The 56856-nt window shown below is 60.5% G+C and carries 52 protein-coding genes, 1 tRNA gene and 1 pseudogene (1 of these 54 only partly in view); 26 read left to right on the top strand and 28 right to left on the bottom strand.

Features of this window, described 5'->3' with window-relative positions; all coding sequences use genetic code 11:
• The 3 genes from AWT75_RS05590 to gpmI form a co-directional block, all read right to left on the bottom strand.
• Positions 1-1116 carry the 5' portion of a S41 family peptidase gene (locus AWT75_RS05590; protein ID WP_045845525.1) on the bottom strand. 297 nt of this gene lie to the left of the window's left edge, so the window shows 1116 of its 1413 coding nt (coding positions 1-1116); it begins with the start codon at positions 1114-1116; its stop codon lies beyond the left edge, outside the window.
• A gap of 45 nt (positions 1117-1161) precedes the next feature.
• The gene (locus tag AWT75_RS05585; protein ID WP_062788063.1) at positions 1162-2490 is read right to left on the bottom strand and encodes a murein hydrolase activator EnvC family protein; all 1329 of its coding nucleotides are present in this window, start codon (positions 2488-2490) and stop codon (positions 1162-1164) included.
• 101 nt (positions 2491-2591) lie between these two features.
• Positions 2592-4112 carry a 2,3-bisphosphoglycerate-independent phosphoglycerate mutase gene (gene gpmI / locus AWT75_RS05580; RefSeq protein ID WP_062788155.1) on the bottom strand — a complete coding sequence of 507 codons (1521 nt, stop codon included), beginning with the start codon at positions 4110-4112 and terminating at the stop codon, positions 2592-2594.
• 113 nt (positions 4113-4225) lie between these two features.
• On the opposite strand from gpmI, the gene AWT75_RS05575 reads away from it, so the two are divergent.
• The gene (locus AWT75_RS05575; RefSeq protein ID WP_045845528.1) at positions 4226-4522 is read left to right on the top strand and encodes an ArsR/SmtB family transcription factor; all 297 of its coding nucleotides are present in this window, start codon (positions 4226-4228) and stop codon (positions 4520-4522) included.
• 36 nt (positions 4523-4558) lie between these two features.
• Here the strand turns inward: AWT75_RS05575 and AWT75_RS05570 are convergent, their stop codons facing one another.
• Positions 4559-5014 (bottom strand): DUF4442 domain-containing protein, encoded by a 456-nt coding sequence (locus tag AWT75_RS05570; protein WP_062788061.1) that lies wholly within the window; start codon positions 5012-5014, stop codon positions 4559-4561.
• A 72-nt stretch (positions 5015-5086) separates the two neighbouring features.
• Complete coding sequence (xseA, locus tag AWT75_RS05565; RefSeq protein ID WP_062788059.1) at positions 5087-6442, bottom strand: exodeoxyribonuclease VII large subunit; 1356 nt, start codon at positions 6440-6442, stop codon at positions 5087-5089.
• 381 nt (positions 6443-6823) lie between these two features.
• Here xseA and AWT75_RS05560 point away from each other — a divergent pair, with 381 nt between their 5' ends.
• The 7 genes from AWT75_RS05560 to trhA all read left to right on the top strand — a co-directional run bounded on the left by AWT75_RS05560 (position 6824) and on the right by trhA (position 11403).
• The gene (locus tag AWT75_RS05560) at positions 6824-7447 is read left to right on the top strand and encodes a MotA/TolQ/ExbB proton channel family protein (RefSeq protein ID WP_045845531.1); all 624 of its coding nucleotides are present in this window, start codon (positions 6824-6826) and stop codon (positions 7445-7447) included.
• Positions 7444-7863 carry an ExbD/TolR family protein gene (locus tag AWT75_RS05555; RefSeq protein ID WP_045845532.1) on the top strand — a complete coding sequence of 140 codons (420 nt, stop codon included), beginning with the start codon at positions 7444-7446 and terminating at the stop codon, positions 7861-7863. The genes AWT75_RS05560 and AWT75_RS05555 overlap by 4 nt, the downstream gene beginning before the upstream one ends.
• Positions 7860-8891 (top strand): tetraacyldisaccharide 4'-kinase, encoded by a 1032-nt coding sequence (lpxK, locus tag AWT75_RS05550; RefSeq protein ID WP_062788057.1) that lies wholly within the window; start codon positions 7860-7862, stop codon positions 8889-8891. The genes AWT75_RS05555 and lpxK overlap by 4 nt, the downstream gene beginning before the upstream one ends.
• Positions 8881-9063: a Trm112 family protein gene (locus AWT75_RS05545; RefSeq protein WP_045845534.1), complete on the top strand. Its 183-nt coding sequence runs from the start codon at positions 8881-8883 to the stop codon at positions 9061-9063. The genes lpxK and AWT75_RS05545 overlap by 11 nt, the downstream gene beginning before the upstream one ends.
• Positions 9060-9821 (top strand): 3-deoxy-manno-octulosonate cytidylyltransferase, encoded by a 762-nt coding sequence (gene kdsB / locus AWT75_RS05540; protein ID WP_062788053.1) that lies wholly within the window; start codon positions 9060-9062, stop codon positions 9819-9821. Before AWT75_RS05545 ends, kdsB begins: the two co-directional genes overlap by 4 nt.
• A gap of 79 nt (positions 9822-9900) precedes the next feature.
• Positions 9901-10557, top strand: a complete 657-nt coding sequence (gene adk, locus AWT75_RS05535) for an adenylate kinase (RefSeq protein WP_062788051.1) — start codon at positions 9901-9903, stop codon at positions 10555-10557.
• Positions 10558-10785: 228 nt separating this feature from the next.
• Positions 10786-11403 carry a PAQR family membrane homeostasis protein TrhA gene (gene trhA, locus AWT75_RS05530; protein ID WP_045845537.1) on the top strand — a complete coding sequence of 206 codons (618 nt, stop codon included), beginning with the start codon at positions 10786-10788 and terminating at the stop codon, positions 11401-11403.
• A 66-nt stretch (positions 11404-11469) separates the two neighbouring features.
• Here trhA and AWT75_RS05525 read toward each other — a convergent pair whose 3' ends face one another.
• From AWT75_RS05525 to AWT75_RS05455, 15 genes and pseudogenes are all read right to left on the bottom strand, one after another.
• Positions 11470-13053, bottom strand: a complete 1584-nt coding sequence (locus tag AWT75_RS05525; RefSeq protein ID WP_062788047.1) for a DUF3369 domain-containing protein — start codon at positions 13051-13053, stop codon at positions 11470-11472.
• Positions 13050-14597: a sensor histidine kinase gene (locus AWT75_RS05520; RefSeq protein ID WP_045845539.1), complete on the bottom strand. Its 1548-nt coding sequence runs from the start codon at positions 14595-14597 to the stop codon at positions 13050-13052. The genes AWT75_RS05525 and AWT75_RS05520 overlap by 4 nt, the downstream gene beginning before the upstream one ends.
• A 225-nt stretch (positions 14598-14822) precedes the next feature.
• Positions 14823-15728, bottom strand: coding sequence for a DMT family transporter (locus tag AWT75_RS05515; protein ID WP_062788045.1), 906 nt, complete (start codon positions 15726-15728; stop codon positions 14823-14825).
• 170 nt (positions 15729-15898) lie between these two features.
• A complete protein-coding gene (locus AWT75_RS05510) occupies positions 15899-17359 on the bottom strand; it encodes a bifunctional ADP-dependent NAD(P)H-hydrate dehydratase/NAD(P)H-hydrate epimerase (protein ID WP_062788043.1) in 1461 nt (486 codons plus the stop codon).
• A 2-nt stretch (positions 17360-17361) separates the two neighbouring features.
• A complete protein-coding gene (locus AWT75_RS05505; RefSeq protein WP_045845542.1) occupies positions 17362-17982 on the bottom strand; it encodes a flavin prenyltransferase UbiX in 621 nt (206 codons plus the stop codon).
• Positions 17983-18047: 65 nt separating this feature from the next.
• On the bottom strand, positions 18048-18890 hold the full coding sequence (rapZ, locus tag AWT75_RS05500) for an RNase adapter RapZ (protein ID WP_045845543.1): 843 nt from the start codon (positions 18888-18890) through the stop codon (positions 18048-18050).
• Positions 18871-19827 (bottom strand): HPr(Ser) kinase/phosphatase, encoded by a 957-nt coding sequence (hprK, locus tag AWT75_RS05495; protein ID WP_045845544.1) that lies wholly within the window; start codon positions 19825-19827, stop codon positions 18871-18873. Before hprK ends, rapZ begins: the two co-directional genes overlap by 20 nt.
• Positions 19820-20284 carry a PTS IIA-like nitrogen regulatory protein PtsN gene (ptsN, locus tag AWT75_RS05490; RefSeq protein ID WP_045845545.1) on the bottom strand — a complete coding sequence of 155 codons (465 nt, stop codon included), beginning with the start codon at positions 20282-20284 and terminating at the stop codon, positions 19820-19822. The genes hprK and ptsN overlap by 8 nt, the downstream gene beginning before the upstream one ends.
• 121 nt (positions 20285-20405) lie before the next feature.
• Positions 20406-20731 (bottom strand): annotated as a pseudogene (hpf, locus tag AWT75_RS05485) (ribosome hibernation-promoting factor, HPF/YfiA family).
• Between the two features lie 71 nt (positions 20732-20802).
• Positions 20803-22227, bottom strand: coding sequence for an RNA polymerase factor sigma-54 (locus AWT75_RS05480; RefSeq protein ID WP_045845547.1), 1425 nt, complete (start codon positions 22225-22227; stop codon positions 20803-20805).
• Between the two features lie 3 nt (positions 22228-22230).
• Entirely contained in the window at positions 22231-22962 is a 732-nt protein-coding gene (gene lptB / locus AWT75_RS05475; protein WP_045845548.1) for an LPS export ABC transporter ATP-binding protein, read from the bottom strand.
• Positions 22959-23510 carry a lipopolysaccharide transport periplasmic protein LptA gene (lptA, locus tag AWT75_RS05470; protein ID WP_045845549.1) on the bottom strand — a complete coding sequence of 184 codons (552 nt, stop codon included), beginning with the start codon at positions 23508-23510 and terminating at the stop codon, positions 22959-22961. Before lptA ends, lptB begins: the two co-directional genes overlap by 4 nt.
• A complete protein-coding gene (gene lptC / locus AWT75_RS05465) occupies positions 23500-24060 on the bottom strand; it encodes an LPS export ABC transporter periplasmic protein LptC (RefSeq protein WP_045845550.1) in 561 nt (186 codons plus the stop codon). Before lptC ends, lptA begins: the two co-directional genes overlap by 11 nt.
• On the bottom strand, positions 24057-24581 hold the full coding sequence (locus AWT75_RS05460; RefSeq protein WP_045845551.1) for a KdsC family phosphatase: 525 nt from the start codon (positions 24579-24581) through the stop codon (positions 24057-24059). Before AWT75_RS05460 ends, lptC begins: the two co-directional genes overlap by 4 nt.
• Before the next feature lie 18 nt (positions 24582-24599).
• Positions 24600-25580 carry a KpsF/GutQ family sugar-phosphate isomerase gene (locus AWT75_RS05455; protein ID WP_062788041.1) on the bottom strand — a complete coding sequence of 327 codons (981 nt, stop codon included), beginning with the start codon at positions 25578-25580 and terminating at the stop codon, positions 24600-24602.
• A 218-nt stretch (positions 25581-25798) separates the two neighbouring features.
• On the opposite strand from AWT75_RS05455, the gene AWT75_RS05450 reads away from it, so the two are divergent.
• Positions 25799-27766, top strand: coding sequence for a monovalent cation:proton antiporter family protein (locus tag AWT75_RS05450; protein WP_062788153.1), 1968 nt, complete (start codon positions 25799-25801; stop codon positions 27764-27766).
• Between the two features lie 82 nt (positions 27767-27848).
• Here the strand turns inward: AWT75_RS05450 and AWT75_RS05445 are convergent, their stop codons facing one another.
• The 3 genes from AWT75_RS05445 to aguA form a co-directional block, all read right to left on the bottom strand.
• On the bottom strand, positions 27849-29999 hold the full coding sequence (locus AWT75_RS05445) for an AsmA family protein (RefSeq protein ID WP_062788036.1): 2151 nt from the start codon (positions 29997-29999) through the stop codon (positions 27849-27851).
• A 312-nt stretch (positions 30000-30311) separates the two neighbouring features.
• A complete protein-coding gene (locus AWT75_RS05440; protein WP_062788034.1) occupies positions 30312-31979 on the bottom strand; it encodes a SulP family inorganic anion transporter in 1668 nt (555 codons plus the stop codon).
• 292 nt (positions 31980-32271) lie between these two features.
• Entirely contained in the window at positions 32272-33378 is a 1107-nt protein-coding gene (gene aguA, locus AWT75_RS05435) for an agmatine deiminase (protein WP_062788151.1), read from the bottom strand.
• A gap of 196 nt (positions 33379-33574) precedes the next feature.
• Between aguA and AWT75_RS05430 the strand changes: the two genes are divergently transcribed.
• The 6 genes from AWT75_RS05430 to AWT75_RS05405 all read left to right on the top strand — a co-directional run bounded on the left by AWT75_RS05430 (position 33575) and on the right by AWT75_RS05405 (position 41879).
• On the top strand, positions 33575-34489 hold the full coding sequence (locus tag AWT75_RS05430; RefSeq protein ID WP_062788149.1) for a LysR family transcriptional regulator: 915 nt from the start codon (positions 33575-33577) through the stop codon (positions 34487-34489).
• Between the two features lie 184 nt (positions 34490-34673).
• Complete coding sequence (locus tag AWT75_RS05425) at positions 34674-36380, top strand: amidase (RefSeq protein WP_062788031.1); 1707 nt, start codon at positions 34674-34676, stop codon at positions 36378-36380.
• A 198-nt stretch (positions 36381-36578) separates the two neighbouring features.
• On the top strand, positions 36579-37400 hold the full coding sequence (locus AWT75_RS05420) for a helix-turn-helix transcriptional regulator (RefSeq protein WP_062788029.1): 822 nt from the start codon (positions 36579-36581) through the stop codon (positions 37398-37400).
• A 126-nt stretch (positions 37401-37526) separates the two neighbouring features.
• A complete protein-coding gene (locus AWT75_RS05415; RefSeq protein WP_062788147.1) occupies positions 37527-39146 on the top strand; it encodes an amidohydrolase in 1620 nt (539 codons plus the stop codon).
• 76 nt (positions 39147-39222) lie between these two features.
• On the top strand, positions 39223-40317 hold the full coding sequence (locus AWT75_RS05410) for an extracellular solute-binding protein (protein WP_062788027.1): 1095 nt from the start codon (positions 39223-39225) through the stop codon (positions 40315-40317).
• Between the two features lie 32 nt (positions 40318-40349).
• A complete protein-coding gene (locus tag AWT75_RS05405; RefSeq protein ID WP_082695972.1) occupies positions 40350-41879 on the top strand; it encodes a DUF3138 family protein in 1530 nt (509 codons plus the stop codon).
• Positions 41880-41923: 44 nt separating this feature from the next.
• On the opposite strand, the gene AWT75_RS05400 is transcribed toward AWT75_RS05405, so the two are convergent.
• Positions 41924-42403: a DUF3237 domain-containing protein gene (locus tag AWT75_RS05400; RefSeq protein ID WP_082695971.1), complete on the bottom strand. Its 480-nt coding sequence runs from the start codon at positions 42401-42403 to the stop codon at positions 41924-41926.
• Between the two features lie 103 nt (positions 42404-42506).
• Entirely contained in the window at positions 42507-43727 is a 1221-nt protein-coding gene (locus tag AWT75_RS05395; RefSeq protein WP_062788021.1) for an MFS transporter, read from the bottom strand.
• Positions 43728-43896: 169 nt separating this feature from the next.
• Between AWT75_RS05395 and AWT75_RS05390 the strand changes: the two genes are divergently transcribed.
• On the top strand, positions 43897-44820 hold the full coding sequence (locus AWT75_RS05390) for a LysR family transcriptional regulator (RefSeq protein ID WP_197077116.1): 924 nt from the start codon (positions 43897-43899) through the stop codon (positions 44818-44820).
• Between the two features lie 29 nt (positions 44821-44849).
• Here the strand turns inward: AWT75_RS05390 and AWT75_RS05385 are convergent, their stop codons facing one another.
• A complete protein-coding gene (locus tag AWT75_RS05385; RefSeq protein ID WP_204376886.1) occupies positions 44850-46451 on the bottom strand; it encodes an NAD(P)-binding protein in 1602 nt (533 codons plus the stop codon).
• A 127-nt stretch (positions 46452-46578) separates the two neighbouring features.
• Entirely contained in the window at positions 46579-48090 is a 1512-nt protein-coding gene (locus AWT75_RS05380; protein ID WP_062788019.1) for a polyamine aminopropyltransferase, read from the bottom strand.
• Positions 48091-48155: 65 nt separating this feature from the next.
• Here AWT75_RS05380 and AWT75_RS05375 point away from each other — a divergent pair, with 65 nt between their 5' ends.
• From AWT75_RS05375 to speD, 4 genes are read left to right on the top strand one after another with little or no spacing between them, the layout of a single operon-like run.
• Positions 48156-48557: a DUF350 domain-containing protein gene (locus AWT75_RS05375; protein ID WP_062788017.1), complete on the top strand. Its 402-nt coding sequence runs from the start codon at positions 48156-48158 to the stop codon at positions 48555-48557.
• Between the two features lie 58 nt (positions 48558-48615).
• Entirely contained in the window at positions 48616-49623 is a 1008-nt protein-coding gene (locus AWT75_RS05370; protein ID WP_204376888.1) for an SPFH domain-containing protein, read from the top strand.
• Complete coding sequence (locus AWT75_RS05365; protein WP_062788013.1) at positions 49623-51233, top strand: DUF4178 domain-containing protein; 1611 nt, start codon at positions 49623-49625, stop codon at positions 51231-51233. Before AWT75_RS05370 ends, AWT75_RS05365 begins: the two co-directional genes overlap by 1 nt.
• Positions 51230-51607, top strand: a complete 378-nt coding sequence (speD, locus tag AWT75_RS05360) for an adenosylmethionine decarboxylase (protein ID WP_062788010.1) — start codon at positions 51230-51232, stop codon at positions 51605-51607. The genes AWT75_RS05365 and speD overlap by 4 nt, the downstream gene beginning before the upstream one ends.
• Before the next feature lie 170 nt (positions 51608-51777).
• On the opposite strand, the gene AWT75_RS05355 is transcribed toward speD, so the two are convergent.
• A tRNA-Gly gene (locus AWT75_RS05355) sits at positions 51778-51851 on the bottom strand.
• Between the two features lie 217 nt (positions 51852-52068).
• On the opposite strand from AWT75_RS05355, the gene AWT75_RS05350 reads away from it, so the two are divergent.
• From AWT75_RS05350 to AWT75_RS05330, 6 genes are all read left to right on the top strand, one after another.
• Positions 52069-52635, top strand: a complete 567-nt coding sequence (locus AWT75_RS05350) for a DUF4337 domain-containing protein (protein ID WP_045845559.1) — start codon at positions 52069-52071, stop codon at positions 52633-52635.
• Positions 52636-52761: 126 nt separating this feature from the next.
• Entirely contained in the window at positions 52762-53799 is a 1038-nt protein-coding gene (hflK, locus tag AWT75_RS05345; RefSeq protein WP_239689477.1) for an FtsH protease activity modulator HflK, read from the top strand.
• Positions 53799-54143, top strand: a complete 345-nt coding sequence (locus AWT75_RS22085; protein ID WP_204376885.1) for an SPFH domain-containing protein — start codon at positions 53799-53801, stop codon at positions 54141-54143. The genes hflK and AWT75_RS22085 overlap by 1 nt, the downstream gene beginning before the upstream one ends.
• A complete protein-coding gene (hflC, locus tag AWT75_RS05340; RefSeq protein ID WP_204376884.1) occupies positions 54056-54676 on the top strand; it encodes a protease modulator HflC in 621 nt (206 codons plus the stop codon). Before AWT75_RS22085 ends, hflC begins: the two co-directional genes overlap by 88 nt.
• Positions 54673-55935, top strand: coding sequence for an NRAMP family divalent metal transporter (locus AWT75_RS05335; protein ID WP_062788007.1), 1263 nt, complete (start codon positions 54673-54675; stop codon positions 55933-55935). Before hflC ends, AWT75_RS05335 begins: the two co-directional genes overlap by 4 nt.
• Positions 55936-55968: 33 nt before the next feature.
• Positions 55969-56856, top strand: an 888-nt coding sequence (locus tag AWT75_RS05330; RefSeq protein ID WP_153013249.1) for a YjbE family putative metal transport protein, incomplete at its 3' end; no start/stop codon positions are given.

Raw genomic sequence — 56856 nt, 5'->3', positions numbered from 1 at the left:
CGGCACAATGCCCTTGGCCTGGATGGAGCGGCCGCTAGGGGTAAAGTAGCGGGCGGTGGTCAGCTTGATGCCACCGGCGCTGCCCAGCGGCAGGATGGACTGCACCGAGCCCTTGCCAAAGGTCTGGGTACCCACCAGTACAGCACGCTTGTGGTCTTGCAGGGCACCGGCAACGATTTCGGACGCCGAGGCCGAGCCACCATTCACCAATACCACCAGTGGCACCTTGTGGGTTTCCTGCGGCAGTACCGATAGCGGGTCCGGCATGCCGGGGCGGCCATAGTTCTGTGCGGAAGCCGTCAGTTTCATCTTGGCGTCAGCAGTACGGCCTTCGGTATACACCACCAGCGCATCCTTGGGCAGGAAGGCGGCGGATACCCCGACGGCGCTGGTCAGCAAGCCACCCGGGTCGTCACGCAGGTCCAGCACCAGGCCCTTGAGCGGCTGCTTGTTCTGCTTGGTCATGCTGGCAATGGCTTCGGCCAGGTTTTCCGTGGTGTGCTCCTGGAACTGGGTGATGCGCACATAGCCATAACCCGGTTCCAGCAATTTGGACTTCACGCTCTTGGTCTTGATGATGGCGCGGGTGATGGCAAATACCAGCGGCTTGGTTTCGTTCTTGCGGGCAATGGTGAGCGTGACCTTGCTGCCCGGCTTGCCGCGCATGCGCTTGACCGCGTCGTTCAGCGACAGGCCGCGTACCGGTGTGTCGTCAATCTTGATGATGAGGTCACCGCTCTTGATGCCGGCCTTCTGTGCCGGGGTATCTTCGATTGGCGACACCACCTTCACCAGGCCGTCTTCGGCACCGATCTCGATGCCCAGGCCGCCAAATTCACCCTGGGTACCTTCGCGCAGTTCCTTGAAGGCTTCCGCATCCATGTAGTCGGAGTGGGGGTCCAGCCCGCTTAGCATGCCCTTGATGGCTTCGGTAATCAGCTTCTTGTCATCGACCGGGTCGACATAATCCTGCTTGATACGGCCAAACACTTCGGCAAAGGTACGCAATTCATTCAGTGGGAGCGTGGTGGGCTCCTTGCCGGCAAAAGCCTGCACGCTGAGGGTGAGGGCGCCGCCTGCCAGTGCGCCGGCGGCAAGCCAGGCAATTTTTTTCATGCGATGACTAGTCATATTGTGTGTTGGTCTCCGATACCGCGGGGCTTAACGTACCCAGGTTTGCGGGTTGAGAGGTTGTCCCATATGCCGGATTTCAAAGTACAGGCCGGATTCGCCGCTGTCCAGTGCGCCAGTGTTGCCGAGTGTTTCGCCGGCCTTGACCGTGCTGCCCACACTCTTGCCGATGGCAGAGAGGCCGGTGTACACCGTCAGGTAATTGCCACCGTGATCCACAATCACGGCGTTACCGAATCCGCGTAGCGCATCAGCATACACTACGTTGCCATCGGCGACTGCATGAACCGGCTGGCCCGGTGCCGTCTTGATGAACACGCCTTTCCACGATGTGCCTTCACTGCGTGCGCTGCCAAAGCGGCCTGCCAGTTGGCCGGACACCGGCATCTTCATGCGGCCCTGCAGGCTGGCAAAGGCTTTGCCGGATGCACTGCCGTCGGCCACTTCCGCCACCGGTTTTTCAACCGGTACCGGCACCGACTTCCTGGCCACTTCCGGCACCGGCTTGCCTTGTTTGCGGGCGTTTTCGGCCAGTTTGCGACGGCGCTCGTTTTCCTTCTTCGCTGCCAGCGCGGCAGCCTGACGGGCCTTGCGTTCTTCGGCCGCCTTGCGGATGGCTTCCTGACGGCGACGTTCGATTTCCTGGTTGATCTGGGCAATCAGGTTGGTCAGCCGTTTTTCGTCTTCCTGCAGCTTGCCCAGCCTGCTTTGTCCGGCCTGGATTTCACCGGAGATCTTGTTCAGCTGGGCCAGCTTGTTGCTCTTGCTGTTGAGCAGGGCGTTCTTTTCCCGGCTTTTGTGGTTGGACAGCGCATCCAGCCGCGCCAACTCCTGTTCCAGCTGATAGGTTAGCGCTTCCAGCTCATGCTGGTGGCTGATCAGCTGCGTCACCATTTGTTGCTGCGCCTTGGCAATGTGCTGGTAATACACCATGTCGCGCGAGGTCTGGTTCGGGTCGTCGGCATTGAGCATCAGCTTCATGGCGTCGTGATCGCCGCTCTTGTACTGTCTTGCCAGCATTTGCGCCACGCGCTGGCGGGTTTCTGCCAGTTTGTGGGCGGTGGTCTGGACTTGCAGACGCAAGTCGGCCAGTTGCTGTGCCGAGTTGTTCTGCTTGTTTTCCAGCTTGGCAATCACCTGATTGGTTTGGGCGATGGCCTGTTCCGACTCCTGGATGGCGGACTTGGCTTCCTGCTGCACAGCCTGCTTCTGCGCCAGGTCTTTTTTCAGGTTATCGATTTCCTTGCGGACCGATTGCAGGTTCTGTTGTTGTGGCGCAGTGGATAGGGGGAGAGAGGCAGAGGAGGGGGCGGCCTGGGCCGCGCCAGCCAGCAGGGCTAGCAGCAATATCGGTTTCATTCCATTTTCGCTTCGGATTACACCTGTTGCCAGCATGATAACAGGGCGGCGCAGACAAGGCAGCCGCATTGCCGGCCTGCTTGGCAGGCCGGCGTGGGGTCTTACTCGAAGTCGATCAGCGAGCGGCCAGTCATTTCTGCAGGCTGCGGCAAGCCCATCATGGCCAGCAGCGACGGTGCGATGTCGCGCAGCGCGCCGCCTTCCTTGATGTGCGCCTTGCGACCGACATACAGGAAGGGCACCTTGTCCAGGGTGTGCTGGGTATGCGGCTGATGGTGTGCGGCATCGTACATCTGCTCGCAATTACCGTGATCCGCCGTGATCAATACTTCGCCACCAGCGGCCTGCATGGCTTCCACACAGCGTTTGACACATGCATCCAGCGTTTCCACTGCCTTGACCGCAGCATCGAACTTGCCGGTATGGCCCACCATGTCGCCATTTGCATAGTTGCAAATGATGGCCTGGTACTTGCCGGAGGCAATGGCTTCGACGATATGGTCGGTGACTTGCGGGGCATTCATTTCCGGCTGCAGGTCGTAGGTGGCCACCTTGGGGGAGGGCACCAGGATGCGGTCCTCGCCGGGGTAAACCTGCTCTTCGCCACCATTGAAGAAGTAGGTGACGTGCGGATACTTTTCGGTTTCGGCAATGCGCAGCTGCTTCAGGCCCAGGCTGGCGAGGTATTCCCCAAAACCATTGCTGATTTTCTGCGGGCCATAGGCTACCGGGTTGCTGTAGGCCTCGCCATAGGACGTGAGCGTGACGAACTGCCCCAGTTTAGGCTGACGCGCACTGAAGCCACTGAAGGCAGGGTCGGTGAGGGCGGTGGTGAGCTGGCGCGCACGGTCGGCGCGGAAGTTCATGAAGATGGCGACATCACCATCTTGCATCTTGACCGGGGCGCCAATGCTGGTTGCCGCAACGAATTCGTCGTTTTCATCACGGGCATAGGCCGCAGCCAGCGCTTGCAGGCCGCTGTCCGCATGATAGAGGCCTTCGCCTTCCACCAGCAGGCGGTAAGCCGGCTCCACGCGCTCCCAGCGCTTGTCGCGGTCCATGGCCCAGTAGCGGCCGGTGACGGAAACCAGACGGGCAGCAGGGCAGCCGGCCAGCACTTCATCCAGACGCTTGAGATAGGTTTCGGCACTGCGCGGCGGGGTGTCACGGCCATCCAGGAAGGCATGCACGTAAATATGGGGCACGCCGGCAGCCTGAGCGGCACGGATCAGCGCGAAAATGTGATTTTCATGGCTGTGGACGCCGCCATCGGACAACAGTCCCATGACATGCAGTGCCGAGCCTTTGGCTTGCTGGATGGCCTGCTGCAATACCGGGTTCTGGTCGAAGCGGTTTTCTTCGATATCGCAGTCGATGCGGCTGATGTCCTGTTGGACAATCCGACCTGCGCCGATATTCAGGTGACCCACTTCGGAGTTGCCAAACTGCCCGCTGGGCAGCCCGACGAAGCCTTCGGAGGCATCAATCACGCCGTAGGGATACTGCTGTTTCAGGGCGTCCCAGGTGGGGGTGTTTGCATGCAGGATGGCATTGTCGTCACCTTCCAGCCGGTGTCCGAAGCCATCGAGAATAAGGAGTAAAACGGGTGTGATAGCTGTCATGATGTCCACAATCAGAATATTAGAAATTCTTGATGGTATTGATTTTTTTAGTTAGTATTGTACCGTAGTCAAACCAATATAAATACGCATTGCAAACTACTTAGGAGCAGAGCTTGCTGTTCAACGATGACCAGATCGAACAGTCCTCGCGGGCGATGAAGGCAATGTCTCATCCCTTGCGGTTGAAGATCATTTCGGTACTGGGCGACCAGGAAGTCAGTGTGCAGGATATTGTGGAGCAGGTGGGAACCTCGCAGAGCAACATTTCCCAGCATCTGGCCATCATGCGTGACAAGGGTGTTCTCCGGACAAGGAAAGATGCCAACCGGGTATATTACCGGGTTGGGGATATCCGGACGCTGGAAGTACTGAAAATGATGCGAGAAGTATTTTGTGGCTTTGTCGACTGATCTTTCAGCCTGGCATCGTCAATGCAAAAAGGCCGCTCAGCGGCCTTTTTTGCGTCTGACGTACAGGGTCTTGTGCACGGTGGCCACCACATCGCCAGCACTGTCCCGGATATCGACTTTCAGTTGCGGCAGGTGTTTTTCTCCAGTCGCCGTATGGCGTCGGATATCTGCGATCTGCTGATGGTCCAGATTGAAACGGGCGTGCACCACCCCTTTGCCCGGTTTGTGATATTCGATGCTGCCCGCCTTGTCCCATACCACATAGTCCGGCCCCAGCGACTGCATCAGCATCAGCATGAAAAACGGGTCAGTCATGGAGTACAGACTGCCACCAAAATGCACGCCAACGTAATTGCGGTTGGTCAGCCCGAGTCGCAGGCGTACATCCACCTGCTGCCAGTCTGGCGCAATATGCCCCACCTTGATGCCGGCACCCAGAAAGGGCGGCCACAGGTTGATCAGTGTCTTGAGCAGGCGTGGTGAAAGTTTCATGGCTTAAATTCAAACGGTTGTTTGATATTCATCCTCGATACATTTCATCCCGCTGTCAAGCGCCCTTGCTTTTCAGAAGGGCAATTCCGGTTGCGCGCCAGTGGGGTGATCGACCAGCGCTTCGGTGACGCCATCGGCCAGGCGCAACAGCACGCGCTCGCGGTTCAGCAATTCCTGTAGCGACTTCACCGCATGACCATCCTGCTTTTGCACGATGGCATAACCACGGTTGAGTACTGCCTGCGGATTCATGGCTTCCAGCGTGGCTGCCTGTTGTTGCAGCATCTGTTTGCGGCGGCTAATGAGCAGTTGCATGCCGCGTTGCAAGCTTCCCTGCAACTGGTTCAGCTGATGTTGCTGACGTAGTAGTTGGGGCTGATGCCGCTGCAGGCGGCTGTTTGCCAGCTGCAAGCCAAAGCGGCGACGGTCAAATACGCCATCCAGGCTACGACGTAAACGCGCGGATGCCTGCTGCAAGCTTTGCACTTGCCGTCGCAGTATTTCTCCCGGGTGATTCAGCCGGCGGGACAGGTAGTCCAGTTGCTGTGATTTATCCACCAGCAGCCGACCCAGTGCCCGCTCCAGCCCGCGTTTGGCTTGCTCCAGTTGCAGGCGCAGTTGCTCCTGGCTGGGGGAAACCAGTTCTGCTGCCGCTGTCGGCGTAGGGGCGCGGCGGTCAGCAACAAAATCGCAGATGGTGAAGTCGGTTTCGTGGCCGACACCGCTGACCACCGGAATCCGGCAGGCGGCAATGGCACGCGCAACAATTTCCTCGTTGAACGACCACAAGTCTTCAATGCTGCCACCGCCGCGGCACACAATCAGCACTTCAACTTCCTGCCGTGCCGAGGCTTGCTCGATGGCGGCTGCAATCTGGCGTGCCGCACTTTCTCCTTGTACCTGCGCAGGGTAAAGAATGACCGGGATGTCCGGCATGCGCCGGGCCAGCGTGGTGACCACATCGCGCAGCGCCGCCGCAGCCGGTGAGGTGACAATGCCGATGGCTGCCGGGTGTGCTGGCAGCGGACGTTTGCGTGCTGCATCAAACAAGCCTTCGGCACTCAAGCGGCTTTTCAGCTTTTCGAAGGCCTCGTACAGGCGGCCAAGCCCCGCAGAGCGCATGGTGTCAACATTGATCTGGTAATCGCCGCGGGCCTCGTACAGGGTGACCAGGCCCTTGAGTTCCACTTGCATGCCTTCTGCCAGACGAAACGGCAGCAAGGACAATTTGTGGCGGAACATCACGCAGCGTATTTGTGCGCCGCCATCCTTGAGGGAGAAATAGGCATGACCAGACGCAGCCAGGGTCAGGTTGGAAATTTCTCCGCCAATCCACAACGGTGGCAGGCCGGATTCCAGCAAGTCACGCACCATGCGATTAAGGGAAGAGACGCTGATGACGTCATTGGCCGTGCTATTGAAATTCATGGTTGTCAAGTCATCCACAACAAAAATACCGGTTTTTGTCGTCTGTAAATTGTCGGACAAAGAAGAATGTGGTGTTAAGTGATTGAAAATAAATCACTGTAAAATCAATATGTTATATTGTTTGTGCAAATTGCGGTCAGTTGCCGGAAATGGGCCTGCCGTGCGGTTTTGCCCTATCTGTTCACATGCTTATCAACAAAGTTATCCACAGGATCTGTGGATGCAGGCAAATTTCCCTTACAAAATCACAGCTTAGGGAATTTTCTTGTATTTGTTTCGTAATTTCCTGTTTTTCTGCGCTGCATGACAGCCGCCATGGTTGCCGAGAACTGGCGCAACCGCTAAAGTTTAGCGTTTAGCTAAAGCTTTGGAGAGTGTTTCGTGTGGTCAATTGTTGAAGCGGCCGGCTGGCCGATCTGGACCATCATTCTGGCCTCGGTCATTTCGCTGGCCATCATCTTCGAGCGTCTGTTCAGTTTGCGTGCCTCGTTGATCGTTCCTGATGGTCTGTTGGCACAAACCGTGGCCGAATACCGTCGCGCCGGAGCCTCTGCCGAATTGTTGCAGTTGCTCCAGAACCATTCCCCGTTGGGCAAGCTGTTTGCTGCGGGCCTGCGTAATGTTGGTGTCAGTCGTGAAGTAATGAAAGATGCCATCGAGGACGAAGGCCGTGTGGTGGCGCACCAGCTGGAACGTTTTCTCAATACGCTGGGTACCATTGCCGCCATGGCACCGCTGCTGGGTTTGCTGGGTACGGTAATCGGGATGATTGAAATCTTTGGTTCCCAGGCGCCGGGTGGTTCCAGCAATCCGCAACAGTTGGCCCATGGTATTTCCATTGCCCTGTACAACACCGCTTTCGGCCTGATCGTGGCCATTCCCAGCATGATGTTCTACCGTCATTTCCGCGCTCGTGTGGATGGCTTGCTGGTGGAAATGGAAGCACAGGCGGTGAAACTGGTTGAAGTGGTGCATGGCGAGCGTCAGAACGGTAACCAGTCATGAATTTCCGTCGCGGACGGCACCGTGAGGAGCCGGAAATCAACTTCATCCCGATGATTGATCTGTTGCTGGTGATCCTGATTTTCCTGATGGTCACCACGACCTATTCCAAATTTGCCGAGATGAAGATCAACCTGCCCACGGCGCAGGCCGATACCAGTCAGCAGGAAGCCACACCGATTACCGTTGCTGTGGCGGCTTCCGGTGAAATGGATGTGGCGGGCCATAAACTGTTGCCGGGTGACAAAGCCGGCTTGCAAGCCCAGCTGCGTGATGCGGCTGCCGGCAAGAAAGACCCGGTGGTGGTGGTGAATGCCGATGCCAAGGCGACCCATCAATCGGTGATCAGCGTGATGGAGGCTGCCCGGGCAGCCGGTTTGTTGCAGCTGACATTTGCCACGCAGAACACCACACCGTGAGTCGACTCAGTCAACTGATCGAACGCCACTGGTATCAACCGAGATGGTGGCTGACAGCCCTTCTGGCTCCGCTGGAAGGGCTGTTTGCTCTGTTGGCGGGCCTGCGCAGGGCAGGGTATCGGCTTGGTGTATTACGCAGCCAGCGCCTGGGGGTGCCGGTTGTGGTCATCGGCAACATCAATGTCGGTGGTGTGGGCAAGACGCCGCTTACCCTGGGTTTGCTGGCCAGCCTGCATCAGCAAGGTGTCCGGGTGGGGGTGATCAGTCGTGGTTATGGTGGTTCGCATGCTGAGCCAACCCTGGTCTTGCCAGAGAGCACGCCTGACGAAGTGGGGGATGAACCGCTGCTGCTGGCGGCCAGTGGCGTGCCGGTAGTGGTCGGGCGGGACCGGGTGGCCGCGGGTGAGCACCTGTTACGTCTGTACCCCGAAACACAGCTGATCCTGACCGATGACGGCCTGCAGCATTATCGTTTGGCCCGCACGCTGGAGGTGGTGGTGCTGGACGGGGCCCGCGGGCTGGGTAACGGACACCTGTTACCCGGTGGCCCCTTGCGCGAGCCTGCCAGGAGGCTGGCCAGTGTTGATGCCGTGGTGGTGAATGGTCATGGCGCCGACTTGCCCTTGCCGGCAGACCTGCCGCGGTTTGACATGCAATTGCAGTGCGGGATGCTGCAATCGCTGGCCGAGCCAGACCGTTATCGCCCGGCAGGAGATTTTGCCGGACAGCCGGTGATTGCGCTGGCTGGCATCGGTCACCCGGAGCGATTTTTCCAAACCTTGCAACAGCAAGGCTTTACTTTGCAGCAGTGCCTGCATTTTCCCGATCATCATGTTTTCAGTGCTGCCGATTTGCCTGGCGGCGACAGTCCCGTCATCGTCACCAGCAAAGATGCGGTGAAATTGCGGGGAGTGATTCATGATGCGGCGCAGCGTGCTAGACTATGGATCTTGCCGGTGACGGCCCAGCTGACGCCGGATCTTGCCGGCTGGCTACTTTCCCGATTGAAGATAAGACATGGACGCTAAATTTCTGGACATTCTGGTGTGCCCGCTGTGCAAAGGCCCGCTGGTACTCGACAAGACCCGGCAGGAACTGATCTGCAAGGGCGACCGTCTGGCATTCCCGATCAAGGACGGCATCCCGATGATGCTGGAAACCGAGGCGCGCGAACTGGCGCCGGAAGAAGAAGTAAAATGAGCGGTTTTGCCATCGTCATTCCGGCGCGCATGGCGTCCAGCCGTCTGCCAGGCAAGCCGCTTGCCGACCTGGGCGGCAAACCCATGGTGGTGCGCGTGGCCGAGCAGGCAGCAAAAAGCCGCGCCAGCCAGGTGGTGGTGGCAACCGATCATCCCGACATTCTCGCAGCCTGTGCCGCACATGGCATCGAAGCGGTGATGACACGGGAAGATCACGCCAGCGGTACTGACCGTCTGGCTGAAGTCGCGCAGCGCATGCAATGGCCTGCCGGGCAGGTGGTGGTGAACGTACAGGGCGACGAGCCCTTGATCGACCCGGCCCTGATCGACAAGCTGGCAGCACTGATGGCAGAAACAGGTGTGCCGATGGCAACGGTGGCGCACCCTTTTCATGCCGCGCAGGACATGTTCAATCCCAATGTGGTCAAGGTGGTACTGGATCACGCTGGGCGGGCCCTGTATTTCAGCCGGGCGCCCATCCCCTATGCCCGTGACGCGTTTGCACACGATACAAGCGTGTTGCCTGCCGACCTACCGGTCCTGCGGCACATTGGCATGTATGCCTACCAGGCAGGTTTTTTGCAAACCTACAGCTCATTGAGCCCGGCACCGCTGGAACAGTTTGAAGCACTGGAACAACTGCGCGTGTTGTGGCACGGCTACCCCATCATGGTGGCCACGGTGAGCGAGGCACCCGCAGCCGGCGTGGATACGCCGGAGGATCTGGAACGGGTGCGTGCCGTACTGGCCGGACGCTGAGCGTCAGGCAAGGCCGCAATGCAAGACGGCCGAAGAACACCAATCACAATAAACGACATACAAACTGACGGGAGTAATTATGCGATTGATTCTGTTGGGCGCTCCGGGCGCTGGCAAGGGTACCCAGGCTAACTATATCCGCGAGGAATTCGGCATTCCGCAGATTTCCACCGGCGACATGCTGCGTGCTGCCGTGAAGGCCGGTACGCCGCTGGGTCTGGAAGCCAAGGCCATCATGGATGCCGGCGGCCTGGTGCGTGACGATATCATCATCGGTCTGGTCAAGGAGCGTATTGCACAGGACGACTGTGCCAAGGGTTTCCTGTTTGACGGTTTCCCGCGCACCATTCCGCAGGCTGAAGCCATGATTGCGGCTGGTGTGGATATCGACTACGTGGTGGAAATCGACGTGCCGGATGCCGCCATTGTCGAGCGCATGGCTGGCCGTCGTGTACACGTGGCTTCTGGTCGCACTTACCACGTTACCTTCAACCCGCCGAAAGTGGCTGGCAAGGATGACGAAACCGGTGAAGACCTGATCCAGCGTGACGACGACCACGAAGAAACCGTGAAAAAGCGTCTGGCGGTATATCACGAGCAAACCGAAGTCCTGGTTGGTTTCTACGGCCAGCGTGCTGCCAGTGGCGATGCCAAGGCACCGAAGTATGTGAAGATTGATGGCACACAACCGGTTGAAGTGGTTCGTGGCAACGTGCTGAAGGCATTGGGCGCCTGAGCGACGTTTTTTACTGCCAATGTGACAAAGCGGGCTACGGCCCGCTTTGTTTTTGTATACTGTTTCATATCGAGAATAAGTGGCGGTTTGAACTTGCATTGCCGGTTTGTGCCGCCAACTAGTTGTAGTCCCTGCAGGAACTGCCTGTTACCGGGAACAGTCAATCGCTTGTTTGACCCGTAGTCGTAGCTGGCCATGCACATGGTTGCAGTAAGAAGAGAGAGTGACATGTATTACGGAGAGCGCTTCAACGGCATTTCCCATCTGATTGGTACCGTGCTGGCGGTGACCGGGCTGATCAGCCTGGTGTATGTGGCTGCCGAGCAGGGTGACCCCTGGAAGATCGTCAGCTTCAGCCTGTACGGTTCCACCCTGGTATTGCTGTATCTGATTTCCACCCTGTATCACAGCGCCAAAGGCCGTGCCAAGGCGATTTTGCAAAAGTGCGACCACTCGGCCATCTACCTGCTGATCGCGGGGAGCTACACGCCATACTGTCTGGTGACCTTGCGTGGTGCATGGGGATGGACCTTGTTCGGTTTGAGCTGGGGGCTGGCCATTTTCGGCATCGTCCAGGAACTCACGCTGGGGCGACGTACGCGTTTGTTGTCGATGATTCTCTATGTGGTGATGGGCTGGCTGGTGGTGATTGCCATGCAGCCCCTGATTGCAGCCATGTCCTGGGGTGGTCTGTTCTGGCTGGCGCTGGGCGGGGTGATCTACAGCGTGGGCATTTACTGGTTCATCAATGACGAGAAAATCCGTCACGGGCACGGCATCTGGCATTTGTTCGTGATGGGTGGCAGCATCTGCCAGTTCGTCAGCGTGATGTTCTACGTTGCCTGAGCCTTGCCCCAGTATTGAAAAAGCCGCCCTGATGAATCAGCGCGGCTTTTTTCGTTGCAGCAGATGTTACAGCTCGAAAGGCAAACGGTTTTCCTCCACCAGCGTGCACAGTGCGGTGACCACCACCGGGTCGAACTGGCTGCCTGAGCGGCTGCGGATATAGTCCAGGGTTTCGGACAACTCCCATGGCTCTTTATAAGGACGTTTGTTGAGCAGGGCGTCAAACACATCCACCACTGCGACGATGCGCGCCGACAGCGGGATGGCCTGGCCACTCAGCTTTTGCGGGTAGCCATTGCCATCGAAGTGTTCGTGGTGCCCGCCGGCAATTTCCGAGCCGAGTGACAAATAGCTCTGTCCTTCCACCATCTGGGCCGACTTGGCCAGAATGCTGGCACCAATGCTGGCGTGTTGCTCCATGATGCGGCGTTCGTCCGGGTCCAGCTTGCCGGGCTTGAACAGGATGTGGTCCGGTGTTCCGACCTTGCCCACATCGTGCAGGATGCTGGCCATGCCCACCATGTCCATGAAGTCCGGACTGAGCTGTTCCAGATAATGTCCGCCCCGGCGGATTTCACTGGCAATGGCATGAGTCAGTTTCTGTACCCGCTGCACGTGTGCCCCGGTGTCCGTATCGCGGTATTCGGCCAGGGCCGCCAGTGCTACCACGGTGGCCTCTTGCGAATGGCGTAGCTGGTTGTACAGGTAGAGGTTGTCATAGGCCGAGGAAATGCGTTGGCAGAAGACTTCCAGCAGATTGCGCTCGACATCATCCAGCGGCCAGGGTGGCGTGAAGTGTACGGCAAATTCCCGGCCGTTCTGGGCCGTGATGCACAGCACATCGTAGGGGTGCTGATAGATATTGCGCTTTTCCAGCAAGGCCTGACGGATGGCTTGGGCCAATTCGGGATAATCGTCCAGACTGCCGCTTACGAGCAGGGTTTCATAAGCACCTGCAGCGGCCAGGATTTCCAGCTGTGGCCGACCGGTCAGGTCTGGCGTGCTTTCGACACACAGAATGCCATCGGTGCCTACGTCCAGAATGGCGCTGATCTGCTTGAGCACCCCGGAGGCAAATTCCTTGAGCGAGAACATCTGGTACAAATCGGCCGCACCTTCCAGAATCTTGGCCAGCCCCTGACGGTTCTTTTCGATGGTAATCAGGTTCTCATAGGCCCGCAGGGAGGCAATTACGGTGGTGAACAGCTTTTGTACCGTCAGCTCGGTCTTGGTCTTGTAGTCGTTGATGTCGTAATTGAGGATCACCTCCTGCTCTGGTGCCTGGCCGGGCTGGCCGGTGCGCAGCACGATGCGGGAGGTGTTGTTCTGCATGACTTCGCGAATGCGCTGTACCAGCTGCAATCCGGCATCATCGGTTTCCATTACCACATCAAGCAGGATCAGGGCGATATCATCGTGCAGCTGCAGCATCTGCTCGGCTTGCGCCGCGGAATAGGCGCTGATCAGTTCCAGCCCGCGATCCTTGTAACGGATATTGCGTATCGCCAGCGATGTCGCACTGTGCACATCCGGTTCGTCATCAACGATCAGGATTTTCCATGGCCGTTTGTACGACTGCAGTGCATTGCCGGCGTCTGCCGGGTCGTCCTCCAGCAGCCAGTTGTCATCGTTACTCTCTTGCTGGCTCATCGCTTACCCTCCTTGTGGGAAACCTCAGGAGCGGTGCAGGGCATGGTAATGATGAATACGCTGCCTTTGCCCACTTCGCTGTGCACTTCGATCGTGCCACCGAGACGTTGCCGGATGATGTTATAGACGATGTGCAAGCCCAGGCCGCTGCCGCCATTGCCACGTCGTGTGGTGAAAAAAGGATCGAACACCCGGTTGATGTTTTCTGCCGGAATGCCTTTGCCATCATCCTGGATACTCAGGCGCACTTCGGCCGCCTGGTAGCGCTCGGCCCGGATGTGGATATTGCCACCGGGTTTTTCTTCAAATCCATGTACCAGGGCATTGACCAGCAGATTGGTCACCACCTGGGAGATGGCTCCGGGGTAGCTGTCCAGTAGCAAGTCATCTTCGCAGTCGATGGTGATATTGGTTTGGGAGCGCTTGAAACGCGGCTTGAGGCTGGTGACGATTTCGCTCAGGTAATCGTTTAGCTGGAAATCCCGCCGTTGTTCACTGGTCTGGTCGACGGCAACCTGTTTGAAGCTGTGGATCAGGCTGGCTGCGCGTTCGGAATTGGACAGGATGAGGTCGCAGCATTCACGGGCCGAATCCAGATAGGCCTGGAAGTCGCTTTTCTTGATGCCGCCGTTGTCCAGTTTCTCGGTGATGTGCAGTGTACTGGTGGCCAGGTGGGAAGCGGTGGTCAGTGTGATGCCGACAGGCGTGTTGATTTCATGGGCCACACCGGCCACCAGGCTACCCAGCGAGGCCAGTTTTTCGCTTTCCACCAGCGTTTGCTGGGTTTGCACCAGTTGTTGCAGGGCTTGTTCTGCATTGTCGCGCTCCTGGCGCGCCTGTGCTTCGGCTGCCGTCCGCATGGCCAGATCAGCCGAAATGCGATCCACAATACGGTTGAAACTGCGTCTGACCGCGCCGAACTCATCCTGTGTGGCTTCGGTCAGGCGTAGTGACCTGGCATCGTTGCTGCTGGCTGCCTGGTCCAGTGCGCGTTGCAGTTCCTTGAGCGGGTCGAATACAAAGCGGTTCAGGTTATACGTCATCACAATGAAAATCAGGCCATCCAGCACCAGGATTTCCAGCAGGATTTCCAGCAAGTGCATGGTCTGGCGATGGGCCAGTTGGCTACGTGACAGATAGATGGTCGCCACACCCAGCTTTTCACGGTTCTGATAGATGATGGGAATGGTCAGCGTGTCGTCGCCAACCGGTTTTTCTGCAGGTGCCATATCCCGCAGAGAAGTGGTGTCATTATTGCGGATCCGGCCGATATTCAGCCCGGCATCACCCGTGATGCGGATGGCCAGTACGGAACTCCAGCCCAGTTCGGCATCCAGTGTCAGCCTGGTATAGGCATCATCCATCTGCCACACACCATGCGGCAAGGCCAGTGCCAGCCGTGCCTGCAGTGAGGCGCGCTGTGCCTGATAGTCTTCTTCATCCTGGCTACGGTTTTGCTGGTACGTCATCAAGCCGGTAATGGCCACCACTACCGTCACCCCTATCATCAGCCAGAGCCTGAGCTTGGATTTGATACTGTTCATTACTTTTATTATCCCTTTAGGCCTGCTTAATCCTAGGAAGTCTTGAACTGAAATGCCACTTTTGCCTGTCATGCATGGTGTCACTGCTTGCATGAGGATGTCACTTCAATCTGTCAGGGGAACGTCAATTCCATGGATTCCGGTGGTAAATGGCACCACTTTTGTGCAGAAGAAGGTGTGTAATCCGTGGTGCTGACCCGGAACATCCAGCCTGTGCCTGATGGTTTACTGTGCCTGTACCGCACTACTGGCTTGGCTGCGTTGCAGCTTTTGCAGCAGCAGACCACCGAGAATCAGTCCCAGACCAAGCAGTGTGGATGGCAGGATGGCTTCCCCGATGACAAAGTGGATCAGCACCAGCGATAACAGCGGTGACAGGAAAATCAGGTTGGCGATCTTGGCCGTACTTCGGGTCAGTTTCATCGCACTGAGCCACAAGACAAAAGTGAAGCCCATTTCCAGCGCACCGACATAGGCAGCCCCGGCCAGTCCCTGCCAGGCAACGGGTGTCAGCTGGCCGGTGAGTGCGCAATACAGCAAGGCCAGGGGGAGCGACATCATGAAATTGAGCGTCAGTCCCAGCACCGGTTCGCGCTTGTCACGGGCATTGAAGATCCAGTAGGCCGCCCACAGCAAAGTGGAAGCCAGAGCGAAGCCCACGCCGCGCAAGCTGGAAAAATGCAGGCTCAGCAACTGGCCATGGGTGCCAATCACCAGTACGCCCAGATAACAAATGATGGCAGCGAGGGCGTCGTGCAGGCTGAGTTTGTGCTTGAGCAAGGGGACCGAGAGCAGCGTCATGGTGAGCGCCCAGGTGTAATTGATGGCCTGGGCCTCTTGTGCCGGTAGCAGCGCATAGGCCTGAAACAGGATCAGGTAGTAAATCAGCGGGTTTACCGCACCCAGTACTAAAGAATGGCGCCAGTGTTGTCGTAATGCAGGCCACAGGCTGCCAAGCCTGCCCTGGGCCAGCAAAATACCCAACAGGCAAAGGGTGGAGGCAATGCTGGCATACAAAACCAGTTGTGCCGGAGACAAATGGGCCAGGCTGATCTTGAAGGCGGTTGCCACGGTAGACCATGCCAATACGGCGCTCAGCCCGAACAAATATGCTTTCTTCTGTTGCTGCAAGGAAAATCTCCCATCACGGAATGGCTCCATTCTACCTAGCCGTGTGCAGCACAGAGAACGGTACTTTTCTATAAAAAAAGAATAATTCTTGAATTTTACAATGACTATGTCATTAATCGTCTTTGCGTGTGGAGAGATAGCGCTCGCGAATCGCGATCGTGGATCGTGCTTTAACTGCTTAATCGATTAAGGATGGCGCTGCAGCGCAAGGCAGTAGCCGATGCGGTAAGGCCAATGGGGCCGCCAGCCTCCTGCTGATACTGGTCACCGGCCAGGCCATGCACCCGGACAGCCAGACAGCTGGCTGCCAGTGCGCTCATACCCTGCGCCAATAAGGCGGCAATCAGGCCGGTCAGGACATCACCCTGTCCGGCGACTGCCAGAGCCGGGCCGCCGCTGGTATTCAGGTAATAGGGCTGCCCGGGGGCGCAAATCAGGCTGCCAGCCCCCTTGAGCACCACAACTGCATTGAGTGAAGTGGCCAGCTGTTGCGCGGCCTGTAGCCGGTTTGCCTGAATATCCGCTGTGGTACAGGCCAGCAGACGGGCGGCCTCCGCCGGATGCGGCGTGATGATGGTGGCGGCCTTTCGCTGGCGCAGATGCTTTTGCAAACCGGTATCGGCTGCCAGCAGATTGAGGGCATCCGCATCCAGCACCAGCGGTAGCGGGCTGCCCAGCGATTGTTGCAGCCACTGCACAGCTTGCACGCTTTGCCCGAGGCCGGGGCCCACTGCCAGGACATCACAAGCAGGCTGCTTGGCAGGCTGGGCGTCGCCATGCAGCATCAATTCGGGAAAAGCAGTATCGACGACTAGTCGCGGATCCAGGCTCAGCACATGGACCTTGCCCGCGCCTCCGGCCAGTGCGGCGCGTCCGGCCAGCAACACGGCACCGCTCATGCCGGGGCAGCCTCCCACAATGCTGACCGTGCCGTGGCTGCCTTTATGGCTATCCGGCTCCCGCCGCAGCATGCGGGCATCCTGCCGGTTCAAATAACCGGCAGCCACTGGTTGCAGTTCTGCGGGATAGTCCAGCGGTGCACATTCCACTTGTCCTGCATGGTTGGCACCGGCTGCATAAAACAAACCCGGTTTGTGGCACAGGAAGGTCAGCGTGTGGCTGGCCTTGATGCAGGCTGAAGGAGCCTGGCCGGTATAGGCATTCAGGCCACTGGGGCAATCCAGTGCCAGTGTGGGGCAGGAAAGCTGGTTCAGCTGCTTGATGAGCTGGCACCAGAAGTCATCCAGCGGCCGGTTCAGACCAATGCCAAACAGACCATCAATCAGCAGGGCGGGCGGAGGGTAATCAGTACTCAACTGCTGTAGCGGCAGGCCGCCAGCCTGGCGCAGGGTCTGGAGCTCCTCACGGGCTTCTGTGCTGAGCGGTGGCTGTGGCAGCAGCACATCCACCTGATAACCTTGCTGCATCAGTAGTACTGCGGCTACCAAGGCATCGCCGCCGTTATTGCCAGGACCGGCAGCTACCAGAATGCGCGCACCTTGCGCGACATGCTGCTCCACCCAATCGACCGTGGCCTGCGCGGCCTGCTGCATCAGCTGGATGCCACGTTGTGCGGCGACCACTTCCAGCTGGCGCAAGTCCGCCAGGCTCCACAGGGCTGCATTGTGCATGCTTACTCCTTGCCGGGTTCTCCCCAGCGGGGCATCAGGCTATTAGGAACGCGTAGCTGGTCCAGTATGCGCGCGACCACGAAGTCCACCATGTCTTCGATGGTGGACGGGTGCGTATAAAAGCCCGGTGACGGTGGCAGGATCACCACCCCAAGCCGCGCCAGCTTGAGCATGTTTTCCAGGTGAATGACGGAGAATGGTGTTTCCCGTGGTACCAGAATCAGCTTGCGCCCTTCCTTGATGCTGACATCGGCAGCCCGTTCAATCAGGTTGTCGCTCATGCCTTGTGCAATGGCGGCCAGGGTGCCCATGGAGCAGGGACAGACCACCATGGCGTCGGCCGGGTTGGAGCCGGAGGCGACCGGAGCAAACCATTCTTCACGGCCAAATACCGCCAGCTGTCCTTCTGCTGCAGCTGTGCGTTGTTGCAACCATTGGGCAAATTCGGCAGGGCGGGAGGGGAGTTGCAGGTCCATCTCCTGCTTGGCTACGATTTGTGCTGCCTGGGAATAAAGTACCCATACGCGGACGCCAGCACCAATCAGGGTGTCGATCAGCCGCAGGCCATAGGGCAGGCCGGAGGCTCCGGTAAGGGCAACGGTAACGGTTTGGGGTGTTTGCATCTTGTTTCCAGTGGCGGTCCTGCCTGCCGGCGCAGCGGGATGCTGCGAGCCGGGCAGGTGACCGGTCAGGATTCGCGAAACAACTGGCGATGTCGCAACAGGACCTGTTCGGCTGGAAAGGCCTTGGCCAGTTGTTCGGCAATAAAGACAGAGCGATGCTGACCACCGGTACAGCCGATGGCCACGGTGAGATAGCTGCGGTTTTCCCGGCTGAATTCCGGCAACCATTTCAGAATCATGCAGCGGATATCTTCGGCCATCTGGGCGACCAGCGGTTGCCCTGCAAAGAAGTCGATGATGGGTTGGTCGCGACCGGTAAACGGGCGCAAAGCCAGGTCGTAATAGGGATTGGGCAGGCAGCGGACGTCAAACACGAAGTCGGCGTTCAGCGGTACGCCATGCTTGAAGCCGAAGGATTCGAAAATGATGGTGAGCCGGCTGCTGTCTGCTTCCACCAGTTGCTTGATGGCCGTTTTCAAGGCATTGGCAGACAACTCGCTGGTGTCTATGCGAATACCCATTTCCTGCACGCTGGCCAGCAGTTCCTGCTCCAGCTGGATACATTCCTCCACCGTGGAGCCGCTACCCGACAGCGGGTGCCGGCGGCGGGTTTCGGAAAAGCGCTTGACCAGGGTTTCCGGCTTGGCCTCGAGAAACAGCAAGCGTACATCCACGCCTTGCTGACGCAGCTTGTCCACCTCGGCAGGCAGTGCGCCCAGTGAAGGGCTGGAGCGGGTGTCCACGCTGATGGCAATCTGCTGGTAGCCATAATCGGCATAAAGCGACATGGCTTCATGCAGCATGGTGGCTGGCAGGTTGTCCACACAGTAAAAGCCGGAGTCCTCCAGTGCGCGCAGGGCGATGGATTTGCCGGAACCGGACAGGCCGCTAATCAATATCAGGCGCATTTTCCTGATCTCTGAGGAAGTTGGTATGGCGTTCGATGAACTCACGGGTACTGTCGATACCACGCAGTTGCAGGATGTAGTTGCGCACAGCCGCTTCAACCAGCACCGCAAGGTTGCGACCCGCCGCCACCGGCAGCACTACCTTGCGCACCGTCACGCCAATGATGTCCTGGGTTTCCGACTGGATATTCAGCCGGTCCAGGGCCTGCATCGCCTGATCGTTGGCCTTGACCAAGTGAATAATCAGTTTTAGCACCTTTTTCGGGCGCACGGCGGTTTCGCCAAAAATGGTACGGATATTCAGGATGCCCAGGCCGCGCACTTCCAGAAAGTCGCGCAGCAGCGGCGGGCAACGGCCTTCCAGGGTTTCCGGGCCGATGCGGTACAGTTCCACCGCATCATCGGCCACCATGCCGTGACCACGGGAAATCAGTTCCAGCGCCAGTTCGCTCTTGCCCATGGCCGAGTCGCCCATGATCAGCACGCCGATTTCCAGCACATCCAGAAACACGCCATGCAACACGGTGGAAACCGCCAGTGCGCGAGCCAGATAGATGCGCAGTACATCCATCAGGTAGGGGCTTTCCAGCGGCGTGCTCATCAGCGGCACATTGTGGGTGTGGCAGTAGTCGCGCAGCAGTTTGGGCACTGGCTGGCCATTGGCCACCATCACCACCGACATGGTTTTGTGGAACAGTTGGTCCAGCGCGGTCTTGGCAGCGGATTGTTCCAGCCGGTTGAGATAGTCCACCTCGGCCAGACCGAGCACTTGCACCCGGTTGGGGTGAATGAAATTCAGGTGGCCGACCAGGGCCAGGGTAGGGCGTTGTTCATCGTTGCCGATGGGGCTGTCCGCGCCGCCGGTTCCTGCTACCCAGGTCAGGTTGAGCTTTTGCTGGTTGTCCTGATACAACCGGCGCACGGTAATGCTAGGCATGGTTGGTATTCCATCCGGTGAGCAGCTGGTACAGATCGGCACGCGAGCTTGCGCTGAGCAGTTGTTCACGCAGCTGTTTGCTGGAGAACAGCTGTGCCAGTTCCGAGAGTACCTGCAAGTGCAGGTCGGTTGCCTGTTCCGGCACCAGCAGGACAAACAGGCTTTGTACCGGCTTGCCATCCGGCGCATCGAAAGGAATCGGGTTCTTCAGGCGAATGAACACGCCTGCCGCTTCCTTGAGCCCTCTGGCACGGCCATGCGGAATGGCCACCCCTTGGCCAAGGCCGGTGGAGCCCAGTTTTTCCCGGGCAAACAAGCAGTCGAAAATTTCACTGCGGGCGATGCCGTGGGTGTTTTCGATAAGGAGGCCCACCTGCTCGAAGACGCGCTTCTTGCTGGCGACATCCAGGTCCGGGAGGATGTGATCCTGTGTCAGGATTTTGCCAATCAGGCTCATAGGAATGGTTGCACGCGGCTACAGAAACTGGCCAATTCTACGTTGCCTTCATCAAAATGAAAAAGGCTCCGAGCAAATAAAAACGGGAACCCGCCGGGTTCCCGCATCGAATACTTAATGTTTACAAGCTGGCTTCCTGTTGAACCTGTGGGCTTGTTGCACGGTGTTCGCTTTGTTTTTCCTTGTGCTTGAGTACCTGGCGATCGAGCTTGTCCATCAGCGCGTCGATGGCAGCGTACATGTCGGAGTCGGTGGCCTCTACATGGATATCCTTGCCGGAGAGGTGAACATTCACTTCCGCCTTGTGCACCAGCTTGTCTACCGACAGGGTGACAGCAACGTCAATCACGTGATCGACATGGCGGGTGATGCGTTCCAGCTTGGTTTCACGAATTCGCGGATGGCCGGGGTTACTTCGAGGTGGAGACCGGTTACTTTGAGGTTCATACCCTAACTCCTTCTTGTGTTGACTGCCCGGTCGGGTCGGCCGGGCGAGCGGATATACTTCAAGGCGTGAATCACAATGCCTTGCGCAGATTGACCGGCGGTATCTGCATAGCTTCACGATACTTCGCAACGGTGCGTCTTGCAACCTGAATCCCTTGCTTGCCCAGTTCGTCGGCAATGGCGCTGTCCGAAAGTGGCTTGGCCGGGTTTTCACCGTCTATCATGCGGCGGATATGCGCCTTGATGGCCGTTGCCGAGCATTCGCCGCCGCTGTCGGTTTCCAGTGCACTGCCAAAGAAATACTTCAGCTCGAACAGACCACGAGGGCAAAGCAGGTATTTCTGCGTAGTGACGCGTGATACGGTCGATTCATGCAGGCCAAGTTCGTCTGCGATGTCCCGCAGGATAAGAGGCCGCATGGCGACTTCACCGTGTTCAAAGAACGCTTGCTGTCTTTCGACTATAGCTTCTGACACTTTCAGAATGGTGTCAAATCGTTGCTGGATGTTCTTGACCAGCCATTTGGCTTCTTGCAGGCGGCCAGTCAGTTCGCCTGCGCCAGCGCGGTTTTCCGACAGCATCTGGGCATACAGCTGGTTGACGCGCAAGCGCGGTACCGCGCCGTTATTGAGTTCAGCCACCCAGTGACCACGCCGTTTGCGCACGGTGACATCCGGAATGACATAGTGCACGTCTTCGCCGCCGAAACCGGACGCCGGGTGAGGGGTCAGCCGGGCGATCAGTTGCTGTGCCTGGCGGATGGCTTCGTCATCCACGCCCAGAATGCGCTTCAGGCGGGTGTAGTCGCGGTTGCCCAGCAGCGTCAGGTGCTCGGCCACAATCTGGCGTGCCAGTGCATGGCCGGGCTCGTTGGCGGGCAAACGGGCCAGTTGCAGGCCAAGCGACTCGGCCAGGTTACGCGCGGCAATGCCGGGGGGATCGAATTGCTGTAACAGGCGCAGCCCGACCATCAGTTCATCGGTTTCCAGTTCCAGTTCCAGCGGCAGGTTGCTGGCCAGTTCTTCCAGATCGGTAGTCAGGAAACCGTTGTCGTCCAGTTCTTCGATCAGCAGCTGGACAATGGCCTGGTCGCGGGTGGGCAGGGTCAGTTCACCCAGCTGCGCCAGCAGGTGTTCGCGCAGGCTGACCGGGCAGGGTACGTTGAGCATGGGGTCGAATTCATCGTCCCCGTCGTTGCGGCGGCTGCCACTGCCCCAGTCGGTGAGTTCGCCATTGCTGGCGTCCTGGCTGTTGTCACCATCGCTGCTGTCCGACGCCGTGCTGGTGGATTCTTCCTGGGCAGCCGGCGTTTCTGCCGGGCTGCTGTCATGCGAGGGCGGCTCATCGCCGCGTTCCAGCATGGGGTTGTCCAGCAAGAAGCGTTCGACTTCTGCCTGCAGGTCGAGCGTGGACAGCTGCAACAGCTTGATGGACTGTTGCAGTTGCGGCGTGAGGGTGAGTTGCTGTGAGACCCGCAGCTGTAGTGACTGTTTCATGGCTTACAGGTGGAAGTGCTCGCCCAGGTAAACCTGGCGCACTTTCTCGTTGTTGACCAGTTCTTCCGGCTCGCCGGAAGCCAGTACCGAACCATCACTGATGATGTAGGCGCGATCGCAGATGCGCAGGGTTTCACGCACATTGTGGTCGGTAATCAATACGCCAATGCCACGCTGTTGCAGGAAGGTGATGATTTTCTGGATGTCGATGACGGCAATCGGGTCTACACCGGCAAACGGTTCGTCCAGCAGGATGAAGCGCGGGCGGGTGGCCAGTACGCGGGCAATTTCCACCCGGCGGCGCTCGCCACCGGACAGTGCCAGCGCGTTGCTTTCGCGCAGGTGGGCGATATTGAGGTCGTCGAGCAACAGGCTGAGTTCCTGCTCCAGTTTGTCGCCCTTGTAACCGGCAATTTCCAGCACCGCCGTGATGTTCTCTTCCACCGTCATCTTGCGGAAAATGGAAGCTTCCTGCGGCAAATAGCCCAGTCCAAGGCGGGCGCGCTGATGAATGGGCAGGTGGGTGATACTGTTGCCATCCAGCGTGATTTCACCTTCATCGGCACCGATCAGTCCGACGATCATGTAAAAGCTGGTGGTTTTGCCGGCACCGTTGGGGCCAAGCAGGCCGACCACTTCCCCGCTCTGGATCTGCAGGGCGACGTCCTTCACTACCGTACGTTTTTTGAAGCGCTTTTTCAGGCGCTCCACTTTCAGGATGCTGGGGCCGCTCATGGAGTGCTTCCGTCCGTTTTCTTGGCAGGGCTGTTGTCTCTGGGCTTGGGCTGGATGATGGCGGTCACGCGGCCGCCGTTGCTGCTGGCACCGCTGCTGACTTCATACATTTCGGTTTCGGTGTTGTAGGTAATGACATTGCCGATGACCAGATCACTGCCACGCTTGACGCGGGCATTGCCGGTGAGCACGGCAACGTGGGTGACGGTGTTGTAGTCCAGCTGGTTGGCCTGGCCTTCGATCCATTCGTTCTTGCCGTCCATTTTCTGGCGGAAGTTGACCTGGCGTCCGGTGGCCTGCATGGTCTGGTTGCCCTGTTTGTCCTGGGTGACCGTGGCGCGGTCGGCATTGAGCTTGAGTGTGCCCTGGATGATGACGACATTGCCTTGCCATACCGTGACGCCCTTGAGCTGGTCGAGGTTGCCCCGGTCGGCACTGATTTCGATGGGCTTGTCCCGGTCGGCCTTTTCGGCATGGGCGGTCTGGATGGCGCACAGGCCGAGGGCCAGCCAGGCCAGCCGGATAAAGCGGCGGCAGTTATTTTTCATAAGTGGCCTTTGCGTTGGACAGCAGCTGTAACTGACCAGCCTGCTGCTCGTAAATGAAGCCCACGGCACTGCCGCTGGACTTGCCATAGTAGAAGTGCGTGAGGGTGTCGGCGCGGGCAATGTGCTTGACGGTGTCAATGCGCATATTGCTGCTGACTACGCGGGTTTCCTGTTGCGTGGCGGTGGCTGGCTGGATCAGCGTGACCTTCTTGTCGAACAGTACCTGTTTGGTCTTGCTGTTGTAACGGCCGCTTTCACCAATGGCATGGTAGGCCAGTACGCCATTCTTGTAGCTTTGCAGGTCCGGCGATTCGAAATACGACTCGGTGCGGTCCGGGTATTGCCACATGCGGCTGGCAATCATCTTGTCCTGCAGCATGCCTTTGGGGTCGAAGCGGGTGGCCATCACGCCCTGCGCCACGACTTCTGGCTTGTTCGGGTCCAGCTCGTGTTTGCTGGGCTGCCAGCGTGACACGGCATCCAGCCATACGGTCAGCAAGCCGGTGATCAGCACCAGCAGGATGGGAAACAGGCGGTGCGAACGGATCATGCCAGATACCGTGCCACGATGGCGTCAAAATTGCCTTGCGCCTGCATGATCAGCTCGGCCAGTTCACGCACTGCGCCCTGACCGCCGGGGAAGCCGGTGACATAGTGCGCATGCTGGCGCACCAGGGTGGGGGCAGCTGGCACGGCCACCGCCAGGCCGACACGGCGCAGAACCGGCAGGTCGATCAGGTCGTCGCCGATGAAAGCGCATTGTTCCAGCGTGACATCCGCCTGTTGCAGCAACTGGTTCAGAGCTTCCTGCTTGTTGTGGATGCCACCGAAGTAAAAGTCGATGCCCAGTGCCTGCGCGCGGTGTTCCACGCAGCGGTCGGCCCGCCCGGAGATGATGGCCAGCCGTACGCCGGTGGATTGCAACAGCTTGAGGCCCAGGCCGTCCTGCACATAGAAGGACTTGCTCTCTTCACCCTGGGCATTGTAGTAAATGCGGCCATCTGTCATGACGCCGTCAACGTCCATGATCAGGAGCTTGATCTTGCGGGCTTGTTCGGTAATGGCTTGCATGGGCTTCCTTGTTGGCGGCTAGACGACGCCGGCCTTGAGCAGGTCGTGCATGTGGATGGCACCGGCCAGCTTGCCGTCGGCATCCACCACCAGCAGGCTGGTGATGCGGCGCTGTTCCATCAGGTGGACAGCCTCGGTGGCCAGCTTGCTGTGCAGGATGGTTTGCGGGGCAGGGCTCATCACCTGGTCGATCTGCAGGTCGTAGATATTGCCGGAGCGTTCCAGCGTGCGGCGCAGGTCGCCATCGGTATAGATACCCTTGATGTTATTGTCCGCCGTGGCAATGGCCACCATGCCCAGGCGCTGGTGCGACATTTCCAGCAAGGCATCTTTCAGCGGCGTGCCGGGCAATACGCGCGGCAGTTCGTCGCCGCAGTGCATCAGGTCCTTGACATGGACCAGCAGACGCCGGCCCAGGCTGCCGCCGGGGTGTGACAGGGCAAAGTCTTCCGGGCCGAACTGGCGGGCATCCAGCAGGGTGACTGCCAGGGCATCGCCCAGCGCAATCTGCACCGTAGTGCTGGTGGTGGGGGCCAGGCCCAGCGGGCAGGCTTCTTTTTCCACCTGGGTGTCCAGCAGGATGTCGGCTTCGCGGCCCAGCGAGGAAGCGGGGTTGCCGGTCATGCCGATCAGCACCAGCCCCTTGCGCTTGAGCGCGGGCAGCAGGGCAACCACTTCACCGGATTCGCCGGAGTTGGACAGGGCGATGACCACATCCTGTGCGGTAATCATGCCCAGGTCGCCGTGGGCGGCTTCGGCCGGGTGAACAAAAAAGGCCGGGCTGCCGGTGCTGGCCAGCGTGGCGGCGATCTTGCGTCCGACATGGCCGGACTTGCCCATGCCTGTTACCACAATGCGGCCACGGCAGGCCAGAATGGCATCCACGGCGCGCAGAAAATCGCCGTTCAGGCGGCCTGACAGGGCCAGAATTGCATCCGCCTCGGTCTGCAGCACTTCACGTGCCAGATCGAGCCGGGAGCTTGTTTGCGCTTTTTCCATAGGGGAAAGTATATCAAAGGTTATAATCGTCGGAGGCAGAAGCTGGTGCATCTTTTGCTTGGCGTGTGATTTTGCCCTGTCATGGCGTGATGCACCTGCCTGCCTTTTTGTTCCTGACCATGCGCTTGCCGGATGGTCGGGGCGCTTGATCATTGCCTCGTGCCGTGCTGCTTGTCATGGCTTTATTTCCCGCTTTTTCACAGGAGATGGTTGCGTTCATGCATTCGCTCGCCCCGATTGTGCTGGTTTTGCTGGCTGCCGTGTTGTCCGTTACCTTGTGTCGCAGCTTGCGCGTACCGCCTATGCTGGGCTACCTGGTGGTGGGTTTCCTGGCCGGACCCGGTGTGGCCAGCGTGATTCCGGAAGGCGAGGAAACGCAGTTCCTGGGTGAAATCGGCATCGTGTTCATGATGTTCTCCATCGGGCTGGAGTTCTCCCTGCCCAAGCTGCGGGCCATGCGCCATCTGGTATTCGGCCTTGGCCTGGCGCAGGTGGTGGTGACCTTGCTGCTGATTGCCGTGGTGATGGGCTGGCTGACCGGCTCTGCACTGTCCGGCTTTGCCGTGGGGGGCGCGCTGGCCATGTCATCCACCGCCATTGTCAGCAAATTGCTGACCGAGCGGCTGGAGCTGAACCTGCAGCACGGACAACTGGCCATCGGTGTGCTGCTGTTTCAGGACATTGCCGTGGTGCCGCTGCTGATTCTGCTGCCTGCCTTTGCCGGTGGCAGTGAAACCCTGTGGATGGACCTGGGCCTGGCTGCGGTGAAAGTGGTGGCGGTGATGGCCTTGCTGCTGTTTTTCGGCCAGCGCCTGATGCGCCCCTGGTTTCATCTGGTGGCCAGACAGCGCTCGGGCGAGCTGTTCATGATCAACGTCTTGCTGATCACCCTTGGGGTGGCCTGGCTGACCGAGTTGTCCGGCCTGTCGCTGGCACTGGGTGCCTTTGTGGCCGGCATGCTGATTTCCGAAACCGAATACCGCTATCAGGTGGAAGAGGACATCAAGCCTTTCCGCGATATTCTGCTGGGCTTTTTCTTTGTGACCGTCGGCATGCGCCTGCAATTGCCCATCCTGTACCAGCGCTTTGGCGAAGTGGCGCTGATGCTGGGCTTGCTGCTGCTGGCCAAGCTGGGCATCGTGTTTGTACTGGGGCGGCTGCTGCGTCACCAGCCCAATCACTCCATGCGTGCCGGCCTCGCCCTGGCGCAGGGTGGTGAGTTCGGCTTTGTGCTGCTGGCCTTGTCCGGCAACCTGGGCCTGATTGCCGAAAGCACCGAGCAGGCCGCCATTGCCGCCATCCTGCTGTCCATGCTGGTGGCACCCTTCATGATCATGCACGGCGAAGCCATCACCCGCCGTCTGGTGAAGCAGGACTGGATGATGCAGGCGCTGAACCTGCACCACTTGCTGGTGGAAAGCATGGGCAAGTCCGACCATGTGCTGATTTGCGGCTATGGCCGTAGCGGTCAGGCGCTGGCCCGTTTGCTTGAGACGGAAGACATTCCCTTCTTTGCGCTGGACATGGACCCGGAACGGGTGCGTGAGGCTGGCGAGGCTGGCGACCCGGTGGTGTTTGGCGATGCCGGCAAGAAAGAAGTGCTGGTGGCCGGTGGCCTGATGCGCGCCAAGGTGGTGGTGGTGACCTTTGCCGATACCCATGCGGCGCTGCGCATCCTGCATACCGTACAGTCTGCGCGGCCTGATCTGCCGGTGATCGTGCGCACGGTGGACGACAGCGATATCGACCAGCTGCGCAAGGCAGGGGCGGATGAAGTGGTGGCCGAGGTGATGGAGGGCAGCCTGATGCTGGCTTCGCAAGCGCTGATGGTGCTGGGGGTGCCGCTGAACCGGGTATTGCGCCGTATCCGTTCGGTACGTGAAGAACGCTATAACCTGTTCCGTGGCTTCTTTCGCGGTACCAGTGATGATGGCGAGGGGCTGGACGAGGCCCTGGTGCCGCGCTTGCTGAGCATTCAGGCCTGCCCTGGCGCGCATGCCATCGGCCATCCGCTGGGGGCCTTGCAGCTGCAGGCGCTGGGGGTGGAGGTCAAGGCCATCCGCCGCAACAGTATTCGCCGGCTGGATTTTGACGACAGCTTTGAAATCGCCGCCAATGACGTGCTGGTGGTGCTGGGGACGCCGGAGCAACTGGCCCTGGCTGAAAGCCGTATCCTGCAGGGGTGATCTTGCAGAGCTGATGCCAGGTCTGGCATGACAAAGGCCGTGTCACCGACACGGCCTTTTGCTTTGGCTGACTGAACGGGGCTCAGGGCAGAATGGTGGTGATCTGCTTTTTCAGTTCCTGCTTCAGCGCCTGCTGCTTTTCACCTTCGGTCTTCTTGCCCTTCACCATGGCGTTGAAGTCCAGCGCGTAAACCGGGGCATTGAGCGGGCCGGTAATCTTGAGTGGCACGTTGACGCCCTTCAGGCGGCTGAATTCTTGCGGATTGGCCTGCACATCCATGGTGTAGTCCACAATATTCTGCGTCAGGTCGACCTTGCCAGCACCTTTGACATTCACCAGTTGCGAGGCCAGCTGCATGTTCTGACTGCGTGCCACGCCCTTGTCCAGGCGGAAGGCGGCGGACAGGGTGGAGAAGGTGGTTTTCTGGTCGGCTTGTGCCGGGGAGTTCCATTCCTTCAGTTCTGCCGGCAGGTTCTTCAGTGCGGCTACCAGGTCGATACCGGTCAGCGCGCCCTTGTTCAGGCTGGTTTCCACATTGCCGGTCAGGGTGTTGCGCAGTTCGAGGAAGGACTTGCCGTCCGCAGTCACGTCGATCTTGCCATTGCCCTTGCCATCCAGCCGGTTGAAGTTGAGCAGGTCCACCAGCAGCGGGCGGATGTTCATGTCCTTCAGTGTCTGCTTGACTTCCAGATGCGGTGTATCGCGGCGCGCCAGCAGCATGTCGCCTTGCAAGCGGCCCTGGTAGATGTCGGCGGACATCTGGTCCAGCTCCAGTTCGCGCGGGTTGATGCGCACGCTGGCGTTGAGGTTGTTCATGCGGAAGCGGCCCATGGCCAGTTCGCCGACGGCCACTTTGCCGGTCAGGTCGAAGTAGTCCAGCCAGTCCAGCGGAATCGGCTTGCCGTCCTGGAAAATGGCCACCGGATCGCCCTTGCTCTCGGGCAGATAGCGGTTCAGGTCCAGCTTGCCCACCGACAGCGTGACTTCATGCCGTGGCTTCATCAGGCCAAACTGGCTGACGGTGACCGACAGGTCCGAGCCATCCAGTTTGCCCGCCACGCGCAGGTTGAGGCGGGGCTCGTCCAGATCACCATCCAGCGCACCTTGCATGCTGGACACCAGCTTGCCGCGCGGCAGCAGCGGGGTAGTGACAGTGGCGGTCATGTTCAGGGGCTGCATGCGCAGCTGCTTCATGCCCATCAGCGCCAGCGGTGCATCCAGCTTGAAGTTGAGACGGGTATCACCGGCTTGCCAGTTGAAATTGCCATTCACCTTGTCGGCAGCCATGCCGCCTTCGGTCAGTTTCAGGTTGTCCAGGCCCGCGTCCAGCTGGTACTGGCTGTGGGCATAACTCAGCTTGCCACTCAGACGGCCGGTGGGAATGCTGACTTCATTGAAGCTGGCATTGAGCTCGGGCACCTTGAGTTCCAGCTGGCTGCTGGGCCGCTCGCTGCTGAAGCGGAAGCTGAGGTCCTTGCCGGAAGTCTGCAAGGTGGCAAAGTTGAGTTTGTACTGGCCGGTGGCGGCAAACTTGCTTTCGCCAAGGCCGGGTACTTCGGAAATGGCCACGGCGTCCAGCTTTTCCAGGCTGACCTGATCATCCTGAATGGTGAGCGGGGTGCTGACCGCCAGGCGGATGGGGCGCTTGCCATTGCTGAGAATGGCAGCGGCGGTCAGACTGGCGCCACTGCGCAGGTCGTCGGCGTCCAGGCTGACGGTATCCAGCTTCTGTTCGGTCCCGCTGCTGTGATCGCTATACAGCAAGGTACCTTCACGGACGAGCAGGCGGTCCAGCTTCATGCTGACGGTGCCGGGGGAGCGATGCAGCAGCAGGTCCATGATGGACAGCCGGCCATCGGCACCACGGGCAATGCTGGCGGTGACGCCATGCATTTCCAGCGCCTTGATTTCGCGGTTGCCGGTAAGGAGCGGAATCCATGACAGATAGACATCCAGCTGTTCCACCCGGGCAAAGCTTTGCTTGCTGCCAGGTTCGCTGATGTTCAACTGGTGAATGCTCAGGCCCGGGGACGGGAATAACAGCGGCGTGATCTTGCCTTCCACCGCGACCTGTCGTCCGGTGTCATTCAGTGCGCTGCTGAGGGTCTTGCGCACGGCGGCTTCATCAAACTGCCAGAAAATGAGGGCCTGTATCAGTACGAACAGCGCAATGACTGAGCCGCTGCCGTAGACGGCAATTCGTAGCCATAGCCGGCCGGAGTTCCATTTCATGAGTGCATCTTCGGGGGGCTAAGCGGAGTGTTTCATATGCAAGCATGCGGTGGCTGACAGGGATAAGGCAGCCGCTTGCCCGAGTTTGGCGAAGCCAAAATATTACCGGGCAGCCCGCATTTGTAAAGCGCGAATTTTAGCATGAAATGCTGCCAGCGGCCCGGGATGGCTGGAAAGGCCCGTCACATGGGCGGCCCAGCCCCGGGATGGCTGGCGGGGCCGGGACTGGTTTACCGTTTTTAACCGGGTGGCAGCCAGATGATGCTGGCGTGGTACGGGGGGAGGGGGGATGTAGCAGAAAGTGCTAAGGGCTTACTCGCGCCCGGTTTGCATGAAGTGGATGAAGCGCGGCTGTGCCGGCTGGACTGCTCCGGCACGCCCGGTCCGGCGTTGTCGTGCCGCCACCGGTCGGGGCGAAGGTGCTGCGGGATGGGCGCAGCTGGCCGACATGCCCCATTGTTGCAACTGGCTGGCAGTCGCTCCGTCCTGGCACAGCAATTGCAGACGGTAGCCATGTTCATCGCACCATTGGTGCAGGCGGTGCAGGGTTTGCATGGCCGAACTGTCCAGGCTGGCCTGGCGCAGGCATAGCTGCACCAGATCGCCACGGGACAACTGTGCCGCGATGGCAGCTTGCAACTGGTCGTGCAGGCGGCTGGCCGAACCGAAGTACAAGGGGCCGCACAGCTCGGCCGTCAATACCGCGGGCTGCTGGCTGCCGGTATCGGCAGGCTGCAGGCGGATGTCCTGCAAGGGGTTTTGCTGACTGGCGCGATAGCAGAACTGCCAGGCAGACAGCACCAGACCCACCACGATGCCGGCAAGCACATTCATGGCCAGAAAGGTGAGCATGGTGCTCAGTAAAATACCGCGCTCTGCCCGTGCCAGCGCCGGCCAGCGTTGCAGCCAGTGGCTCAGCAGTTCCACCCCGAAATACATTAATACCCCGCCCAGCACATAAGGCTGGATCAGGCCCAGCATCCATTGTTGCTGCCAGATGGCCAGCAGGCAGCAAGTGACAAAGCAGATGGCCAGCGGCCAGCGCCGGGCACCCATGCGGCCCGCCAGCAGGCTGTCGGACAGCATGATGCTGACCGGGGGCGTGGCGCACAATGCAGAGGCCAGGCAGGCCAGACCGTTGACCCGCATTTCCTGGTTCAGATCTGCCCTGGCCTGCTGCGCCTGATCCAGCGCCATGATGTTGCTGGTGCTACCCAGCATGGCCATCAGCGCGGCGGCCAGGGCAGTAGGCAGTGCGGACAGCACTTCCTGCCATAGCGGAAGTTCCAGGCCGGGCCACAGGGGGGCGGATGACTGCTGCAGCGCTGTGGCTGACGTCGGTCCGAACAGGCAGGCCAGCAGCAGCAGTGCAGTCAGGGTGGCGGGGTGATCCATTTTGCGCATGCACAGCAACAGCAGGACGCCAAAGCCCACTCCCCAACCCAGTTGCATTGCCTGGCCGCCGTCCAGCTGCCAGCTGGCAGGCTGGGTCAGCGACAGGTTGTGCCCGGCGGCAATGCTCAGGCCGAACACAATCAGCAGCAGGCCGCTGCTGGCCATGAAGGCTGCCAATACCGGATAGGGCAGGCAGCGGGCCAGCTGTCCTGCGCGCAAACGGGCGGCCAGCAAGAAGGCGGCGCCGGTCAGCAGGGCGGTCAGGGCGTTGATGCACAGCAAGGTGGACAGCACCTGCCCGGTCGACCATGGTCGGCCCAGCAGATGCAGGCTGCTGGCGGTAACCAGGGCGGACAGGATGACCATGGCCGGTTCATCCAGTCCGGGAATGGCCAGTTTCAGCCGGCTGTTAGCGGCAAGCAGCAGCATGGCCAGGCAGCAGGATGCCATCATCAGGGTGAACAGCAGTGGCCGCAGCGTAGCGGCATGCAGGGCGTTGCCCAGCAGGTCGGAAAAGGCTGCGTTGACGGAAATGGCAATGCTGGCGGTGATCAGCCCGGCGCTGATGCTGTGAAAGCTTTTCATCTGTCGTGTCCCATGCCTGGAGTGAAACCGTCATGCCCTTGGCCGGTCTGTGCCGGATTGCCCGCTGTCCAGTGCGGTGCAGGTGACGGAGCTGATGGCAAGGCGGCTGTGGCGCACAGGCATTGGCCATCAATCAGGTATGGTTTGATCTTAAGAGGATTGCGTGGCCGGGGACAATAATGCAAACAGACTATGCCTTTGTGCTGGAGCGTTCACAGGCAAGGCCTGGCAAATGAAAAAGCCAGGCGCAAGGCCTGGCTTTTGTGGTGCCCGATTCAGTGGAGAGAAGTGCTTAGCTCGCCTTGCCTGCCGGAATCTGCTGGGTGATGCAGTGGATGTTGCCACCGCCCAGCAGCACTTCACGCGCCGGTACGCCGACAATGCGGTATTCCGGGAAGATTTCCTGCAGGCGGCTGGCGGCCGCGGCATCAGTGCGCTCGTCCAGCAGCGGGAAGATGATCTGGCCGTTGCTGATCAGGAAATTCACATAGGAAGCCGCCATGCGCTCGCCCACTTCACGCGGGACGGCCTGACCGCTGGCTACCACGCCGGCGGTTTCTTCTGCGGTGTAGTACAAGGGGCCCGGCGACAGCATCTTGTGGATCTTCAACTGGCGGCCCTTGGCATCGCGCGCTTGCGACAGCACTGCATAGGCGGCCTGCGAACGCGGGTATTGCGGGTCGTTTTCATCGTCCACCCAGTGCAGGATCACCTCACCCGGGCGGGCAAAACAGCACATATTGTCGATATGGCCGTCGGTTTCATCCATGAACACGCCTTCGGGCAGCCAGATGAAATGGCTGACGTTCAGGTATTCGGACAGCAAGGCTTCAATCTGCTGTCTGGACAAATGCGGATTGCGGTTGGGGTTGAGCAGGCACTCGGCGGTGGTCATCAGTGTGCCTTCACCATCGACATGGATCGAGCCGCCTTCCAGCACCAGCGGTGCGGCGTAGCGGTCAAAGCCATGGTGAGCCAATACCTGGCTGGCCACTGCGCTGTCCTGATCCCACGGGTGATACAGGCCACCGTTGAAACCGCCCCAGGCATTGAACTGCCAGTCCACGCCGCGCACCTGGCCAGCCTGGTCGATGACCACGGTGGGGCCGCTGTCGCGCATCCAGCAGTCATCGCTGTTCATTTCCACCAGCGTCACTTCGGCGGGCATCACGGCACGGGCTGCGGCCATGCATTCTTGCGGCACGGCCATGAACACCGGGGTGGCTGCGGCAATGGCCTTGGCGATGGCGGCAAAAGTCTGCTGTGCTTCGCGTCCGGCATGGCGCCAGTTATCCGGGCGCTGCGGCCAGATCATCCATACCGCTTGTTGCGGGGCCCATTCGGCCGGCATGTGAAAGCCGTCGGCGGCAGGCAGGCTAGTGTGCGTTGTGCTGTTCATTGAAATCACCATGCAATGATTGATGCCATCGGAAGTTTTCAAGACATCGTGCAGCTGCAGTGCAGTCCGGCGGTGCGACAAGTCAGCCGGTTTTGTCTGCCATGCACGAGGAAGTGATTGACAGACGCAGTCTAGGGAGAGGCAAACTATTCAGCAAATGAACAATACGAATACTTTCATAAATACGGTGAATGATGTGAAATTGCATCAGCTGGACCTGAACCTGCTGCTGGCGCTGGATGCCCTGGTCAGCCTGCGCAGCGTCACGCGGGCGGCGGAGAAACTGTTTGTCAGCCAGCCGGCGATGAGTCATTCGCTCAACCGCTTGCGGGCATTCTTCAATGACCCATTATTGGTGCGCTCTCCACACGGCATGCAGCCCACGCAAAAGGCGCTCTACCTGCAGCAGGGCGTGCATCAGGCGCTCAGCCTGTTGCAAAGCCACTTCAGCCAGCCCGAAGCATTCGACCCGGCCACTTCGACGCGCCGCTTCACCCTGTGCACCACGGATTACGTGGAATGCGTGCTGATTCCGCCGCTGGTGAAAAAGCTGGCGGTGGAAGCGCCCAATGTCCATATCGACATCACCATCCTGCGGGAAGAGATTCCGGAACTGGCGCTGGCTGACGGGGAAATCGACTTTCTGCTGGGTTTTGACGAATACATGAAGATTCCCAGCTATCTGTGCCGGGAAACCTGGCTGAACGAGCCCTTGATCGGCATCTTGCGTGCCGGCCACCCTTTTTGCAGCGACCGGCTGACCCTGGCCGACCTGATTGCCTTGCCGCATGTCTTCCATGCGCCACTGGGCAATCTGGGCTCGCCGATGGATGACTTTCTGGCCGCGCGCGGCTTGCAGCGCAAGATTTCGGTACACAGCCAGAGCTATATGGCGGCGGCGGCCATTGTCAGCCATACCGACCACCTGTTCATCCTGCCCAAGAAAGTGGCGGCGATGATGGCAGGCTACTGGCCGCTGAAGATGGTGGCGCTGCCGGAGGAGTTGCCTGGCTATCACCTCAACTGCATCTGGCATCCGGTGCAGGACAGCAACCCGGCGCTGCTATGGCTGCGTGGCTTGATGCGCAGCCTGATCGAATCCACCGACTAGCTGCGTACAGCTGGCAGCCAGGTATTCGTCGCATGAATGGGTGTATCAAAATGAATCATTTTCCCGCATGAGCCGGACTCTTGTAGATTAGCCGCCATATTGCGTCATCGCCCATGCCTGCGCTTGGTGCAAGGCTGTCAGCGTGACGGGAATGAAACCCGTCTTCTTAAGTGGAGGTAGAAGCATGATCGAGGTTACCGAGCTATCCATTGCCGAGCTGCGTGCCGCGCTCGAATCCGGGCGTACCACTGCGGTGGAACTGGTCCAGGCCTATCTGGCACGGATAGCGGCCTACGATGGCCCCGCCACGGCAACCCGGCTCAATGCAGTGGTGGTGCCCAATCCGGAAGCCATGCGTGAGGCCGAAGCCTCCGACGCGCGCCGTGCCCGTGGCGAAACGCTGGGCCCGCTGGACGGCATTCCCTACACCGCCAAGGACAGCTATCTGGTGAAGGGGCTGACCGCCGCTTCCGGCAGCCCGGCCTTCAAGGAGCTGGTGTCCCAGCACGATGCCTTCACCATTTCCCGTCTGCGCGCAGCTGGTGCCATCTGCCTGGGCAAGACCAATATGCCGCCGATGGCCAATGGCGGCATGCAACGTGGCTGTTATGGCCGCGCCGAAAGCCCCTATAACGCCAACTACCTGACCGCGCCGTTTGCCTCCGGCTCGTCCAACGGGGCCGGTACTGCCACTGCCGCCAGCTTCGCGGCCTTCGGCATGGCGGAAGAAACCTGGTCTAGCGGGCGCGGCCCGGCATCCAATAACGGCCTGTGCGCCTATACCCCGTCGCGCGGGGTGATTTCGGTACGTGGCAACTGGCCGCTGACCCCCACCATGGACGTGGTGGTGCCCTATGCCCGCACCATGGCCGACCTGCTGGAAGTGCTGGACATTATCGTGGCAGACGACCCGGTCACCCGTGGCGACTTGTGGCGCCTGCAACCCTGGGTGGCGATTCCCAAAGCCTCCAGCGTGCGACCGGCAGCCTACCCGGCCCTGCTGTCCCGGCCCGAAACGCTCAAAGGCAAACGCTTTGGCGTGCCGCGCATGTATATCAACAAGGACGAACTGGCCGGCACCAGCGCTGCGCCCGGCATTGGCGGCCCCACCGGCCAGCGCATCCATACCCGCGCCTCGGTAATCGACTTATGGGAAGCCGCGCGGCAGGCGCTGGAAGCCGCCGGTGCAGAAGTGATTGAGGTGGATTTCCCGCTGGTGTCCAACTGTGAAGGCGACCGTCCCGGCGCACCTACCGTGGCCAATCGCGGCATCTTGCCGCCGGACTTCCTGCACGATGAATTATGGGAATTGTCCGGCTGGGCTTTCGATGAATTCCTGCGTGCCAACGGCGACCCCAGGCTCAACAAGCTGGCGGACGTGGATGGCCCGCAAATCTTCCCGCACGACCCCGGCACCCTGCCCAACCGCGAGGGCGATCTGGCAGCCGGCATGGAAGAGTATGTCAACATGGCCAAGCGCGGACTGAAGTCCTTCGACCAGATTGCCAGCGTGCCGGACGGCCTGCGTGGCCTGGAGAAAATCCGCAAGATGGACCTGGAAGACTGGATGGACGAACTCAAGCTGGACGCCGTGCTGTTTCCCACCGTGGCCGACGTTGGCCCGGCGGATGCTGACGTCAACCCGGCTTCCGCCGACATTGCCTGGAGCAACGGGGTGTGGGTGGCCAATGGCAACCTCGCCATCCGCCACCTGGGCGTACCCACGGTGACCGTGCCGATGGGCGTGATGGCCGATATCGGCATGCCGGTGGGCCTGACCTTTGCCGGACGTGCTTACGACGACAACGCGCTGCTGCGTTTTGCCAGCGCCTTCGAGGCTACCGGCAGCCGACGGATGATTCCGCCGCGCACCCCGGCACTCGGCCAGTAAGCCACAACAGCCGTACAAAGCAGAAAAAGCCAACCCTTGCCGGTTGGCTTTTTGTTTTGCAGCAGGGCAGGGTTGTACGGCAGGAGCGTGCAGGGGCCTGCTGCATGGCGCGATTTGTGCTTTCGATCTGGCTATCCGTCACATCAATATATAGTGTGGCTGAAACGGATACCCGATCAGCCGGCATGAGGAGGCAGGATGCAACAGACCATTGCACTGGACACGGCAGGTGGCTTGCTACAGAGCCTGGGGACTGCTCAGTTCACCACGCGCCTGTGGAGCTGGCTGCACGGAGTGGTCGACCCGAGTTCCTATCACATGACCGCACTGCGCTTTCGCCGTGACAGTCAGCAGCAAGCGGTGGAACAGCTGGATGTGCTGTTTTTTGCCGGTAATGCCGACCCGGAAGAAACCCGGCTTGCCCTGTCGCTATACCAGCAGGACATGGAGTGGAAGCAGGATCGCCAGTTATTGCAGTTCATCGAACAAGTGCAGGACCCGCAGCTGGTGTTGTCGCGCAACGAGGTTTACCCGCCTACCGCCTATGGCCGCATGATTGCCCAGAGCCCGCTGGGCGAAGAGTGCAGCTTGCTGGGCTGTGAAACCGACTATGTGTATTTGCTGTCGATCTTTCGCAACCGCCACACGCCTTCCTTTACCCTTGGCGAACTCAGCCGCCTGCGCCAGACCTGTCATTTCCTCATTCCCTTGCTGGCCCGGCATGCCCAGCTGAGCACTCCTTGCATCACCCCGTCGCAAGACACCCTGTTGCAGTATTTCGACCGTTGCCTGCAATGGGCTGGAAAACAGCTGTCCGGGCGCGAGCGGCTGATTTGTCACGCCATGCTGCAAGGCTGGTCGGTGCCGCAGATTGCCGAGCATGTTTCCATCAGCCAGTGCAGCGTGCGCACCTATATGGAGCGGGCGCTGGCCAAAATCGGTGTCACCAGCAAGTCCGAACTGTTTGCCTGGTGCGTGACGGTGGAGCAGCGTCACCGCCCGCCTGCGGCCGTGTCCTGAAATCCGAGGACAGACAGTCAGCCCCGCCTCCCGCCATGATCAGGACTGGTTGCACACGGTTCTGCCAAGGGGCGCAACAGCCTCCTGATGCATGACCCTGTGCCGGTCATGAATCAGGAGGCAGGCATGCAGTATCCCGAAAAAATCTATTACAACGGCAGCATCCATACCGGCAACGACTTCAGCACCATGCACACCGCGCTGGCCATTGGCGGCGGCAAGATCATCGCCAGCGGCGATGACCAGACCATGCTTGCCATGGCCGGCAGCCAGACCGAGCGGATAGACCTTGGCGGCAAGCAGATCATCCCGGCCTTTGTCGATGGCCATGCCCACCCGCTGGAAGGGCAGCAAATGGTGGGCGATACCGACCTCGACCGGGCCGACAGCGCCGCAGGAGTGCTGCAGCTGATCCGCGAGGCCGCCATTGCCCAGGCGGAGGAACCCTGGGTGTTTCTCGGCGGCATTGATTTGAACGTATTCGGCAGCTACCCCACCCGTCAGCAACTCGATGCCGCCCTGCCGGACCGCCCCTTGCTGCTGCTGGGCCACGATGTACACAGCGGCTGCCTGAATACCGTGGGCCTGGCGGCTGCCGGCATCGGCCCCGACACCCAGGACCCCAAAGGGGGCATCCATGAGCGGGAGCCGGGCAGCCGGCAGCCCAGCGGCGTGGTGCACGAAGCCGCCCTGTACCGGCTGTTCGGGCTGATTCCGCAACTGGGCCCTGCCCGTTATCCGCAGTCCTTGGCCAAGGCCATCGCCATGGCGCACCGTCTGGGTATTACCGGCTGGTTCGACGCCCGGGTGGATGAAGGCCTGCTGCAAGCCTATGCGGCTGCGCGGGATGCCGGCACGCTCAAGCTGCATGTCAGTGCCGGCCTGCTGGCCACGCCACGGCATGATCCCGCGGCACAGATTGCCCGCTTTCAAGACTGGAAACGCCGTTACGCAGGCGACACCCTGCACGTGCATACGGTGAAGATCTTCATTGACGGGGTGACCGAATCCCATACCGCGGCCTTGCTGGAACCCTATCCGGGTACACAGGACCGAGGTCTCGCGCTGTGGGAGCAGGGCGCGCTGAATGAAATTGTCGCCATGGCCGATGCCGCCGGTTTCGACCTGCACTTTCACACCCTGGCCGACCGTGCCGTGCGCATGGCGCTGGATGCACTGGAATGGGCTGCCAGGTGTAATGGCCCGCGTGACCGCCGGGCACAACTGGCCCATTTGCAGCTGGTGCATCCGGACGACATGCCCCGCTTCAGCCCGCTTGGCGCCATTGCCAGTGTGCAGGCGCTGTGGACCGCTGCTGCCCCGCAGTTGCAGGCCCTTTACCAGGAAATCCTGGGCCGCGAACGGGCCGCACAAAGCTATCCGTTACGCAGCCTGCGCAACGCCGGCGTCATGCTGGCCGGTGGTTCGGACTGGCCGGTTTCCACCATGGACCCGCTGGCCATCATGCAGACCGGTGTCACCCACCAGCCCACGGATGACCCGGCAGCAGAAGCCTGGAACCCGGACGAGCGCCTGGACCTGCAAGTGATGCTGCAGGCACACACCGTGAACGCCAGCCATGCGCTGCGCTTTGATGATTGCTGCGGCCTGTTGCCGGGCCATGAGGCCAATTTCCTGATTCTGGAGCGCAGCCTGTTTGCGCAACCGATACAGCAGCTGCAGCAGACCCGGGTGCTCTGCACGGTGTTCCGTGGGGAAGCCGTGTATGGCGCGGATACGGATTGAAACGCAGTCGCTGCCTGATTCCCGTTTGTTCACACCATGCCGCCAGCAGAGCGGCCATCACTACAAAGGCTGAGAAATGAAGAAACTGATCCATACCTGTTGTGCGCTCGCCCTGCTGGGCGGCGTGTCCGGCCATGCGGCAGCCGATGCCGGTCAGGTCAATGTCTACAACTGGGGCAATAGCCTGGCGAAGGACAGCAATGCCAACTTCCTCAAGCAGACCGGCATCAAGGTGCGCTATCAGGAGTTCGACAGCAATGACACCCTGATGAGCAAGCTGCTGGTGGGTAATTCCGGTTACGACGTTGTCGTCCCCTCCGATGCCTACTTTGGCCGCCAGTTGCAGGCCGGCATGTTTCGCAAGCTGGACAAGAGCAAGATTCCCAATCTGGCGAAGCTGGACCCGGCATTGATGAAGATTCTGGAAGGCAGCGACCCCGGTAATCAATACGGCGTGCCGCTCAACTGGGGCACCGACGGCATCGGCATCAATCTGCAAAAAGTGGAGTCCGTACTGGGCAAGGGCGTGCCGCTCAATACCTGGGACATGCTGTTCGACCCCAAATACATGGCCAAACTGTCCAAGTGTGGCGTGTCGGTACTGGATTCGCCGGTGGACATGTTCGGCATGGGCTTGTACTACCTGAAAAAGAATCCGCTGAGCACCAATCCGGCCGATTACCAGGAAGTATTCAAGCTGCTGAAAACCATCCGGCCCTATATCGGCCAGTTCAATTCCAGCAGCTACGCACCCGATCTGGCCAGTGGCGATATCTGCATGGCCTTCGGTTATTCCGGTGACGTCAACACTGCCCGCATGGCGGCGCTGGCCGCGCACAAGCCTTACACCATCCAGTACATCCTGCCCAAGGAAGGCAGCGTGATCTGGTTCGACGTGATGGCTGTTCCCAAGACCGCCCCCAATGTCGATGCCGCGATGAAATGGATCAACCATGTGATTTCGCCCAACGAGGCCGCGGCACTGAGCAACGAAACCTTCTACCCCAGCGCAGTACCGGCGGCCAAGCCGCTGATCCGGCCGGAAGTGCTGTCCGACCCGACGGTTTACCCCAGCGCCGCCGAAATGAAAAAGCTGTTCACCGTGCGCGCCCTGCCTACCGAAATCATGCGGCTGGAAACCCGCTTGTGGCAGGAACTGAAAACCCACTGAACGTCATCGCTTAGCCATTCGGGGTAAACATCATGCAAAGAAAACTGATCGCCATGGCCGTCATGGCCCTGCCGGTGATGGCGCACGCCGGTAGCGACAGCAGCACCGCCCTGCTGCAAAAACTGGAGGCACTGGAGCAACAGGTAAAGGCCCTGCAGCAAAGTAATGCCCAGATTCCGCTGCTGCAGCAGCAAGTACAAAGCCTGCAACAGCAACTGGGCAGCAACAACACCGCAGCAAGTACTGGCAATGCGCCAACAGCAAGCGAAAGCGAGGAGCCGGAAACCCTGCAGCAAACCGTCAACAGCCTCAAGATCAAGGTAGACACGCTGAGCGAAGCGGCACAAACCGGGCCGATTGCCGGCCTGAGCGTAAGCGGTTTTGTTGACCCCATGTTCCTGTACAACCGCAACAGCAACTCTGCCGGTTTCCGCTTTCTCAACAAGAACAGCGCTTACAACTATTACGACAGCAATCTGGGCGATGTGTATCTGGACATCAAGAAAACCTTTGGCGTGGGGCCGGAGGCACCCAGCGTGGAGCTGGTCATCCAGCCCGACCGCGGCAGCGGTGCCAGCTTCAGCAGTGAAGGCGGCGGCCTGACCAACAGCATTTTCAACCAGGCCAATGTCAACCTGCCGCTCAGTTCCACCGGTACCCTGCAACTGGGCCTGCTACCCAGTCTGGCCGGCTATGAGCCCAATCCGGCCAATCTGACCCAGACCCTCACCCACAATCTGCTGTTCGACTTCAGTGAACCGGCATCCTATCTGGGCATGAACTACAAGCTGTTCACCAACAACTACCAGACGCTGTGGCAGTTCATGCTGGCCAATGAACAGCTCAAGTCCGCCGGTTCCATCGTTAGCCAGAACGGGCGCAGCAACAGTAACAGCACCCCCACGCTGGCGGCGCGGGTGGACTACCAGTACACCAGCTCGCTGGACCTGGGCTTTTCCGCCAATATCGGCCGCCAGACTATCTACACACCATCCAGTTGCACCAGTGGTTTTGGCTATCAATGCAATCTGACATCGCCCTTTGGCCGCTACTTTTATGCCGAAGCTGACCTGACCTATACCTGGTCGGACATCCAGTACAACGCCCAGCTGGATTACGGCCAGCAGGCACACGCAGCCTGGAATGGCGGCATGGCGCAATGGTATGGCTTCTCCTTGCTGGCGGCCAAAAAGTGGAATACCGACTGGCTGGGCAAGGTGGGTACGGTGGTGCGGGTGGACTACCTGAACAACAGCCGCAACGGTGGAGGTGGCAGCGGCATCCTGTATGGTCTGAGCGGTAACACGGCCAGCATTAATCCCACTAGCGGCTGGGGCGTGGACCAGCAATGCCTGAATGCTTCCAGCAACAACGGTATGGATTGCAAGGGAAGCAACCGCAGTGACATCGCACTGGATTTGCTGTTCTACCCGGCGGACAAAATGACGGTGAAGCTGGAATACCGCCATGACTTTGCCAGCAATGCGGTGTTCCAGCGCAGCGATGGCAGTCTGTCACGCAATAACGACATTCTGGCCACCCAGTTCATCTACGCCTTCTGAGCATGCTGCAGCAGCCCGCCTCGCCAGCGCGAGGCGGCTGTTTTTCAAGCCAGCCGGTAGATGGTAATGTCCACCCGGTCGGCCAGCGGATAATGCACTGTCCCGATAAAAACCTGATGGTTGACCCAGTGATGGGGGCCTGCGCCAGTCCTGATTTCGGGCTGGCAACGGCAGTGGTACAACTCAGCCGGAACCGGCCATACCCCGTTGCGTTCCTGCGCTGCGCCTGCGGGTGACAGATGCAGGAATCCCCGGTTATGCACCAGCAGCACCACACCATCATCCAGCTGCACGGCATAGTGGGCATCCATGATGCCAACCCCGTCCTCACGCTGCAGGTAATTGTCGAATCCACCCGGCAATACCCGGCCCGACAGGCCATCCGGCCCGTGCACCACGCCACCGGTGATCGGGTACAGGCAGCGGTAACCATCCTCCGTATTACCCACTGCCATTTCGGGGCCGATATCGACCGAGAGGTTTAACCACAGTTGCAAAGGCGGGGGGGCATGTACAGCTTGCATCGGCGCGCTCCAGTCACAAAAGGTGGGGAAACGCCAGAGGCTACCCCCACTGTCCTGCACTGGCTGTCATCGGATTCGCCGACAACACGCTGTGGCCAGATGCTTACCTCCGGCACCGCACCAGCAAGGCCAGCAAGGACGCCAGTGCAGCAAAGCCGGTGACCGCACTCCAGCCATACCCGGCCAGCAACATGCTGGCCAATACCGAACCCAGCGACATGCCGATGAACATGCAGACAAACAGTACTGCATTCAGTCGGCTGCGCGCCGCCGGGTCAATCCGGTAGATGACGGCCTGATGGGCGATCAGGCTGGCTTGCACGCCAAGGTCGAACAGCACTGCGCCAGCTGCCAGCAGGCCAAGCTGCGTGTTCAGCGACAGCATGGGTGCCAGACTCAGCATGACAAAGGCCATGGCAGCCAGAGCAGCACCGGCGCGGGTGACCACCTCCGGCCCCTTGCGATCCGCCAGATGACCGGCCAGCGGCGCAGCCAGCGCCCCGGCGGCACCGGCCAGGCCAAACGCGCCGGCAGCGGCACTACCCATATGGAAGGGGCTTGCGTGCAACATGATGGCCAGTGTGGACCAGAATGCGCTGAAGCCAACCGACAACAGTCCTTGCGCAATGGCCGCACGGCGCAGGGCACGGTGCTGGCGCCACAGGCCAAGCAGCGAGCCGAGCAAGGCGTGATAGGGCAGAGTAGTGCTGGGCTGAAAGCGCGGCAGGTAACGGCGGATGGCCAGGCCGATGCACAGGATGCTGGCAGCGGCAATGAAGAACATGGCCCGCCAGCCGTATTGCTCGGCCACCACTCCGCTGATGACCCGCGACAGCAGGATGCCTGTCAGCAAGCCGGTCATCACGGTGCCCACCACCTTGCCACGCTCTGCCTCGGCGGCCAGCGTGGCGGCAGCCGGTACGATGTCCTGGGCCAGTGTTGCGCTCAGGCCGATCAGCAGCGAAGCCGGCAGCAATATCGTCAGCGAAGGCGACAGCCCGGCCAGCAGCATGGCCAGCACCAGCACGGCAGCCTTGATCAGCATGATGTTGCGCCGGTCATGGCGGTCCCCCAGCGGGGCCAGCAGCAGAATGCCCAGCGCGTATCCCAGCTGCGTCAGGGTGGGCACCAGGCCGGTGGCCTGACCGGACGCACCGATATCGCCAGCCAGTACGCCCAGCATGGGCTGGCTGTAGTAAAGGGAAGCAACCGACAGCCCGGCACCGGTGGCCATCAGCCCGATCAGCGAGCGGGGCAGGGCGTGAGATTGGGTCGGTGTGGCCGACGGAGCCAGCGGATGTGGCAGGACTTTGGTGGAAGACATGTGCAGCCTCATGGATCAAGTGATGACCGTGACATCATGGCTGTGTGTGCGGTGCATGGGTAGGCGCGTGGATTGAAGATCTGTTATACGTATTGCGTATGACAGTACAAGGCTGACCATGATGGATGACATACAAAAACCGGGCAGTCCGCTGCGGACGAGCATGCCCTTGCAAGCAGGAACCGGAGAGCGCATTGAGCTGATGCTGACCTTTCTGAAAATTGTCGAGGCGGGCAGCCTGTCCGCAGCCGCGCTGCAACTGGGCACGACACAGCCCACCATCAGCCGTCGGCTGCAAATGCTGGAGCGTTCGCTGGGATTGCGCCTGCTGCAACGTACCACCCACACCATGCGGCTGACCCAGGATGGAGAGCGCTGCTATGAGCGCGCCAAGGAGCTGCTGGCTGGCTGGGCGCGTTTTGAATCCGAACTCAAAGGGGCCAGGGAAGAACCAGAGGGCGTGCTGCGCGTGATCGTGCCGCACGCCTTTGGCCAGGAACGCTTGATCGGCCCGCTGGCCAGCTATCTGCAGCAACATGCCGGCATGTCGGTGGAATGGCTGCTGCATGATGACCGGGCCATTCAGGACTACATTGCCGCCGGTATCGACTGTGCGATACAGGTGGGAGAAGTGACCGACCCAGGGCTGGTTGCCCTGCCGCTGGCCCAGGTGCCGCGCATTGTGGTGGCAGCGCCTTCCTTGCTTGATGGCCAGCCGATACCGCAAGACGCGGCCGAACTGGCGGCGCTGCCCTGGCTGGCCCTGCGCACCTTTTACCGCAACGAGGTGCAGTTGACCCACTCGGAGACGGGCAGGCACAAGCGCATCCAGATCCGCCCCCGTTTCAGCACCGACAGCCTCTATGCCTTGCGCAGTGCGGCCCTGCAGGGGGTAGGTGTCGGTATCGGCTCGCGCTGGGTGATGACCGAATACCTGGAGCAAGGGCAGTTAATCCAGCTGGCACCCAAATGGCAGGCCGCACCGCTACCGGTCAGCCTGGTGTATCCCTATGCCCGTTTCTATCCGGCCCGCTTGCGTCGTTTTATCGACCTGGTGCGCGCTGAAGCGCCTGCCATTTTTGGCGAGCAGTGAGGACGCATTGAGGAATTGAGCGGGCCGCATCAGCCCAGTATTTTCCGCGCCGCCACGCTGCCCCACCATGAGGCCTCCTCAAACAGCGACAAGCCGGACAGGTCGGAGTGGGCAAACAGGATGGGGCCGTCCACGGCACGTAGTGCGGCCAGACCGGGGTTGGAGAGAAAGCCCGGCTGCGGACTGGCCATGGCATGCGCGCGCACCGTCAGGCGGGCGGCCAGCATGTGACGGCGCAAACGTGGCCCGTACACGGTGTAAAGGTCTGTCATTGCCTGCTCGAACAAGCTATCAGTACTGGCCGCTGCCAGGCTTTGCCGGCTTGCCATCGGGTCGGCATCGGCAAACGCATGGTAGGTGGTGAACACCGTGCGCTCAGGCAATGCGGTGCGGATCAACTGGTGGGTGGCCACCACATAACCCAGGCTGCGGCTGCCATACACCACATTGTCCCAGGCCAGCGGCTGCTGTGGTGGCTCGGCAGGGAAGCGCTCCAGCAAAACATTACCCACCAGCCAGGGTGCACGGGGTGGTAGCTGCTGATGTTCGAATCCCAGGCTGGCCATGTGTGGCAACAGATGCCAGGCCACATGCAAGGGGGTGGTCATGATGACGCGCCGTGCCAGCAGGCGTTGTGCACCATGCGCATCCACATAATCCACTTGTACCTGCCTGCCTTGTGGCTGTACGCGCCAGGCAGCGCCATCCAACTGGCGTTCTGCTCCGATGCGCCCGCGCATGTGGCGCAGCACCGGGTTCAGCCCGTCAGGCCAGGTCAGCACGGCGCCGTCCTCGGCGTTGGCCGCGTGGCCACCACGGGCGGCAAAGTAGTGCAGTCCGGCCCAGGCCGAGGTATGCGCCAGTGTGCTGCCGTAGTCGTCGCGACAACAATAATCGAGGTACCACATCAGACCGGGCGCAGTGTAGCCCTGTGCGGCCAGCCAGCTGGCAAAGCTTTGCCTGTCCAGCGCGCGCCAGGCCGGGTCTTGCGAGGCGAGCGCAGCGGGCACCGTAAACACGCGGCGGCCATCAATGCCACGCTGTTGCTGCAATTGTCTGACATGCTGAAAAAAACGCTGCTGCTGTGCATTGTCGTCGGGGCCAAGGCCACGCGGCAGCAGCCCGTCCTGCCATTGGCCGTCGCGCCATAGTCGCTCGTCCGGAGCATGCACCAGCACCCGTTCGTCAAAGCGGGGACGCAGGCTGTCGCCACCAGACTCGATGACACCCATCTCGACCAGCAGTGCGCGCACATGGGCCGACTCGGACGAAGGCAGCGGCAGATAGTGGGCACCGGTGGGGTAGCGCCATTCGCCAAAGGCACCCGCAGCGGCGTTGCCATCCGGCTCCGGGCCGTTCAGCACCACAAAGTCGCGATAGCCTTCGCGCACCAGTTGCCAGCCGGCAAACAGGCCCGCCGCGCCGCTGCCGACAATGACGGTATCGACCTGGCGTGTGCTGCGGGGTGACGGCAGCCTGGTGGTATCACGCAGGCGGTGCCCCTCCGCCATGCCGGGGCGCATCACTTCGACCGGCAGGCCCCAGCCCAGCACCTGATGGCAGCCCGCCAGCAGCGGCAGACCGGCCAGCGCGGCGGCCGTGCGCAGAAAATCGCGGCGTGCTATCTGCATGGCCGAACCCTGCGGTCGTGCGTGCCGATGGCGTGCTTGTTCACGAGTTGTTTCCTTGTTTTGCCAACCGCCGCTGTTTTCCTTGCATCGGCTTATGCCTTTATTGTGCCGGGATGCATCATCCGTCTTAGCGGATGACCTGCGACCAGTCCTGCTCGAAATAATGAACCAGCAGCTGGTTGTTCAGCTCATTGGGCTGCATCTTCCACGGCTGCATGTCGGGCGGGAAGAAAAACATCTGCCGGGTGGCCTCGCGATCCAGGAATTTCAGCGGAACCTGGTAGTGCTGCGGCGGGATATACCCCGGATGATGGGCCGCGAGGATGAAGCCCCACTCGCCAAAAGAGGGGACATAGGCGTGGTAGGGGGTAGTCATGAGGCCTGCAGCCTGCAATGTGGCGTTGATGCTCCAGAAGGAGCGTGGTGCGTGGTAGGGCGAGGTGGACTGCACTACCGCCAGACCGTTGTCCGCCAGATGGCGCGACAGCAGCCGGTACATCGGCACCGAGTACAGCTTGCCCAGTGCAAAATTGGACGGATCTGGGAAGTCCACGATGATGGCATCGAATTCGGCGTCGTGCTGTTCCAGCCAGCGGGCCGCATCCTGGTTCACCACGTTCAGTCGCGGGTTGTTCAGCGAACCGCCATTGAGCGCCACCAGTGGTGCCGAGGTACGAAACAGCGTGGTCATCGCCGGGTCCAGATCCACCAGTGTGATGTGCTGCACATTGGGATATTTCAGCACCTCGCGCGCAGCCAGACCATCGCCGCCACCCAGAATCAGCACTTGCCGTGCCCACGGCAGCGCTCCGAGCACCGGATGCACCAGTGCCTCGTGATAGCGGTGCTCGTCGCGGCTGGAAAACTGCAGGTTACCGTTGATGTACAGGCGCATGTCGTTTTTCCAGCGCGTCAGCACCAGGCGCTGGTAAGGCGTGGTTTCGGCATGGATCACCTCGTCGCCGTAAATGGCTTTTTCGTTCCAGTGCGTCAGCATGTCCGACACCATGAAACCGCTGCCCAGTACCATCACCACCACCAGGCTGCGCAGGTACTGCACTGCCGGCCGCAGCAGCTCATGCCGGAATACGCGGCAGGTCCACACGGCTACCGCTGCATTGGACAGCCCGAACAGCAGCGCCGAGCGGGCCAGTCCCAGCTTGGGCGCCAGTACCAGCGGAAACAACAGGGATACTGCCAGCGCTCCCAGGTAATCGAATGTCAGTACACGGCTGACCAGCTCGGCAAAGCGTGCCTCCCGCTGGTTCAGCGCCCGCATCACCAGGGGTATTTCCATGCCCACCAGCACGCCGATCACGAAGACCAGTGCATACAGGGTGAGACGGAAGGATTCACCGGTCCAGGCAAACACCGCAAACAACACACTGGCGGACAAGCCGCCGATCAGCCCGACCAGCAGTTCGATCTCGACAAAGGTATCCAGCACCCGTTCGTCCTTCACGTACTGCGACAGGTGCGACCCCACACCCATGGCAAACAGGTAGCAGCCGATGATGGAGGAGAACTGCAGTACCGAATCGCCCAGCAGGTAGCTTGCCAGCGCGCCGGTAATCAGCTCGTAAGCCAGGCCGCAGGACGCGACAACAAAAACTGACAGGATCAACAGACGATCACGCATGCGGGAAACTATGAAAAATGGGTAGAATGGGCGTCATTATTGCTCAAGTCCGTAAAGGATGCCGCATGCCCGACGCTTTTTTGCACGCCCTGTTTGCCTATCTTGCCTACCTCGGCTGCGGCATCATACTGTTGCTGGCATTTTGCGTGCTGTACTGCTGGGTCACACCGCTGGACGAGCTGCAGTTGATCCGCCAGCACGGACAGGCCGCCGCCCTGTCGTTTGGCGGGGCCTTGCTGGGCTTTTCGCTGACGCTGGCCTCCAGCGCCTGGCACCTCAACACCCTGTCCAGTTTTGTGGTCTGGGCCATGCTGGGCCTGCTGGTGCAGATCATCGCTCACCTGCTGCTATCGCGCTGCCTGCCTGACCTGCAACAAGCCCTGCAAGACAACAACACGGCCATGGGTGTGTTTGCCGGCAGCATCCAGCTGGCGGTAGGGCTGCTCAACGCCGGCAGTCTGTCCTGATCTTCCACCCTGCGGTGGCCTGCCCGGCCGCCATTAACCGGAGCCTTACGCCATGAGCCTGTTTTCCTTCATCAAGAAGCAGTTCATCGACATCCTGGAATGGCAGGAGGAGGGCGACGGCGTGCTGGCCTGGCGCTATCCGATGCAGGATAACGAAATCCAGTACGGTGCCAGCCTGACGGTGCGCGAATCGCAGATGGCGGTGTTCATCAACGAAGGCCGGATTGCCGACGTGTTCGGCCCCGGCATGTACACGCTCAACACCCAGACCTTGCCGGTACTGACCTACCTGAAAAACTGGGACAAACTGTTCGAGTCGCCTTTCAAGTCCGACCTGGTGTTCTTCAGCACCCGGCTGCAACTGGGCCGCAAATGGGGCACACCTCAGCCGGTGACGCTGCGCGACAAGGACTTCGGCATGGTGCGCCTGCGTGCCTTCGGCATCTACAGCTACCGCATCACCGACCCCAAGTTGTTCTACACCGAGGTGAGCGGCACCCGCGAACGCTATACCGTGGACGATATGGAGCAGCAGCTGCGCAACCAGATGGTGGCCGACATGGCCCGCGTACTGGGTGGCAGTGCTGTCCCCTTTCTGGATATGGCCGCCAATCAGGGCCTGATGGCCAGCACCTTGCAACAGGGATTGACGCCCACCTTTGCCCGTTACGGCCTGGCGCTGGACAACTTTGCCATCGAAAACATCTCCCTGCCGGAAGAGCTGCAACACGCCATCGACAAGCGCATTGCCATGGGCATGGCCGGCGACCTTAACCAGTACACCCGCTACCAGGCAGCCGAAGCCATTCCGCTGGCTGCACAGAATGAAGGCGGGTTGGCCGGTTTGGGGGCCACGCTGTCAGCTGGGCTGGGTGTGGGGCAGGCGATGGGACAGGCCATCCAGCAAAGTATGGCCACCCCTGTCACTGCTCCACCTGCCGTCGATGCCGCGGACAGCCCGCAAGCCAAACTGGCCCAGCTCAAAGGCCTGCTGGACGCAGGCCTGATCACCCAGGTCGACTACGACACGGCCAAGGCTGACATCCTGAAAAAACTGGTGGGCTGATGTATCGCGTAGCCTGTCCTGCCTGCGGTGCCGAAGTCCGCTTTCACGCCACCACCTCGGTGCTGGCGGTCTGCCCCTATTGCCAGAGCACACTGCTGCGTGATGCCGACAGCGTGCGCGACATCGGCAAGATGGCTGCATTGCTGGACGATTACTCGCCGCTGCAGATTGCCAGCAGCGGCATCTGGAAAGGTCGCCAGTTTACTGTCGTTGGTCGCATCCAGCTGGCCTACGATGCCGGCATGTGGAACGAATGGCATCTGCTGTTTGATGACGGCAGCAGTGGCTGGCTATCCGAAAGTGTCGGCCAGTATGTGCTGACCCTGCCACAGACCCTGCCACCCGCTCCGCCGGCATTCGACAGTCTGCACCCCGGGCTGTGCTGGGAGTACAAGGGCACGCTTTATACTTTCAGCGACATTCGTCAGGCCCGTTGCGTTGCTGGCGAAGGCGAGCTGCCATTCAAGGTCGGAGCGGGCTATGGCGCACCGGTGGCCGATGCCCGCAGCGGTGGCCGCTTCCTGACCCTGGACTACTCCGCGAACCCGGCACAGCCTGCCTTGTATCTGGGCGATGCTGTCACCCTCAAGCAACTGAACATGCAGCGTCTGCGTGACGAACGCATGATCCAGACCGCCACCGGCAAGCTCAAGGGCAGCGTGCAACAGCTGGCCTGCCCGCAATGCGGTGCCGGCCTCGATTACCGCGCGGGTACGGCCACCCACCTGCACTGCCCGTCCTGCCACAGTGAAGTGGACATTCGTGGCGAGCAGGCCGAAGTCATTGCCCGCCACCAGCAAGCAGGCAAGACCCCCGCCTTTACCCTGCAGCAGGGCGATGTCGCCACCATAGACGGCAAGGAATGGACGCTGATCGGTACCTTGCGCTGGGAAGAAGTGCGCAACCGCAACAGCAGCTGGAACGAATACCTGCTGTACAACATTGACCTGGGTTTTCGCTGGCTGACGGAAACCAGTGACGGCTGGTATCTGGGCACGCTGATGGACGTATGGGTGGACAGCGTGACACCGCAATACGTGATGCGCGGCAAGCGCAGCTATTCACCGTGCTATCCCGAGTACGCGGCCCGCATCAGCTATGCCGCCGGTGCTTTCCCGTGGCGGGCCGCCATCGGCGATGTGGTGCAGATCAGCGAATTCGAAAACTGCAAGGAGCGGCTGGCCCGCGAACAGAGCAAGCACGAGATCACCTGGTCGTGCAGTCGCGAGGTCAGCCCGCAGGACATGACGCGCTGGTTCGGCCGCGACATCGCCTCCCGACAGGTGCCGCCGCTTGATAGCACCATCAAGTCGATGGCAAAGCTGGCCATCATCGTATTGCTGGCCATCAATGTGCCGATACTGTTTCTGAGCAGTGAGATTTTCTTGACCCTGTGCATCATTATTTTTGCACTGCTCATAGTGTATGCCCCGCTTGGAGAAAAACGGCAAGCGATGCGGCCGGTTTTTTATCTGGCCTACTGCATCGTCATCATCCTGATTGCCACCCTGATGAACCTGTCCATCATGGGCGATGACGGCAGTTACCGTAGCGGTAGTGGCGGTAGTGGCGGTGGCCACGGTGGTGGTTTCTCCGGTGGCCACAAATGAGGCATCTGGGCGAACATTTGCTGGCCGACCTGTACGACTGTGCGGCCATGCTGTTGGCGGATCCGCAGCATGTGGAACACACACTGCATGCTGCTGCAGCAGCAGCCGGTGCCCATGTACTGGCTGGTCACTTTCATCACTTTGGTCCCGGCCTGGGTGTTACCGGCGTTTTGCTGCTGGCGGAATCACATATCAGCATTCACACCTGGCCCGAGCACGGCTACGCCGCAGTGGATCTGTTCTTGTGCGGCAGTGCTGCCCATCAAGCCGCGCTGGCTGTGCTGCAGCAGGCATTCGAGGCTGGCCGCATCGAGCAGCGTTGCCTGTCGCGAGGCATCATGGCTCCGGTCACCGGCAGTGACAGGGCAAGGTGAAGGCATGCGGTGCTGAGTATGGCGGCATTCTGACCGGGACCGAGCGCCAGCCGTATGACGCAATAGCCGCTTTGTCCCACGCAGACCAGATATCGACCAGACAAGAAAAAAGCCAACCGGTGAAGGTTGGCTTTTTCTTTGGCAGATCAAGAATCTACAGGAATCCGGTGTGGAGCGGGCGATGGGAATCGAACCCACGGCACAAGCTTGGGAAGCTTGGGTATTACCATTATACGACGCCCGCGAAGGGGTGCATTGTAACCGGCTTTTCTCTGGCTGGGTAGTCGCTTGTGTATCCCTGCAGCGCTGGCCTGGGCTGCTTGCAGGCACGCAGCGGCTGATACAAAAACTGCACACAAACCCACTTGATTGACAGGGGTTCGCGCGCGAGCATGCCGGCCATGCTTGCGGAATAAAACGGCTGGCTGCAAGGCGACAGCCGGGCGAACAGGGAGTGGGTAATGGCGGAAGAAGAATACGAAATCGCGGGTTTGCATGAAAAACTGCTGGAAGAAGAAGCGGAAAAAGGCCAGCTGGCACAGAAGATTGCGCTGCTGACGGCAATTCTGGCCACCATTGGCGCGGTATTCAGCTACCAGAGCGGGGCCAAGCAGAATGAAGCCCTGTTCCTGAAAAACCAGAGCATTCTCAAGCAGTCCGAGGCCTCGGACGCCTGGGGCTACTATCAGGCCAAATCCACCAAAGCGCATCTGGACCAGCTGGCGCTGGTACTGGTGACCGACCCGGCGCAGAAAGCCCGTTTCCAGGCAGACTTGCAAAAGCAGCAAACCCAGCAGGCCGAGCAATTGAAAAAAGCCCAGGCCTTGCAGGAAGAGTCGCGTCGCCTGAGCGAGGAGTCCGAACAGGTGCTGCGCCCGCACGAGCGCATGGCACTGGCGATGACGCTGATCCAGATTGCGGTTGCCATGGCATCCATCACGGTGCTGACGCAGCGGCGCTGGCTGCTGTCGCTATCCCTGGTTTCGGCCCTGGGCGGCATCGGCCTGGCCATCAGCACCTGGTTGTAGACGTGGCAAGAATAGGCGCTGTCATCCTCTAATAACCATGCTGCGTTGTAGACATTCGGGGTGAAGCAAGCAGCAACACGGCAGTCGGCAAGTGCGGGGCGGGCCCGCAACAAGAAAGGCAAAGCAGTGCAACAAGACGAAGCCGGTCAAGCGGCAACACAGGGCGCGCCGCGTATCAGCTGGGCGCAGCGGGTGGATTATTATCTGGATGTAATGGGCATGCGCGGCAAGGGCTTGCTGCTGCTGGGCGGCCTGCTGGCCACCGGCTGGATCATGGCCGGCATTTACAAGGTACAGCCGGACGAGCAGGGCGTGGTGCTGCGCCTGGGCCGCTGGGTGGATACCACGCAAGCCGGTTTGCATTACCACCTGCCGTGGCCGATTGAAACCGTGCTGCTGCCCAAGGTTACCCAGATCAAGCAACTGAAACTGTCCAACCTGTACGACGGAGTGACGGGCGAATCCACCGACCCGCGCGACAAGCAGATGCTGACCGGTGACGAAAACATTGTCGAGGCCGATGGCGTGGTGTTCTGGCGCATCAAGGATGCCGGGCAGTTTTTGTTCAAGGTGAACAACCCGGAAACTTCGCTGCGCATTGCGGCGGAAAGCGCCATGCGCGAGGTGGTGTCGCGCACGCCGATTCAGGCGGTAATGTCCAACCGTCGCCAGCAGGTGGCCGATGAAACCCGTGAGTTGCTGCAAACCCGGCTGGACCAGGCACAAAGCGGCATCATCGTCACCCAGGTGCAACTGCAGCGGGTAGACCCGCCGGCCGCGGTCATCGATGCCTTCAACGATGTGCAGCGCGCCCGTGCCGACCAGGAGCGCGCCCGCAACGAAGCCCAGGCTTACAGCAATGACATCCTGCCCAAGGCGCGTGGCGATGCAGCGCGCATCCTGCAGGAAGCGCAGGCCTATCAGAGCCAGGTGGTGAACCTGGCGCAGGGCGAAGCCAAGCGTTTTGATTCGGTGTACCAGAGCTATGCCCAGGCCAAGGATGTCACCGCCTGGCGGCTGTATCTGGACAGCATGGACGAAGTGCTGAAGAAGGCCAGCAAGGTGGTGGTGGATTCCTCCGGCAAGGGCGGTAATGGCGGCGTGCTGCCGCTGTTGCAGTTGCAGGACAAAGACAAGGCCAAGCCTGCCAAGGAGACGCGTTGATGGCTACTTCCTACAAGGGTGCGGGCATTGTGGCCGCACTGGCGGCCGTGTGGCTGCTGTCGTCTTCCTTCTACACCCTCAGCGAGGGGCAAAAGGGCCTGATCATCCGTCTTGGCGCACCGATCGAGGTGGATGCCGAGCCCGGCCTCAAGTTCAAGCTGCCGCTGGTGGACAGCCTGCAGTTTTATGATGTGCGCCTGCAAACGCTGGCGCGCCGCCGGAGCAGATCATCCTGGGCGATGAAAAACGGGTGGAAGTGGAAACCTATACCCGCTACCGCATTGCCAACCCGCTGCGTTTTTATCAGGCGCTGCGTACCGAGGATCAGGCGCGCCTGCAGCTGACCCAGCTGGTGAGCACCTCGCTGCGGCGCGAGCTGGGCAAGGTGCCGCTCAAGGCCTTGCTGTCCGGGGAACGCACCCGCATCGTGCAGCAGATCCAGCAGGAAACCGCCACCCGCGCCGGCACGCTGGGCATTGAAGTTACCGAAGTGCGCCTGCACCGTGCCGACCTGCCGCTGGAAACCAGCCAGGCCATTTACGACCGCATGAAGTCGGCACGTCAGCAGGAGGCCAAGGAGCTGCGGGCGCAAGGCGCGCAATGGGCGCAGGAAATCCAGGCCAAGGCCGAAGGCGAACGCACGGTCATCTTGTCCGAAGCCCAGCGACAGAGCGCCATCATCCACGGCGAGGGCGATGCCCAGGCCAACCGCATCCTGGCGGCAGCTTTCAGCAAGGACCCCAAGTTCTACAAGTTCTACCGCTCCTTGCAGACTTACCGTCAGGCGCTGTCGGACTCGGCCCCTACACTGTTGCTGACGCCGGATTCCGCCTTGCTGCATGACTTCCGCAACGGCCCGGCCAGCAGCAAACCATGAGCCAGCTGGCCAGCACTTTGCGCACGCTTGCACCACTACAGCTTGGCCGCCTGCAAAGGCTGGCCGCCACCCTGGGGCCGGGGCTGGTGGTGATGCTGGCTGATACCGATGCCGGCAGCGTGCTGACCGCAGCGCAAAGCGGTGCGCAATGGGGCTATCGCTTGCTGCTGCTGCAGTTTCTCATCATTCCGCTGTTGTTCATGGTGCAGGAGCTGACGGTGCGGCTGGCACTGTCCAGCGGCAAGGGCTATGGCGAACTGGTGCTGCAGCGCTTTGGCCGTGGCTGGGCGCGGCTGTCCACTGCGGCCTTGATACTCAGCTGCTTTGGCGCGCTGCTTACCGAAATGAGCGGCCTGTCCGGCGTGGCGCAGTTGTACGGCGTGCCGGTATGGCAGAGCGTCGCGGTGCTGGCGCTGTTGATTTTCCTGATGGTGGCCAGTGGCAGTTACCGCCAAGTGGAACGCATGGCCATGCTGCTGGGGGTGGCCGAGCTGGCCTTCCTGTGGATGGCCTGGCGCGCCTGGCCGCAGTGGTCCCACATTCGCCAGCAGTTATTGCAGCTACCCTTGCACGACAGCAGTTACCTGTATTTGCTGGCGGCAAACCTGGGCAGCAGCGTGATGCCGTGGACCGTGTTCTATCAACAGTCCGCACTGATCGACAAGGGACTGAACCTGGCCGACCTGCGCGCTGCACGCATGGACACCATGCTGGGGGCCGTGCTGTGCCAGCTGATCACCGCCGCCGTGCTGATTGCCGCGGCTTCGGTGTTTGCCGGGCATGGCGCGGTATTGCTGGATACCATCCCGGAGCTGGCCACCGCCTTTGGCGCGGCGCTGGGGCCGGTAGCCGGGCGGCTGCTGTTTGCGCTGGCATTGAGTGGCGGTGCGCTGGTGGCCACCATCGTGGTATGCCTGTCCGCCGCCTGGGCGTTGGGTGAGCTGGGCGGGCGGCATCATGCGCTGGCCGAACATCCGCGTGCAGCCCCCTGGTTTTATGCAGCCTTCGCCCTGATGCTGCTGCTGGCCGCTGCCGTGGTGGCCATCAGCCCCAGCCTGGTGCGGCTGTCGATTGCCACCGGGGTGCTCAATGCGCTGTTGTTACCGCTGGTGTTGTGTTTTCTGTACCGGCTGGCACGCAGTGAGCTGCCCGCCGGTTTGCGTCTGCAAGGGCCGTATGCCGTGCTGGTGGCGGGGCTGTTTGTGCTGGCCGGTGGGCTGGGCCTGTTTGCCGGTATCACCGGTGCGCTGTCTGCCTGAGGCGGCAGGCCCGATTGCAATGGAAAGGGTGTGATGGAGCTGGATGGTTTGATGCAGGCACTGGGCATGACACTGCAAGTGTTCATGCTGGACCTGATTCTGAGTGGCGACAATGCGCTGGTCATTGCGGTGGCCTGCCGATCACTGCCGCCGCAACTGATGCGCAAGGCCGTGTTGCTGGGCACCGGGTTTGCCATTTTGCTGCGGGTGCTGCTTACCACGGTGGTGGGCTTCCTGCTGCAAGTGCCGCTGCTCAAGCTGCTGGGCGCGGGCTTGCTGATCAGCATTGCCATCAAGCTGTTGCTGGGCGATGAAGAAGCCGACAGCCTGCCCGGCAATGCCGGGGATAGCCGTCAGCTGTGGTCGGCGGTGTCGGTGGTGGTGATGGCTGACCTGGTACTGAGTCTGGACAATGTGGTGGCGCTGGCCGCCGCCGCGCAGGGCAGTGTGCTGTACCTGATTCTGGGCTTGCTGTTCAGCGTGCCCTTGTTGATGTACGGCAGCCTGCTGATTGCCCGTCTGCTGAATGATTACCCGCTGCTGCTGCCATTGGGTGCCAGCCTGCTGGCCTGGGTGGCCGGGCAGCTGGCGGTGAGCGACCCGCTGGTGCAGGACTGGGTGAATACCCAGGCCCCGGCCTTGCAAGTGGTGGTGCCGCTGCTGTGCGTGGTATTCGTGCTGGTGGAAAGCCGCATCATCCGCGAGCGTGCGCCCGGACTGACGCCACCTCCGCCACTGGGCTGGCTGGATGGCCTCACCGGCCGTCTGGCGCGCATCGGCGAGGCAGGCAGCGTAGCCGAGACTACCGTCCAGGCGGCAGCGCTTCCCTCACTGGCCGAGTCACCGGCTGCACCGTCCTTGAGCGTGCCGGATGCCCCCTCGCACACCCCGTTCGTCGTCGCTGAGCCTGCCGCCGAAGCG

It is taken from the genome of Aquitalea pelogenes (assembly GCF_001515305.1).
GTDB lineage: Bacteria > Pseudomonadota > Gammaproteobacteria > Burkholderiales > Chromobacteriaceae > Aquitalea > Aquitalea pelogenes.
The sequence above is the reverse complement of the archived record's forward strand: the minus strand, read 5'-3'. Positions and strand labels throughout refer to the sequence as shown.

What these genes read in the sequence shown, in the direction of transcription:
- AWT75_RS05570 (WP_062788061.1), bottom strand. Translation starts at nt 5,014, where the DNA reads ATGAAACTTTCACCACGCCTGCTCAAGACACTGATCAACCTGTGGCCG.
- AWT75_RS05510 (WP_062788043.1), bottom strand. Translation starts at nt 17,359, where the DNA reads ATGCACAATGCAGCCCTGTGGAGCCTGGCGGACTTGCGCCAGCTGGAA.
- trhA (WP_045845537.1), top strand. Translation starts at nt 10,786, where the DNA reads ATGTATTACGGAGAGCGCTTCAACGGCATTTCCCATCTGATTGGTACC.
- gpmI (WP_062788155.1), bottom strand. Translation starts at nt 4,112, where the DNA reads ATGACAGCTATCACACCCGTTTTACTCCTTATTCTCGATGGCTTCGGA.
- AWT75_RS05400 (WP_082695971.1), bottom strand. Translation starts at nt 42,403, where the DNA reads ATGCAAGCTGTACATGCCCCCCCGCCTTTGCAACTGTGGTTAAACCTC.
- adk (WP_062788051.1), top strand. Translation starts at nt 9,901, where the DNA reads ATGCGATTGATTCTGTTGGGCGCTCCGGGCGCTGGCAAGGGTACCCAG.
- AWT75_RS05445 (WP_062788036.1), bottom strand. Translation starts at nt 29,999, where the DNA reads ATGAAATGGAACTCCGGCCGGCTATGGCTACGAATTGCCGTCTACGGC.
- AWT75_RS05520 (WP_045845539.1), bottom strand. Translation starts at nt 14,597, where the DNA reads ATGAACAGTATCAAATCCAAGCTCAGGCTCTGGCTGATGATAGGGGTG.
- xseA (WP_062788059.1), bottom strand. Translation starts at nt 6,442, where the DNA reads ATGAATTTCAATAGCACGGCCAATGACGTCATCAGCGTCTCTTCCCTT.
- AWT75_RS05425 (WP_062788031.1), top strand. Translation starts at nt 34,674, where the DNA reads ATGATCGAGGTTACCGAGCTATCCATTGCCGAGCTGCGTGCCGCGCTC.
- speD (WP_062788010.1), top strand. Translation starts at nt 51,230, where the DNA reads ATGAGGCATCTGGGCGAACATTTGCTGGCCGACCTGTACGACTGTGCG.
- rapZ (WP_045845543.1), bottom strand. Translation starts at nt 18,890, where the DNA reads ATGCGCCTGATATTGATTAGCGGCCTGTCCGGTTCCGGCAAATCCATC.
- AWT75_RS05460 (WP_045845551.1), bottom strand. Translation starts at nt 24,581, where the DNA reads ATGCAAGCCATTACCGAACAAGCCCGCAAGATCAAGCTCCTGATCATG.
- kdsB (WP_062788053.1), top strand. Translation starts at nt 9,060, where the DNA reads ATGAGCGGTTTTGCCATCGTCATTCCGGCGCGCATGGCGTCCAGCCGT.
- AWT75_RS05405 (WP_082695972.1), top strand. Translation starts at nt 40,350, where the DNA reads ATGCAAAGAAAACTGATCGCCATGGCCGTCATGGCCCTGCCGGTGATG.
- AWT75_RS05555 (WP_045845532.1), top strand. Translation starts at nt 7,444, where the DNA reads ATGAATTTCCGTCGCGGACGGCACCGTGAGGAGCCGGAAATCAACTTC.
- AWT75_RS05380 (WP_062788019.1), bottom strand. Translation starts at nt 48,090, where the DNA reads ATGCGTGATCGTCTGTTGATCCTGTCAGTTTTTGTTGTCGCGTCCTGC.
- lptA (WP_045845549.1), bottom strand. Translation starts at nt 23,510, where the DNA reads ATGAAAAATAACTGCCGCCGCTTTATCCGGCTGGCCTGGCTGGCCCTC.
- AWT75_RS05365 (WP_062788013.1), top strand. Translation starts at nt 49,623, where the DNA reads ATGTATCGCGTAGCCTGTCCTGCCTGCGGTGCCGAAGTCCGCTTTCAC.
- AWT75_RS05585 (WP_062788063.1), bottom strand. Translation starts at nt 2,490, where the DNA reads ATGAAACCGATATTGCTGCTAGCCCTGCTGGCTGGCGCGGCCCAGGCC.
- AWT75_RS05395 (WP_062788021.1), bottom strand. Translation starts at nt 43,727, where the DNA reads ATGTCTTCCACCAAAGTCCTGCCACATCCGCTGGCTCCGTCGGCCACA.
- AWT75_RS05415 (WP_062788147.1), top strand. Translation starts at nt 37,527, where the DNA reads ATGCAGTATCCCGAAAAAATCTATTACAACGGCAGCATCCATACCGGC.
- AWT75_RS05505 (WP_045845542.1), bottom strand. Translation starts at nt 17,982, where the DNA reads ATGCAAACACCCCAAACCGTTACCGTTGCCCTTACCGGAGCCTCCGGC.
- ptsN (WP_045845545.1), bottom strand. Translation starts at nt 20,284, where the DNA reads ATGAGCCTGATTGGCAAAATCCTGACACAGGATCACATCCTCCCGGAC.
- hprK (WP_045845544.1), bottom strand. Translation starts at nt 19,827, where the DNA reads ATGCCTAGCATTACCGTGCGCCGGTTGTATCAGGACAACCAGCAAAAG.
- AWT75_RS22085 (WP_204376885.1), top strand. Translation starts at nt 53,799, where the DNA reads ATGGCTACTTCCTACAAGGGTGCGGGCATTGTGGCCGCACTGGCGGCC.
- AWT75_RS05480 (WP_045845547.1), bottom strand. Translation starts at nt 22,227, where the DNA reads ATGAAACAGTCACTACAGCTGCGGGTCTCACAGCAACTCACCCTCACG.
- AWT75_RS05335 (WP_062788007.1), top strand. Translation starts at nt 54,673, where the DNA reads ATGAGCCAGCTGGCCAGCACTTTGCGCACGCTTGCACCACTACAGCTT.
- AWT75_RS05350 (WP_045845559.1), top strand. Translation starts at nt 52,069, where the DNA reads ATGGCGGAAGAAGAATACGAAATCGCGGGTTTGCATGAAAAACTGCTG.
- AWT75_RS05455 (WP_062788041.1), bottom strand. Translation starts at nt 25,580, where the DNA reads ATGGAAAAAGCGCAAACAAGCTCCCGGCTCGATCTGGCACGTGAAGTG.
- AWT75_RS05420 (WP_062788029.1), top strand. Translation starts at nt 36,579, where the DNA reads ATGCAACAGACCATTGCACTGGACACGGCAGGTGGCTTGCTACAGAGC.
- AWT75_RS05440 (WP_062788034.1), bottom strand. Translation starts at nt 31,979, where the DNA reads ATGAAAAGCTTTCACAGCATCAGCGCCGGGCTGATCACCGCCAGCATT.
- AWT75_RS05410 (WP_062788027.1), top strand. Translation starts at nt 39,223, where the DNA reads ATGAAGAAACTGATCCATACCTGTTGTGCGCTCGCCCTGCTGGGCGGC.
- aguA (WP_062788151.1), bottom strand. Translation starts at nt 33,378, where the DNA reads ATGAACAGCACAACGCACACTAGCCTGCCTGCCGCCGACGGCTTTCAC.
- AWT75_RS05525 (WP_062788047.1), bottom strand. Translation starts at nt 13,053, where the DNA reads ATGAGCCAGCAAGAGAGTAACGATGACAACTGGCTGCTGGAGGACGAC.
- AWT75_RS05385 (WP_204376886.1), bottom strand. Translation starts at nt 46,451, where the DNA reads ATGCAGATAGCACGCCGCGATTTTCTGCGCACGGCCGCCGCGCTGGCC.
- AWT75_RS05375 (WP_062788017.1), top strand. Translation starts at nt 48,156, where the DNA reads ATGCCCGACGCTTTTTTGCACGCCCTGTTTGCCTATCTTGCCTACCTC.
- lptB (WP_045845548.1), bottom strand. Translation starts at nt 22,962, where the DNA reads ATGAGCGGCCCCAGCATCCTGAAAGTGGAGCGCCTGAAAAAGCGCTTC.
- AWT75_RS05450 (WP_062788153.1), top strand. Translation starts at nt 25,799, where the DNA reads ATGCATTCGCTCGCCCCGATTGTGCTGGTTTTGCTGGCTGCCGTGTTG.
- AWT75_RS05545 (WP_045845534.1), top strand. Translation starts at nt 8,881, where the DNA reads ATGGACGCTAAATTTCTGGACATTCTGGTGTGCCCGCTGTGCAAAGGC.
- lptC (WP_045845550.1), bottom strand. Translation starts at nt 24,060, where the DNA reads ATGATCCGTTCGCACCGCCTGTTTCCCATCCTGCTGGTGCTGATCACC.